The organism is Candidatus Poribacteria bacterium (assembly GCA_026702755.1).
Taxonomy (GTDB): domain Bacteria; phylum Poribacteria; class WGA-4E; order WGA-4E; family WGA-3G; genus WGA-3G.
On record JAPPBX010000074.1, the window covers coordinates 1 to 57,671 of the forward strand.

The 57,671-nt window shown below is 47.3% G+C and carries 51 protein-coding genes (1 of these 51 running past the window's edge); 42 read left to right on the forward strand and 9 right to left on the reverse strand.

Annotated elements, in window-relative coordinates; genetic code table 11:
• Positions 1-805, reverse strand: an 805-nt coding sequence (locus OXH39_13290; protein ID MCY3551428.1) for a fibronectin type III domain-containing protein, incomplete at its 3' end; no start/stop codon positions are given.
• Positions 806-1,058: 253 nt separating this feature from the next.
• Positions 1,059-1,301 (reverse strand): hypothetical protein, encoded by a 243-nt coding sequence (locus OXH39_13295; protein ID MCY3551429.1) that lies wholly within the window; start codon positions 1,299-1,301, stop codon positions 1,059-1,061.
• Positions 1,302-1,622: 321 nt separating this feature from the next.
• On the opposite strand from OXH39_13295, the gene OXH39_13300 reads away from it, so the two are divergent.
• Positions 1,623-2,756 (forward strand): PfkB family carbohydrate kinase, encoded by a 1,134-nt coding sequence (locus OXH39_13300; GenBank protein ID MCY3551430.1) that lies wholly within the window; start codon positions 1,623-1,625, stop codon positions 2,754-2,756.
• A 255-nt stretch (positions 2,757-3,011) separates the two neighbouring features.
• Positions 3,012-3,782: a nitroreductase family protein gene (locus OXH39_13305; GenBank protein MCY3551431.1), complete on the forward strand. Its 771-nt coding sequence runs from the start codon at positions 3,012-3,014 to the stop codon at positions 3,780-3,782.
• A gap of 322 nt (positions 3,783-4,104) precedes the next feature.
• Here OXH39_13305 and OXH39_13310 read toward each other — a convergent pair whose 3' ends face one another.
• Complete coding sequence (locus tag OXH39_13310; protein MCY3551432.1) at positions 4,105-5,334, reverse strand: hypothetical protein; 1,230 nt, start codon at positions 5,332-5,334, stop codon at positions 4,105-4,107.
• Positions 5,335-5,859: 525 nt separating this feature from the next.
• Here OXH39_13310 and OXH39_13315 point away from each other — a divergent pair.
• From OXH39_13315 to OXH39_13440, 26 genes are all read left to right on the forward strand, one after another.
• Positions 5,860-8,553 carry a TonB-dependent receptor gene (locus tag OXH39_13315; GenBank protein MCY3551433.1) on the forward strand — a complete coding sequence of 898 codons (2,694 nt, stop codon included), beginning with the start codon at positions 5,860-5,862 and terminating at the stop codon, positions 8,551-8,553.
• 135 nt (positions 8,554-8,688) lie between these two features.
• Positions 8,689-11,400, forward strand: a complete 2,712-nt coding sequence (locus tag OXH39_13320) for a TonB-dependent receptor (protein ID MCY3551434.1) — start codon at positions 8,689-8,691, stop codon at positions 11,398-11,400.
• A 207-nt stretch (positions 11,401-11,607) separates the two neighbouring features.
• Positions 11,608-12,444, forward strand: a complete 837-nt coding sequence (locus tag OXH39_13325; protein MCY3551435.1) for a class I SAM-dependent methyltransferase — start codon at positions 11,608-11,610, stop codon at positions 12,442-12,444.
• Between the two features lie 13 nt (positions 12,445-12,457).
• A complete protein-coding gene (locus tag OXH39_13330; protein ID MCY3551436.1) occupies positions 12,458-13,318 on the forward strand; it encodes a methyltransferase domain-containing protein in 861 nt (286 codons plus the stop codon).
• A 281-nt stretch (positions 13,319-13,599) separates the two neighbouring features.
• The gene (gene rpsF / locus OXH39_13335) at positions 13,600-14,070 is read left to right on the forward strand and encodes a 30S ribosomal protein S6 (protein ID MCY3551437.1); all 471 of its coding nucleotides are present in this window, start codon (positions 13,600-13,602) and stop codon (positions 14,068-14,070) included.
• 83 nt (positions 14,071-14,153) lie between these two features.
• Positions 14,154-14,624, forward strand: coding sequence for a single-stranded DNA-binding protein (locus OXH39_13340; protein MCY3551438.1), 471 nt, complete (start codon positions 14,154-14,156; stop codon positions 14,622-14,624).
• A gap of 145 nt (positions 14,625-14,769) precedes the next feature.
• Entirely contained in the window at positions 14,770-14,970 is a 201-nt protein-coding gene (gene rpsR, locus OXH39_13345; protein ID MCY3551439.1) for a 30S ribosomal protein S18, read from the forward strand.
• A 66-nt stretch (positions 14,971-15,036) separates the two neighbouring features.
• A complete protein-coding gene (gene rplI, locus OXH39_13350; protein MCY3551440.1) occupies positions 15,037-15,483 on the forward strand; it encodes a 50S ribosomal protein L9 in 447 nt (148 codons plus the stop codon).
• A gap of 2 nt (positions 15,484-15,485) precedes the next feature.
• A complete protein-coding gene (gene dnaB / locus OXH39_13355) occupies positions 15,486-16,817 on the forward strand; it encodes a replicative DNA helicase (GenBank protein MCY3551441.1) in 1,332 nt (443 codons plus the stop codon).
• An 8-nt stretch (positions 16,818-16,825) separates the two neighbouring features.
• The gene (locus tag OXH39_13360; protein ID MCY3551442.1) at positions 16,826-17,650 is read left to right on the forward strand and encodes an ABC transporter permease; all 825 of its coding nucleotides are present in this window, start codon (positions 16,826-16,828) and stop codon (positions 17,648-17,650) included.
• Positions 17,651-17,757: 107 nt separating this feature from the next.
• Positions 17,758-18,537: an ABC transporter ATP-binding protein gene (locus tag OXH39_13365; protein ID MCY3551443.1), complete on the forward strand. Its 780-nt coding sequence runs from the start codon at positions 17,758-17,760 to the stop codon at positions 18,535-18,537.
• 6 nt (positions 18,538-18,543) lie between these two features.
• Positions 18,544-20,106, forward strand: a complete 1,563-nt coding sequence (locus tag OXH39_13370) for an MlaD family protein (GenBank protein MCY3551444.1) — start codon at positions 18,544-18,546, stop codon at positions 20,104-20,106.
• A gap of 77 nt (positions 20,107-20,183) precedes the next feature.
• On the forward strand, positions 20,184-21,545 hold the full coding sequence (radA, locus tag OXH39_13375; GenBank protein MCY3551445.1) for a DNA repair protein RadA: 1,362 nt from the start codon (positions 20,184-20,186) through the stop codon (positions 21,543-21,545).
• A gap of 276 nt (positions 21,546-21,821) precedes the next feature.
• Positions 21,822-22,850, forward strand: coding sequence for a PIN domain-containing protein (locus OXH39_13380; protein MCY3551446.1), 1,029 nt, complete (start codon positions 21,822-21,824; stop codon positions 22,848-22,850).
• The gene (gene ispD, locus OXH39_13385; protein ID MCY3551447.1) at positions 22,810-23,511 is read left to right on the forward strand and encodes a 2-C-methyl-D-erythritol 4-phosphate cytidylyltransferase; all 702 of its coding nucleotides are present in this window, start codon (positions 22,810-22,812) and stop codon (positions 23,509-23,511) included. Before OXH39_13380 ends, ispD begins: the two co-directional genes overlap by 41 nt.
• Positions 23,512-23,557: 46 nt before the next feature.
• The gene (gene ispF, locus OXH39_13390; GenBank protein ID MCY3551448.1) at positions 23,558-24,031 is read left to right on the forward strand and encodes a 2-C-methyl-D-erythritol 2,4-cyclodiphosphate synthase; all 474 of its coding nucleotides are present in this window, start codon (positions 23,558-23,560) and stop codon (positions 24,029-24,031) included.
• A gap of 51 nt (positions 24,032-24,082) precedes the next feature.
• Positions 24,083-25,498: a cysteine--tRNA ligase gene (cysS, locus tag OXH39_13395; GenBank protein ID MCY3551449.1), complete on the forward strand. Its 1,416-nt coding sequence runs from the start codon at positions 24,083-24,085 to the stop codon at positions 25,496-25,498.
• A gap of 67 nt (positions 25,499-25,565) precedes the next feature.
• On the forward strand, positions 25,566-26,207 hold the full coding sequence (locus OXH39_13400) for a hypothetical protein (protein ID MCY3551450.1): 642 nt from the start codon (positions 25,566-25,568) through the stop codon (positions 26,205-26,207).
• Positions 26,208-26,314: 107 nt separating this feature from the next.
• Positions 26,315-26,905, forward strand: coding sequence for a hypothetical protein (locus OXH39_13405; GenBank protein MCY3551451.1), 591 nt, complete (start codon positions 26,315-26,317; stop codon positions 26,903-26,905).
• Between the two features lie 115 nt (positions 26,906-27,020).
• Positions 27,021-28,232 (forward strand): DNA-processing protein DprA, encoded by a 1,212-nt coding sequence (gene dprA, locus OXH39_13410; protein ID MCY3551452.1) that lies wholly within the window; start codon positions 27,021-27,023, stop codon positions 28,230-28,232.
• A gap of 25 nt (positions 28,233-28,257) precedes the next feature.
• Positions 28,258-28,827, forward strand: a complete 570-nt coding sequence (locus OXH39_13415; GenBank protein MCY3551453.1) for a hypothetical protein — start codon at positions 28,258-28,260, stop codon at positions 28,825-28,827.
• 50 nt (positions 28,828-28,877) lie between these two features.
• Positions 28,878-29,207 (forward strand): hypothetical protein, encoded by a 330-nt coding sequence (locus OXH39_13420; GenBank protein MCY3551454.1) that lies wholly within the window; start codon positions 28,878-28,880, stop codon positions 29,205-29,207.
• Entirely contained in the window at positions 29,192-29,431 is a 240-nt protein-coding gene (locus OXH39_13425; GenBank protein ID MCY3551455.1) for a DUF2283 domain-containing protein, read from the forward strand. Before OXH39_13420 ends, OXH39_13425 begins: the two co-directional genes overlap by 16 nt.
• On the forward strand, positions 29,428-30,483 hold the full coding sequence (gene tsaD, locus OXH39_13430) for a tRNA (adenosine(37)-N6)-threonylcarbamoyltransferase complex transferase subunit TsaD (GenBank protein ID MCY3551456.1): 1,056 nt from the start codon (positions 29,428-29,430) through the stop codon (positions 30,481-30,483). Before OXH39_13425 ends, tsaD begins: the two co-directional genes overlap by 4 nt.
• Positions 30,484-30,498: 15 nt before the next feature.
• A complete protein-coding gene (locus tag OXH39_13435; protein MCY3551457.1) occupies positions 30,499-31,110 on the forward strand; it encodes an L-threonylcarbamoyladenylate synthase in 612 nt (203 codons plus the stop codon).
• Positions 31,092-31,676: a hypothetical protein gene (locus OXH39_13440; GenBank protein MCY3551458.1), complete on the forward strand. Its 585-nt coding sequence runs from the start codon at positions 31,092-31,094 to the stop codon at positions 31,674-31,676. The genes OXH39_13435 and OXH39_13440 overlap by 19 nt, the downstream gene beginning before the upstream one ends.
• Before the next feature lies 1 nt (position 31,677).
• Here OXH39_13440 and OXH39_13445 read toward each other — a convergent pair whose 3' ends face one another.
• Positions 31,678-32,721 carry a Gfo/Idh/MocA family oxidoreductase gene (locus OXH39_13445; protein ID MCY3551459.1) on the reverse strand — a complete coding sequence of 348 codons (1,044 nt, stop codon included), beginning with the start codon at positions 32,719-32,721 and terminating at the stop codon, positions 31,678-31,680.
• A 238-nt stretch (positions 32,722-32,959) separates the two neighbouring features.
• Here OXH39_13445 and OXH39_13450 point away from each other — a divergent pair, with 238 nt between their 5' ends.
• The 9 genes from OXH39_13450 to OXH39_13490 all read left to right on the forward strand — a co-directional run bounded on the left by OXH39_13450 (position 32,960) and on the right by OXH39_13490 (position 43,190).
• Entirely contained in the window at positions 32,960-33,217 is a 258-nt protein-coding gene (locus OXH39_13450; GenBank protein ID MCY3551460.1) for a hypothetical protein, read from the forward strand.
• Positions 33,218-33,237: 20 nt separating this feature from the next.
• Positions 33,238-34,737, forward strand: coding sequence for an IMP dehydrogenase (guaB, locus tag OXH39_13455; GenBank protein MCY3551461.1), 1,500 nt, complete (start codon positions 33,238-33,240; stop codon positions 34,735-34,737).
• Positions 34,738-34,887: 150 nt separating this feature from the next.
• On the forward strand, positions 34,888-35,436 hold the full coding sequence (locus OXH39_13460) for an NADH-quinone oxidoreductase subunit I (protein MCY3551462.1): 549 nt from the start codon (positions 34,888-34,890) through the stop codon (positions 35,434-35,436).
• Positions 35,437-36,018 (forward strand): MT-A70 family methyltransferase, encoded by a 582-nt coding sequence (locus OXH39_13465; GenBank protein ID MCY3551463.1) that lies wholly within the window; start codon positions 35,437-35,439, stop codon positions 36,016-36,018.
• A 359-nt stretch (positions 36,019-36,377) separates the two neighbouring features.
• On the forward strand, positions 36,378-39,176 hold the full coding sequence (locus tag OXH39_13470) for a hypothetical protein (GenBank protein MCY3551464.1): 2,799 nt from the start codon (positions 36,378-36,380) through the stop codon (positions 39,174-39,176).
• Between the two features lie 190 nt (positions 39,177-39,366).
• Positions 39,367-40,278, forward strand: coding sequence for a hypothetical protein (locus OXH39_13475; protein MCY3551465.1), 912 nt, complete (start codon positions 39,367-39,369; stop codon positions 40,276-40,278).
• Positions 40,279-40,363: 85 nt separating this feature from the next.
• The gene (locus OXH39_13480; GenBank protein ID MCY3551466.1) at positions 40,364-41,485 is read left to right on the forward strand and encodes an XdhC family protein; all 1,122 of its coding nucleotides are present in this window, start codon (positions 40,364-40,366) and stop codon (positions 41,483-41,485) included.
• Entirely contained in the window at positions 41,478-42,230 is a 753-nt protein-coding gene (locus tag OXH39_13485) for a hypothetical protein (protein ID MCY3551467.1), read from the forward strand. Before OXH39_13480 ends, OXH39_13485 begins: the two co-directional genes overlap by 8 nt.
• 57 nt (positions 42,231-42,287) lie before the next feature.
• The gene (locus tag OXH39_13490) at positions 42,288-43,190 is read left to right on the forward strand and encodes a phytanoyl-CoA dioxygenase family protein (GenBank protein MCY3551468.1); all 903 of its coding nucleotides are present in this window, start codon (positions 42,288-42,290) and stop codon (positions 43,188-43,190) included.
• 83 nt (positions 43,191-43,273) lie between these two features.
• On the opposite strand, the gene OXH39_13495 is transcribed toward OXH39_13490, so the two are convergent.
• Positions 43,274-43,690 (reverse strand): DUF420 domain-containing protein, encoded by a 417-nt coding sequence (locus tag OXH39_13495; GenBank protein MCY3551469.1) that lies wholly within the window; start codon positions 43,688-43,690, stop codon positions 43,274-43,276.
• Positions 43,691-43,726: 36 nt separating this feature from the next.
• On the opposite strand from OXH39_13495, the gene OXH39_13500 reads away from it, so the two are divergent.
• Positions 43,727-43,924: a hypothetical protein gene (locus OXH39_13500; GenBank protein MCY3551470.1), complete on the forward strand. Its 198-nt coding sequence runs from the start codon at positions 43,727-43,729 to the stop codon at positions 43,922-43,924.
• On the opposite strand, the gene OXH39_13505 is transcribed toward OXH39_13500, so the two are convergent.
• From OXH39_13505 to OXH39_13515, 3 genes are read right to left on the reverse strand one after another with little or no spacing between them, the layout of a single operon-like run.
• A complete protein-coding gene (locus OXH39_13505) occupies positions 43,906-44,784 on the reverse strand; it encodes a phytanoyl-CoA dioxygenase family protein (protein ID MCY3551471.1) in 879 nt (292 codons plus the stop codon). The two genes, OXH39_13500 and OXH39_13505, sit on opposite strands and share 19 nt — an antisense overlap.
• Positions 44,785-44,809: 25 nt before the next feature.
• Positions 44,810-45,613, reverse strand: a complete 804-nt coding sequence (locus OXH39_13510; protein MCY3551472.1) for a phytanoyl-CoA dioxygenase family protein — start codon at positions 45,611-45,613, stop codon at positions 44,810-44,812.
• A gap of 33 nt (positions 45,614-45,646) precedes the next feature.
• Positions 45,647-46,618, reverse strand: a complete 972-nt coding sequence (locus tag OXH39_13515; GenBank protein ID MCY3551473.1) for an amidohydrolase family protein — start codon at positions 46,616-46,618, stop codon at positions 45,647-45,649.
• A gap of 368 nt (positions 46,619-46,986) precedes the next feature.
• On the opposite strand from OXH39_13515, the gene OXH39_13520 reads away from it, so the two are divergent.
• A complete protein-coding gene (locus OXH39_13520; protein ID MCY3551474.1) occupies positions 46,987-51,876 on the forward strand; it encodes a leucine-rich repeat domain-containing protein in 4,890 nt (1,629 codons plus the stop codon).
• A 173-nt stretch (positions 51,877-52,049) separates the two neighbouring features.
• Positions 52,050-53,918 (forward strand): WD40 repeat domain-containing protein, encoded by a 1,869-nt coding sequence (locus OXH39_13525; protein MCY3551475.1) that lies wholly within the window; start codon positions 52,050-52,052, stop codon positions 53,916-53,918.
• A gap of 63 nt (positions 53,919-53,981) precedes the next feature.
• On the opposite strand, the gene OXH39_13530 is transcribed toward OXH39_13525, so the two are convergent.
• Positions 53,982-57,095 (reverse strand): UvrD-helicase domain-containing protein, encoded by a 3,114-nt coding sequence (locus OXH39_13530; GenBank protein MCY3551476.1) that lies wholly within the window; start codon positions 57,093-57,095, stop codon positions 53,982-53,984.
• Positions 57,096-57,399: 304 nt separating this feature from the next.
• Here OXH39_13530 and OXH39_13535 point away from each other — a divergent pair, with 304 nt between their 5' ends.
• Together OXH39_13535 and OXH39_13540 are read left to right on the forward strand one after the other, a co-directional pair.
• On the forward strand, positions 57,400-57,609 hold the full coding sequence (locus OXH39_13535; protein MCY3551477.1) for a DUF4926 domain-containing protein: 210 nt from the start codon (positions 57,400-57,402) through the stop codon (positions 57,607-57,609).
• 57 nt (positions 57,610-57,666) lie between these two features.
• Positions 57,667-57,671, forward strand: partial view of a WD40 repeat domain-containing protein gene (locus OXH39_13540; GenBank protein MCY3551478.1) — the start only. The gene runs 1,828 nt beyond the window's last position; 5 of the gene's 1,833 nt are visible here — the first part of the coding sequence; the start codon lies at positions 57,667-57,669; the stop codon falls past the right edge of the window.

Sequence of the window (57,671 nt, forward strand, 5' to 3'; positions counted from 1 at the left end):
AGATAGAGATTCGGTTGTGTAAATCCATTTGTAGCTTGATTTCATAGAGCAGCACACGCTGTGTGGGTCCGCCAAACCTGTCGGTTCTCTGCCAGCCGACAGGGCATTGATATATAATCCGGTTCGTTGTCGGTGGTGGTGGTGGTTCGGGTGTTACGCTTCCCGTCTGGGCAGCGCGTCCTGGGACTTCAGTGCCCCGCACAGCCCTGACCCTGAAAGCATATTGAATGCCATTTTTCAATCCAGTTACAGTATGGAGCGTGCTGGTGCTACCTGTAGGTGTCCAAGTAGAACCACCATCTTGACTGTATTGGTAACCGGTGACAGGAGCGAATAAAGATGATGGGTCTGGTGCTGTCCAGCGCAGTGTCGCTGTCCTATCCCCTGTCGTTGGTTCACCGAAGGTGGCAGTGAGATCTGTAGGCGCAGGGATCATGGGCGTTACGGGTATGGTGTCGGCGTATATGCGGGGTATAACTTGCGGCGGCGGACCGTCGGGCGCCGGATATACAGCTGCGACCCTAACGTTATATTGATTTCCATTGACAAGACCTTCAGAAAGAGATGGGGGCGAGACACCTTTTATCACATAAGATGTACTTGATTTGAGAAGGGCAATTGTGTGACCCAAAAGAGGAGAAACGCCATAAGACGTAAAGGTGTCATTACTGGGCGGTCCCCACGTCAGCTTAATTTGGCGGTCCCCTGCTATTGCTGTAACATTTGTAGGAGGTGTGAGAGTTTGAGCAATGGCTTCAGTGATCCATAGGCTCATGAGGATGAGTAAAGGTATAAATCGTTTCATTTTTAAATCTCCTTGTTGTTTTTAGAATCGAATCGGTGTTTGGGTGTGTCATGCAAAAAAATCAGAAGTTTTATATTTTCACATTTGTTAATGTATATGGTATCATAAATTTCGGTATTAATCAACTTAAAAAGTGCGATAAAGTCAATTATTATAAGGGTTTATGCGAGTGTTGGATTCGGTCATATTTTTTGATATAAATAACAAAATAATAATGACTTTATCTAACATTTTGCGATGGACGCGACTTTTGCTAATTTCTTGTAGGTTGGGTTGAACGGATGCCACCAAAACTGTAAAAATCATAGAAAAACGAACTTTCTGCCAGACACGCCGCATCAACCAGAGACCGAGTGAAACCCAACGCTTTTGTTGTGAATGCTGCAACTCTGACGGTATGAAGTTGGGTTTCACTATGTTCTTGAGCGTATAGGGCAGCCTCTTGGATTTGAAGTGTGTTTGAAACACCACCATCCACCTTCTCAACGCCGTTCAACCCAACCTACAAGAGCTGTTTAGTTTCATAGTTTGGAAACTCATTTTCAATACCAATTCCTGGCGATCAGCACGCAGAGAGGCTTGTAGTATAGGAAACCGTATGAGGTTTAACAAATAAATTGGGTAATTGTGGAAACCACGCAACGTGCGATGAATCGCACGACTACGAACCGATCCACTTGTTATCACACGTCACAGAATTACCCGATTAAATTCTTAATCTTCATTTGGTTTTCTGTGCGTGTATGGTGCACAACCTAACAGGGGACGCTACAAAAGAGAAAGCGAAATGCCCTGATTATTCACTTAGGCGAATTTGGTGTTACTGGAAAAAGAACGGATGTGGTATAATAGTTATCCACATTACAGTGTATTTGAGGCATCGGAGGGCATCTTGATTAGCGAAGCGCGCCTAAAAACAATTCTCAATCAATTTCACGACCAACGTATCCTTGTTATTGGGGATTTTTATCTTGATGCCTACTGGTACGTAGATAAGACCCGTTCAACACTATCGTTGGAAACGCCGTGGCATACGAATCCGGTTGTGGAGCAACGCTATAGTCCGGGTGCTGCAGGCACCGTCACAAATAACCTGAAAGCATTGGGTGTCGGAACGGTTTATACATTAGGGGTCATTGGGGAAGATGGATTTGGGGGGACGCTGCTCAATTGTCTACAGGCGAATGGATGCTTGGCGGATTTTATGGTACAGGTACCAAATTGGGTGACACCTACCTATCTCAAACCGATTCACCGTGGCTATGAAGATGTGGAAACAGAGGGACCGCGATTTGATATTGAGAACCAATCCGCAATGCAAGAGACGGTTGAAATTGCCGTTATTGATGCTCTGCAGAACTGTATCCCACTCGTTGACGGTATAATTGTCGGCGATCAGATGCCGATTGAGAACTTGGGGGTTGTTACCAACCGAGTGAGAGAAAAGTTATGTGAGTTGGCAGTGGCGTTTCCTGAAAAGGTCTTTTTCGCGGACTCCCGCACGCGGATTGGCGCGTACCGAAATGTGATTATTAAACCAAATCGGTTCGAGGCGAAGCGTGCTGTGAAACCGGAGTGGAGCGGGCAGGAGGTTGACATGGCGGAAGCGGAGCAGTGCGCGATTGTACTCGCGGAGCGGACACAAAATACGGTGTACGTTACTCTCGGTGAGAACGGCATTCTTGTCTACTGTAAGGGGGAGTTCACCCACATTCCGGGCATCCCAATTGATGATGAGACCGATCCTGTTGGGGCAGGAGACAGTGTTTCGGCAGGACTTGTCGCGACGCTCTGTAGTCTTGGTGTTGATGCCGCTATTGATGCCGCGTATATTGGGAATTTGGTGGCTTCAATTACTGTCACTAAAATCGGTACGACTGGCACTGCTGCACCCGCGGAAATCCTACAATGTCATCGGGATTGTGAGAATCTAAGCAAGTTTGAATATTAAATTTCCATATCCATTGGAAGATTGGCAGAGGGGTAGTTTATTGGGTCAGTCCGATGCGGTTCATGAAGATTAAGAATTTAATCGGGTAATTTTTTCCGATGCCCGGTGCGGTTCCAAACCGCACCTACCGGGTCTGGGGGAACATAGAATTACCCAAATATTTTATTAAAGTTCATCTGGGGTGGGGAAAATACCTGAACCCCTCGTTGGAACGTTCAGAATTTGTTAGTAGCAACTTGGGTTATAATATTGCTTATGAATATTTTTGATGCGATAACACAGCGTCGAAGCCACCGCGCAACATTTCAGAAACGTGCGATAGATGCTGCTGACCTTGAGAAACTTATTGAAGCCGCGCGGTGGACACCCTCACCGTTCAATGTCCAACCTTGGGAACTGCTGCTCATTCAAGAAGCGGAGGGCAAAATAGCACTCGCCGATGTCACAGAGCAGTCTGTCGTTGACCAGTTCAAGGATGCAAAATTCTTGGATGACAACAGCCGGTGGATGCGTCTGACAGCGGCGGAATGGCAGGAACACGGCGACGGCGTTCTGCTCGAAGAACACGTCACGCTACCGAAACCACTTCAGGACGCGCCAGAAAAGTTGTTGCAAAGCCTATTAAAAAATGCGAAATCTTTCACGCTTTTGGGGCATTTAGGCGCGGGTAAAATACCTGCCAAAGAAATTGCCACACAGGTTCGTGAGGCACCGCTCCTTATATTGGTGACAATGAATTGTAAAAGGTATCCACCCGGTGAAGGCGGAACGCGGTGGATGTGGCTGAGCATGGGGATGTTAATTCAGAATGTGCTCCTTGCTGCAACTGCTTTGGACATCGGTGTGCAGTTTGTGAGTCCGCCGCTCGAACGCGCAGCGGATCGTGAGCATATCCGCCAACTTTTCGATATTCCAACCTCTCATGAGGTGATTACACTACTCAGGATGGGATATATGGAGGAGAGTGGTGGGAACTCTGTCCGCTTAAAACCGTCAGAGTTTGTGCACTTTGAAAAGGTAGTGTAGGCGGGCACAGCAACCCGCCGCCATCTAATAGTAAAACCTACAATTAATTAGACATTATGGGAGGGCGAGGTTACAAACCTCGCCAGCACAATTGACATTATGGGAGGGCGAGGTTACAAACCTCGCCAGCGAAGGAGAGGTGTTTTGTGTTTTCCAAAGTGCCCTGTTATTTTCCGGTTTTACTATAAATTTGGTATATTATGCACCGCGATTCTGTAACGATTCTTTCAATGCCGCTTTCTGTCTTTTCAGTCGCCGTTGCTGGCGTTGGCGGATTTGTGTCCGACGTCGGACCTGTCCGCTTTTACTCCGTGGCATAATTTTACCCCCTTTCTTCGATCGTTTTGGCGAGGTACATGACTGCCGATGTGCATCGCGCTTCTACCTCTGCCATTGCAATAGTAAGTTCTGCTTCTGAGCGTGCGTGTAACTGCAGTCGCTCTTCGGTAACCGTAATGTAACGTTCGTTCTCTACATCAACAAATTCGACCTGTTTTTCGTTTTCGTTCACTAAAGCGTAGTGCGTCAGGCTTTCTTCTGCAGGCGTGTCATCTCTCTGTCCCTTAAAGTGCTCTTTTATTTTTAAGCCGTTAAAATTTTTATAAAGTGCCCGAGCAGGAAGTTCATCAAGGGACACCGGTGGTATTTCTACCGCTGCAGCGGGTGGTGCTGGATCCTCCACAGGAGCGGTTGACATCTGTTCCATATCAATGCTTTCTGGTCCTCCCTCATCTGCGTGTGAAGAAGCCAATTCAGATAGGACGGGTTTCGGAGCCTCTACCTCGCGGTGTTCCAAGTTTTTTCCAGCATCTGAAAATACGGAAACCGGTTGAGATTGATGCCCTTCGGAATCTTCGTACTCCAGAACATCTGAAAGGATTTCTTTGACCTCCTCAGGATTATCAATAATGTCCGGTTCTTCCACCAGGACGCGCAGCGTTTCAATACCAATAGTTTGAATCATCGGATGAAACGCCAGTATTTCCGGTGGGGCTTTCTCAAAGAGCGATCGAGTAACAGAAGCCACCTCTGCAAGTTCTCGGTCGCCTGTCAGTTTGAGACGCGTTTCACATGCCGTAAGTGCTTGCTCTAATCGTCGCATGAAGTCCGGTGTAACGAGATGTGGAAGCACTTCTAACTGAAAATGTTCGCATGCGCGTTCCGCTTCAGGCAATGTGTTTAGTCGATCTGTGTTTGCTACCGTTTCGTATATTGCGTTTGTTAAATGGGTGGAATCTTCGGTAGGTTCAAGAAGCGCCGCTGATTCATCTGTAGGTGCGTCTGTTCTGTCTACTTGATGATCGCTGAGTGATTTCGTCACCCATTTGTACGTGAGTTCAAAATCGAAAAGTACGCCTTCAAGTTCCGGTTCGTCGAGAAGTTGCTGGCTCTGTGAGATACAAGCGTGTAAATGCTCTTCTTCCGATTTTTCGTAAAGCTGTCTGCGTTGTTTTTCAACAGCGAGTTGTTTTTGTCTGGATTTCCGGTCGCGATTTCGTTTTTCACGCTTCCGTGCCACATTTATGGAGCGGCGGCCCTTTTTCTTTGCCATGATAATGTTTTTTGGGGTCAATGTAATTATTTGATGAACTTTAATTCCAAATAGGGCGCAACGTCAAATTCCGTATATTATTAAGTATACATCAACCCAAATTTATTGTCAACCTTAATAGTGTAATAAGTGATAACCCAAGGGTTCACCTAAAGGGTCGGGTCTTAGCGTGAAGCATGATAACTTGCCATTATAGGTGCATAAATTTGCCATAATTTGATTAATTATGCACATAACCTTGCTTAATCACATACCATCGGGTATAATTATAGAAGTGGAAGCGTGGGTTATTGACTGTGCTTCATGTTTTCCATGCGATTTAAATTGTTATTTCCAATAAGGTTTTGCCTTCATCATAGGTTTCACTTTCATCGCATGCACTGTTTACGGGCTGCGACACGAAAGATGAAAAGATACCACACCCGAAACCCAGTAGGGCGGTAGGCGTATAGAAAGTTTATTTAGGTTATATAGCAGTTTTCAAGGTCTGACCTTCACATCAAAATTATTAAAGGGGAAGATTGTATGTATTACAGTAAATACATTAAACCGATTGTTTTCGCGCTCACTATTTTTATAGGCGTTTTGATGTGCGCGTTTGCGACGGTTATAGCAGATGAACACTCCGAAGAGCCGGAAGAAGTAGAAGCTACGAACGAGGCGGAAACGACTGAAGAAGCATCCGAAGCGGATGCTCCCGTGAGGCTTGAAAGTCTTGTTGTCGTGGGTAGCCGTGCGCAACCGCGCTCCGTTTTGGATTCGGCAGTACCGATCGATATTGTGTCAAACGAAGCCTTTGAAAAGCAGGGTGGCGCGGATCTACCGGACCTGCTGAGAACTTTGGTTCCATCATATAACGTCAATACACAGCCGATTAGCGATGCGTCAACAGTGGTGCGTCCGGCGAATTTACGGGGACTCGCCCCAGACCATACACTGGTGCTCGTCAATGGCAAGCGGCGACACCGTGCGGCAGTGATTCACTGGCTCGGAAATGGTCTGTCTGATGGCTCACAGGGACCTGACCTTGCACCTATTCCTGCAATTGCACTGCAACAGGTAGAGGTCCTCCGTGATGGCGCATCCGCGCAATATGGGTCGGACGCTATTGCTGGCGTGATGAATTTTCAATTGAAAGACAACTACGAAGGCGGTTCGTTTGAATTTAAACCCGGTATCTACCAATACGGCGACGGTCGGCAATTTGCGCTCGCTGGTAACATCGGTTTAGGGAATCCAGACGCGTGGAGTAGTCTCAGTTTTGAATACGGGGGTGCAGATCCGACCATCCGGTCTGTCCAACGTAATGATGCCATAAGGTTGATTAACGCAGGCAATTTTAGTGTGAAAGACCCGGCGCAAATTTGGGGACAGCCGATTATAGAGAATGATGTCAAATTGTTTGCCAACTACGGCGCTACCCTCACAGATACCATCGAGTTCTATGGGCATGCCAACTACGCCCGCAAGCGGGTTGAAGGTGGGTTCTATTTCCGAAACCCAAACACTCGCAATGGCGTGTTTAGCCCAAGCGGGAAGGATGGTACGTTGCTCGTCGGAGATCTGCGGGGTTTGTCAGCCGAGATGGCGGATTGGGAAACCCGCAAGGCGGCAGCGGAAGCTGCTGGAGAGGAGTTCACCGAACTCTCACCTCACGACGCTGACGATATCCCGATAGTCAACGACGTTCCTGACCCCGAACGGTTGCAAGCCGTCAAGAATGACCCGAATCTATTCAATTTCCAAGAGATGTTCCCAGGCGGATTCACACCCAGATTCGGTGCATTCATGTGGGATAGTTCCGTGGTCGTTGGCGTTAAAGGCACCGCGCTCAGAGACACGTTGGGTAAGGACTTAACATGGGATCTGAGCGGCTCTTTCGGACGCAACCATGCTGATTTCTTTATCTTCAACACTGTTAATGCTTCGCTCGGTCCAGATACACCGACATATTTTGATCCGGGTGACTATATCCAGACGGATTATAACCTCAACTTTGATGTAACCTATCCGCTCAGCGACATGGTGTTCCTCGCTTCGGGTTTGGAATATCGGGACGAAGGATTTGAAATCATAGAGGGCGAACGCGAGTCGCATCAGATCGGGCCCCTCGCAGCGCAAGGCTTCACTGCCGCATCCAATGGATTTTCGGGGTTCAGCCCGGTTGCAGCAGGCAAGTGGTACCGTTCCAACGTTGCGATGTATCTGGAAAGTGAAATCAGACCGATTGATCCGCTCCTGATCGCGCTTGCTGTGCGTGGTGAACAATTTGAGCTTTTCGGTAGCACCCTGAACTACAAAGCCGCTGTAAACTACAAGGTTACGGAAACAATGCGGTTGCGGGGAAGTTATAGTACCGGGTTCCGCGCGCCGACACCCGGACAGCAAAATACGTTCAACATTACCACTGAATACGATTTTGAGAAGGGTGACCTCGTTAATAAAGGAACAATTCCTTCCACCAACCCGGCTGTTGATGTCGTGACAGGCAAGGAAGATAACTCGCTTGACCCAGAAACATCAAATAACTTCACAGGTGGATTTACCGTTGATATTTTGGGCGTAAATTTCACGGTGGACTTTTTTGATATTCGGCTGAAAAATCGGTTATCGGTGTCCCAACACTTTGCATTGACTGACGCGCAGAAGGCGCAGCTCATCACCGCAGGTGTAACCAGTGCAGCGAATCTGGAAACATTCCAGTTCTTTATCAACGACTTCAGTACCACAACCAACGGTATTGACTTTGTTGTTACAGCACCAATACCCAACGGAAACCTCATCGCCGTGTATAACTTCACGAACACCACAGTTACCGATCACAATCCGGACACACTGGACGATCATCGAATCAGGGAACTGCAAGAGAATTTACCCGCACACCGCGGCACCCTGACTGTTGCGCAATCCATAACGGATGCGTGGGGGGTGCTCGGGCGCGCCAGTTATTTCAGCGGTTGGTTTGATTCTGAAGATTTCTTACAGAATCCAGATGTGGAAGGGACTGGAGAATACACTGGAAGGGTTATTTTCGACTTAGAAACCTCTTACACCGTGGGGGCCGGATTGACGCTCACGCTCGGTGGAAGAAATATCCTTAATACCTTTCCCGATGAAAATCCGAATGGTGCCGATTCTGTCGGCAACAAATATGGGCAGTTCAGTCCGTTCGGTTTTGATGGGGCGTACTGGTATGCTAAAGTCGGATACAGTTTCTAAACCTATTTCCTGAAAAGTGCTATATGCTTTTCGCAAAAGGCGCGGTTTTTAACCGCGCCTATTCCATTTGTATTAAATTTATAATTCTGTTTTAGATAAGGGTGTCTTTTCAAAAATAATGAAGGAGATTCATTTATGAAAGTCGCACTTGCTTTTAAAACGTTACTGCTTCTGATGCATGGTGTTTTAGTTATTTTTATAAGTTTGGCATCTATAGCGGTAGCACAGGAAACTGAAATGGAATCAAGCGATGCAGCCTCTGAACAGGAGGTCATAACGCTTGAGGGTGTCGTTGTAGTCGGGACGCGTGCGGAACCGCGCTCGGTTCTTGAATCTGCTGTCCCAATCGATGTTTTACCGAGTGATGATTTCGTCAAACAGGGAAGCACGGATTTGCCGGACCTGTTGAGAAACTTAGTCCCCTCTTATAACGTTAATGCGCAGCCCATCGCTGATGCGGCTACTGTCGTCCGCCCAGCGAATCTGCGCGGGTTGGCACCAGATCACACGTTGTTATTGGTTAATGGTAAACGCCGCCACCGTGCCTCCGTAATTGCTTGGCTCGGAAATGGATTGTCCGATGGTGCGCAAGGTGCTGATCTTTCTCCTATCCCTTCCATCGCACTGAAACAGGTGGAGGTACTACGAGATGGTGCCTCGGCGCAATACGGTTCGGATGCGATCGCGGGTGTCATGAACCTGCAGCTCAAAGACAGTTATGAAGGCGGATCTTTTGAAATCAAACCGGGTATTTTCCAAGCGGGTGACGGTCTTACCTACGCTCTCGCTGGGAATATCGGTTTGGGGCGGGAAGATCTCTGGACGAATCTGAGTTTAGAATACGGTGGCATGAATGAGACAGACCGCTCAGTCCAACGGGATGATGCCGCTGCCCTTATCAGTGCTGGGAATACGGATGTCGCTGACCCGGCGCAACCGTGGGGACACCCGATTATTAGAAACGACATCAAGCTTTTTGCGAACTACGGTGCGGGCATCACCGATGACATTAAGTTCTACGGTCATGCGAACTACGCACAGAAGGAGGTTGAAGGCGGTTTCTACTTCCGAAATCCCAATACCCGAGGTGCTGTGTTTAGTAATGATGATGGTGGGACGCTGCTTGTCGGAAATTTACGAGGTTTAACAGCGGAAATGGCGGAGTGGGAAACCCGAAAGGCGGAGTGGGAAACCCAAAATGTGGCAGCAGTGGAAGCCGGGGAGGCGTTCCCTGAACCGTCGCCTCACGATGCTGACGATATTCCTATAAACAACAACGTTCCTGATCCGGTTGCCTTACAACAGGTATCCAGTGACCCGAATCTTTTCACATTCCAAGAACTCTTTCCGGGTGGGTTTACCCCTCGCTTCGGTGCTGATACCCAAGATGCTTCGCTCCTCGTTGGTCTGAAGGGAACAATCGCGGACGACTTAGGGTGGGATTTGAGTGCTTCCTATGGACGGCACGCCTCCGATTTCTTTATCAGAAATACAGTCAATGCCTCACTTGGACCCGACACACCGACTGAATTTGATCCGGGTGATTATATCCAAGCAGATACGAACATTAACCTTGATCTGACCTATCCATTGCACGATATGGTGTTCCTCGCTTCCGGGCTGGAATATCGAACAGAAACGTTTGAGATTGTGCAGGGACAGGTTGAGTCTTGGGAGATCGGTCCGTTGGCGAGTCAAGGGTTTAGTTCAGGATCGAATGGGTTCCCCGGCTTCAGTGATATTGCCGCAGGGAGTTGGACCCGTTCTAATTTCGCTGGTTATTTGGAAAGTGAGTTGAGACCTCTTGACTTCTGGACGGTTAATGCCGCTGTCCGTGGTGAGTACTTTGACGATTTTGGTAGCACAGTCAACTACAAAATCGCGACGAACTATGGCATTGCCGACACGCTCAAATCACTGCTTTCGGTTGATCCGGGTGTTGATCTGAGGGTACGCGGTGGTTACAGCACCGGTTTCAGAGCGCCCACACCGGGACAGCAGAATGCCTTTAACGTCACAACGGAGTTCGGTGAGAACAATACGTTAGTCAATAAGGGGACGATTCCTTCCACACATGGTGCCGCACGTTTGGTAGGTGGTAAGGCACTTGAACCGGAAAAGTCGAAGAATTTCACGGTTGGCACGGTGGTCAGTCACGCTATTGCGAGTATCACGATCGACTATTTCAACATCAAAGTAGAAGACCGGCTGGCACCTTCACGGGACTTCAACCGTGGCACAGATATTACCGAAGCACAAATCCAGCAGCTTGTCGCTGAAGGTATCACGAGTGCAGGAAATTTACAGGAATTCCGATTCTTTACCAATGAATTTGAGACGAGCACCCAAGGGATTGATGTGATTCTCACGGCACCCATATTGGACGGTACGCTGAGTGTTGCTTACAACTATACCGAAACAGAGGTAACTAAGCACAATCCAGATATTCTCAACGAAGTCCGTATCAACCTAATACAGGAAGGGATACCACGGCATCGTGGAAATGTGACCTTGACCCAAGCTATCGGCAACAGTTTGGGGGTATTGGGCAGAGTGAATTATTACGGTCCTTGGTACGAGAATGCGGTAGGCGCGCAAACCTACAGTGAGGCGTTTTTGGTGGACCTTGAAGTCAGTTACGCAATCGTTGAAAACTTAGGCATCACAATTGGCGTGAATAATGTTCTCAATGTTGAACCGGATAATATTACTGAGGCAGAGGGGCCTGACGTACCCTTTGATATTAAAGAGTTTCCTGCCAGAATCGTTGGTAGACCCTTCGGTGAGTATAGTCCGTATGGGTTTGGCGGTGCGTTCTGGTATACTAAAGTTGGTTATAGTTTTTAGGATAGGACTTACGCAATTTTCTGATAATTAGGGACATTCCACATGCCGCTGGCGAGGTTTCAAACCTCGCCAGCAACGGAGCTGCGTGAGTTCTGTAGGAATTATACAGTTTATATTTTGTGTTGGGAAGCGGTTTAAGACCGTTTCTCAAGGTGAAGAGAAGTCTTTATACTATTTTTTATATTTTTGTAAAGCGAGGTAATTGAAATGAGCAATCAGTCCAGAGATGCAGAATATACAATGGGCCGCAGTGAGGAAGAGACACAACGCTTGATCGAGCAATCGCAGCTTTATGACGATGTGACACGCCGCTTTTTCCTCAGAAGCGGTATCGCTAAAGGGATGAAAGTACTTGATGTCGGTAGTGGTGCCGGTGATGTGGCACTCACGCTCGCTGAATTTGTTGGTCAGGAAGGAAAGGTCGTTGGTGTAGATGTCAACCCTGATGTTCTCAAAACAGCACAAGAACGAGCCGATGCAGCAGGTTTTTCAAACGTTGAATTCATTGCCGGTGATGCCCGAACGCTTGAATTTCCAGACGACTTTGATGCCATCGTCGGTAGACTTGTCCTGTTGTATATGTCAGACCCAGCAGAGGCACTTAAAACGTTGAGCACTCGTCTTCGCCCCGGCGGAATTGTCGCCTTTCAGGATACTGAACTCGCGCTCTACCGGACGGTTATACATCCGGATACACCTTTGATAAATCAGTTGGTTGAATGGGGGCTCACAGTGTTTGAACGTTCAGGGGCACATCTCAACATGGGAATGGAACTTTATCGGGTATTCGTTGATGCGGGTCTGCCTGAGCCTACCTTACACTTTGAGGCTCCGATGGGCGGTCCTGAGGGCTGGCCCGGGTTTGAGTATCTCGCCAACAGTTTTCGGAGCCTCGTTCCGCTTATGGAGGCGTATGGCATTGCGACAAGTGAAGAGATAGATATCGACACACTTGCAGATCGGATTCAAGCGGAAGTCACGACCTCAAAACGACCGCTCCTGTTGCCGCCGCACATCACAGCGTATGCCTCCCTACCGACGTAAAAGGGATCGATGTATGGCGAAAGATCAGGCGAAGAACTTGCCCGCGTCAAATAGCGATGCTACCTATACGTTAGGGCGCACCTCCCACGAAACGGATCGTCTCATTGAGCAGTCAAGAATCTATGGGGACTCAACGCAACGTCTCTGCAGACGAGCCGGTATAACGAAAGGAATGCGGGTGCTGGAAATCGGTAGTGGTGCCGGTGATGTCGCACTCATGCTTGCTGAGCTCGTTGGGCAAGAGGGACAGGTTGTCGGTGTAGATGTCAATTCGGTAATTCTAAAAACCGCACGCCACCGCGCAACCGAAGCAGGTATGCGGAACGTTGAATTTATTGCTGGTGATGCGCGAACGCTTGATTTTGGGGATAAATTTGACGCTATTGTCGGGCGATTTGTGTTGATGTATATGGCGGATCCAGGAAAAGCTTTTGCCAAACTCGTAACGCATTTGAATCCGCGTGGTATCGTCGCGTTTCAGGAGCCCGAATACACGCTTTACCCAGCACTCTCGCATCCGGACACGCCTCTCATGAACCAACTTGTTAGGTGGATCTTGGACGTGTTTGAACATTCAGGAGCACATCTTGACATGGGAATCGGTCTTTATCGTGCTTTTGTTGACGCAGGTTTGCCACCACCAACGATGCATCTTGAGTCTCCAATCGGTGCCGCTAAAACATGGGCAGGCTACCGATATATGGCGACTATTTTCCAAAGTCTCCTTCCGCTTTTAGAGAAGTACGGACTTGCGACAGTCGATCAGGTAGATGTCAATACGTTAGCTGCACGTCTTCGGCAGGAGGTACTCGCATCGAAACGTCCGTTTTTCTTACCGCTACATATAACTGCGTATGCAGTACGCTCAACCTGAATTAACTGAGGATGGTGAAGTCGCATCCTTGGTGCGACAATTTCTGATGATAACAACCGATGGTTGATAAACTGAAAAGGATAAAAAATGTAATTTTGGGTTGATATGCGGATTGAAATGTGGTATAATTTATTACATAAAATTAACTTAACATAATTCCATCTAACCTATAATCGCGCTTTTGGTGCGCGTGCGTCAGATGGGGTTCACTTAATTAATCTCTGCTCCCTGCTTTTATTGTAGTGGCAGTGGAGCCATTAGTCCGAAGAGAGGCACGAAATTTGAAACCTTACGAACTCCTGCTTATCATCACGCCTGACCACGATGAAAACGAAGCAGAGGCTCTTACGAATCAAGTGAAGGGCATTATTGAAAACGGGGGTACCCTCCTGAAAGTTGATCCGTGGGGCAAGAAGCGACTCGCCTATCCAATCCGGAAACGGAGTGAAGGCTATTATGTGCTCTATATTTTTGAGTGCGAAACGAGTTTTGTCGCGGAACTGAACCAATCCTTGCATGTCATTGAAGCGATTTTGCGCTATATGGTCGTCCAATATGAGGATGATATTGAGAAGTTGAAAGCGGAACTCACCGGCGAGACAGGCGAGGATAAGGAATCGACGTCAGATGAGAAACCCACATCGGATCAAGAATCAACACCGAGTGAAGATTCGACATCGGGTGATGATACAGCAACTGAAGAGACAACAGATGATGATGCAGCGGCTGAAGATGCAACAGAATCTGCCTAAATAAGCGTCATCTAAATTTAAGCGAGTTTTTGGCTTGTAGGCAACCTCCAAAGGTCCGAGCCTACAGATGAAGAGGAGAAACCATGGCAAGTTACAACAAGGTCATCTTGATGGGAAATCTGACTCGCGACCCTGAAGTAAAATTCCTGCCGAGCGGGACAGCTGTCGCGAATTTTGGGTTGGCTATGAATGAAAGTTACACGGATCAGCAGACTGGTGAAAAGAAAGAGTCCGCCTGTTTTGTTGACGTAGAAGCATGGGGTAGACAAGCTGAGATTGTAGGTGAATATTTCAGTAAAGGCAGACCGATTTTGGTTGAAGGTTCCCTCAAATACGATTCGTGGGAAGCCGAGGATGGCACTAAGCGGAACCGACTTAAAGTCCGCCTGCAACGGTTCCAATTTGTTGGGCGACGCGATGAAGATGAGATGGGCGGTGGTTACGCGGATGCTCAACCTGCAGCGGCACCAACACAGTCCGCGCCTTATGAAGATGCGCCTGCACCTGCACCGAGCAGCACACCTTCCGCAACGGAAGACGACATCCCGTTTTAAATATGGCTATCAGCCGTCGGCGATCAGGCATCAGTCTATTAACCATCGGTTCTCTATCAGCAAAGACCGCGTTGACGACGCGATCTTTGCTGATTGCTGATTGCTGACCACTGACGGCTATACTAAAAAAAGGAACTGAATTGATATGGCATTCCGTCGCAGGCAGCGCTACAACAAAATTGAGTCTTTCGACTACAAAGATGTAGATATGCTGCGAAAATTTATTAATGAACGTGGCAAAATTGTGAGTCGCCGGGTTACGGGACTATCGGCGAAACAACAGCGAATGGTGACGCGTGCAGTGAAGCGCGCACGCAATATGGCACTCTTGCCATTTACACGATAGATAAAAGTGGGGTTTCAGGCATAATAGAACCGGTTGCCCTACAAAAAATAGTTTAGGTTTTCAATTATGGAAGTGATTCTAAAGAAAAGTGTGGAAGGGCTCGGGGCACCGGGCGATGTATTGAAGGTCGCAGATGGCTATGCACGCAACTACCTGATCCCGATGCAGCTGGCGGTGCATGCAACGGAACGGAATCGTCGCCACCTTGAGCATGAGAAACGAGTAATTGACCACCAGGAAGCGAAAGATAAAGAGCACGCGCAGGAAATCGCTGCGCAGATGGCTGGTGTTACATGCACACTGAGTCGGCGTGCCGGCGAAAACGACCGGCTTTTTGGTTCTGTTACCTCTATGGATATTGCTGAGGTTGTACGGGCTCAGGGCTTCGACTTGGAACGCCGATTCTTTGAACTTGTAGAACCGATTCGTGAACTCGGTGTGTTTATGGTGCCCGTCAGGTTGCATACGGATGTTATTGTTGAACTCCGTGTTGTTGTTGAACGTGAAGAATAATTATGCAGGCACAAGCGGTTGATACTCTCTCTGACAAGGAAGCTGAACAAGCCGTACTTGGCGCGATGATGACTGAAAAGTCGGTAATTCCTCAGGTAATTAATCTACTGGGGCATACCTCTGACGCATTTTTTACGACCGACCATCAGCTTATCTACGCAGCCATCCTTGCTGTGTATGACCGCGTTAGCAATGCGGATCCGCTTCTTGTTGCCGATGAATTAAAACGGACGGATCAAATCAATCGGGCGGGGGGTGCTGGCTACCTGTATGAACTCCAAGCCCCCATTGTGGAGACGGAAAGTACGGAGTTTTATGCGGATATTTTGCATGAGAAGTCGACGCGGCGTCGGTTGACCCAAGCGGGGGGGCAGATTCGCGAACTTGCTCAAGATGAAACCATAGAACTTACAGAGATTCTCAATCAATCGCAGGAAGCCGTCTTTGAACTCGGACAAAATGACTCCCAACGCGGATTTCATTCTATCCGTCCGTTGATTACAACGAGTATAGACGCAATAGAAAAACTCTACCACAAAGCCGATCGGTTCTTAGGGGTGCCGACCGGCTTTATGGATTTTGACCACATGACATCGGGGTTGCAACCGGGTAATTTTATTATCATTGCCGCGCGACCGAGTATGGGAAAAACGACCTTAGTGCTAAATATGGCACAAAACGTCGCGCTTGAACAGGAGCGTCCAGTCGCCATCTTTAGTCTTGAGATGCCGGCACAGGATATCGTCATGCGGATGTTATCCGCGGAAGCCCGGATTGATTTTGGACGACTCCGAACCGGTAATTTCAGTGAGGATTATTGGAGACCTTTGACCGAAGGCGCGAGTCGGTTGGCTGAGGCACCCATCCTCATTAATGATAACCGTGGGCTTACCGTTCAGGGGCTACGCGCCGAGGGACGACGCCTGAAAGGCGAATACAACGATCTCGCACTCATTATCGTTGACTATCTGCAGTTGTTGAGAGGGACGGGCAGATATAATGCTCGTGAACAGGAGATTTCCGAAATCTCACGTTCCTTGAAGGTACTCGCGTGGGAACTCAATGTCCCGATTATTGCTTGCTCGCAGTTGAGCCGTGAAGTTGAACGCCGTCCGGATAAGCAACCACAGCTTTCAGATTTACGCGAATCTGGCGCAATTGAACAGGATGCTGACATCGTTGCCTTCTTGTATCGTGAAGATTATTACGAGGAAGAGGAGATCGGAGATAGGGTTGAGGCGAACCTGATGATTAAAAAACAGCGTAACGGGCCAACTGGAACAGTCGTTCTCTATTTTACTAAAAAACAGATGCGATTTGAAAATCCTAATTAAACAAAAATATGGATCAGCAATCCACTACAAGTGAAACCTCTGGTGGTTTCCGTGATTTGATTAAGATTCGGTTGCATAATGTGCTTTCCGAGATAGGACAAGCCTTTACGCTCTTTTTTCAAACCCTTGTTCAAATTTTCCGCCCTCCCTTTCAGTTTGATTTGTTAATTAAGCAATTATTGTTAGTCGGTTTCAATTCTCTGGCTGTCGTTATTGTCTCAGGGTTTTTCACCGGAATGGTGCTCGGTGTTCAGGGTTACATTCAACTCAAACCTTATGCGGTGGAAGGGTCAGTCGCGAGGTTTGTTTGTGTCTCAGTCGTGAAGGAACTCGGACCGATGATAACCGCATTCGTGCTTGCGGGGCGTATCGGCGCATCAATTACTGCTGAACTTTCGACGATGAAGGTTACGGAGCAAATTGATGCCCTTGAAGTAATGGGCACGAATCCAGTCAAATATTTGGTGGTGCCGCGTTTTCTCGCTTGTTCTATGATGCTGCCGACGCTTACTATCTATTCAACATTTGCGGGTATTGCTGGTGGTTTTGTTGCTGTTGTTGCCCTATTTGATGTAAATGGCTACTTTTTTCTCTTGGAAGTACAAAAAAATCTTTTTGTTGGAAGTGTTCTCATTAGTTTAATTAAAGCAACCTCTTTCGGGATGGCAATTGCTGCAGTTGGGTGCTATAAGGGGTTTACTATCTCGACAGCAGGTGGTGCTGAAGGTGTTGGCACTGCTACAACGGGTTCTGCTGTTATTTCACTTGTTGCTATTCTTGTACTGGATTTTGTCTTAAATCATATCCTCTTTAACATCCTTGGGTTGGTATAATCAGCTTGTCAGTAACCAGTTATCAGTTAAAGAGATGTTCGTGGCAGCCATAAGAATCTCTTTAACTGGTAACTCAAGACTCGTAACTCGTAACTAAGGCAAAAAATATGATTTCGATTAAAAATGTCACCAAAAATTTTGGGGGGAAAAACGTTTTAAACGGACTGAGTCTTGAAATTTCGCGTGGTGAGACGCTCGTAGTTATGGGGCAAAGCGGGTGTGGTAAAAGTGTACTTCTCAAAATTATCACAGGGCTGATTTCTGCCGATTCCGGTGAAATCTGGTTTGATGGCACAGAAATATCAAAACTGAAAACGAAAAAAATGAATATCCTCCGTCGAAAAATCGGGATGCTGTTTCAGTCTGCCGCCCTTTTTGACTCGATGAGTGTCGCTGAAAACATCGCTTTTATGCTTGATCAACATACCGATCTTAGCAAGCAAGAGATGCGTAAGATCGTTGATGAGAAGCTCAGCCTTGTTGATTTAGAGGGAGTCCAAGACTTACGGCCAGCCGAATTAAGCGGCGGCATGCGGAAACGAGTTGGCCTTGCCCGGGCACTCGCGTTTGAACCGGAAGTTATTTTTTACGATGAACCCACAACAGGACTGGATCCGGTTACCTGCACTGAGATCAATCAACTTATCAGAGACCTCCACGAAAGGCTGCGAGTCACTTCCGTCGTGGTAACGCATGATATGCACAGTGCTTTCAGTGTTGCTACACGGATGGCTATGATTCATGAAGGTGAAAAGATTGCAGACGGAAGGCCAGATGAGATCATCAACATCGACAATCCCATTTTGCAACAGTTCATCCTATTTGGAGCACCAGACCAGATTCTCAACATGGAAAATCCCATTTTGAAAACATATTTGGGGAGATAGGATCGTATGAACTTCTGGACCGCGTCCGTAAAAGTCGGTGTAATGATTCTAATAGCGATCGTCTTTTTGACAATCCTTCTTACAAATGCTGAGAATTGGCCGTGGGCGGCTGCTGGCGACGAATTGACTTTTCAATTTCGGTCCGTTAATGGACTCTATGTCGGTGCCGGTGTTTACCTATCTGGTGTTCGGATTGGCAAAGTGACCGCCATTGAACTCCGTCCTGAAACTGATAATGTTTACATCAAGGCGAAAGTCGAAAACGGATTTGAATGGTTAAGAGAAGACTGTGGTGCCAGAATTTCTATGAACGGGTTCGTCGGTGAGATTTATATTGCGCTTGATAATGGACCCATCGGGAACCCGCTTTTAAAACCGGCGAATCTACCGATTGTCGGAAAAGACCCGGTTAATGCTCTGGAACTTCTTGAACAGACAAGTGCCGGTATGACACAAGCGATTGAACTTACAAGTGCTGCGAATGAGGTGCTTCAAGCAAATCAAGAAGCAATTCAGCTCGCCATCAAAGAAATTCGGGAAGTTGTTGCGATCACTGGCAAAACTATTGAAAAATTAAGTGCTGATTCTGAGGAAACAGTGCGGACCTTGACACAACTCGCTTTAGAAAATGATAAGCGTTTTCAGGAGACGCTCGTAAAGGTGAACAACCTGCTCACGCAGCTTGAAGGCGATTCTCTCATGGTCAGCAGCCACGTGTCTGACATTACACGTGAGGTCTTGCGCTTGCTCAATCAGAATTCGCCGAAACTCAATACTATTTTTACTGATGTCCGAGCAACGACATCAGAATTCCGACAGATAGCCCAGAATTTTCGGATGGATTTCAACACGTTAGCTGCTCAAGTTTCCGCCCTCGTTTCGCAAAGTAGCGAGGCTATTAAAACGGGGGAAGCCAACATTGAACCAATCTTAGAAAATCTACGGACAACAACAGCCGCAGTCGCCTCATTGGAGGCAAACGTCAGTCGTCTCCTTGACACACTGAACGAAGGAGATGGCACCGTTTCACAACTCCTAAATACATCGGAGCCGCTTGAAGATGTCCAGCGCACCTTGCAAGATTTCGGTCAAGCGATGAACGCAGTAACAGAACTCTCTCAACGAACCGAAAAACGATTACAGACGTTTGAACTACCACAAGTCAGATGGGATTACGAACTCCGCTATTTAAGTCTTGAAGAGCGACTCTATAACGAATTGGCATTTTCACTCTTCCAGCGCCCCAATGCTCGGTATAGGTTCGGGGTGGGTATTCGGGACGAGAAGGCTCGGTTTGAACTTCAGTATGAACACGATGTGACCGATTTTCTCGGCGCACGTGCTGGAATCATGCGTGCTAAAGTCGGTGCTGGATTGGATTTGTGGTTGTGGTCCCGACGCTTCGGTATCAGCGTGGAAGGCGTGGGATTGACGAGTAGGGAACCGGAACTGAACACAGAAGTGGCATTCCGGTTTTTCCGATACGGGCAATTCCTTGTTGGTGCTGAAAATTTGACCGGTGAACGGCGGTGGACAACAGGATTCCGTTTTTTTACAGGTGAGTGGTAGTATTAGCAGTGTACTTTTGGGAAGCAAAACTCCGGTTTCAAGCCACGTCAATAGCAGCGTGATTGGTAACATCGCAGATGGCACGAGAGAAACGTAAATTTGTCTGTCAAGAATGTGGATATATAACACCAAAAACACTCGGACGGTGTCCGAGTTGTAGAAGTTGGCAAAGTTTTGCCGAAGAGATAGAGACGCTTGACACGCCCTCAAAACATCGCGGGATCGGACAAGCCGCTCGTGGTCCTGAACCTATCTCGAAAGTTACAGCGAGCGACGTAGAACGACATTTAACTCAGATGTTAGAGTTTGACAGGGTACTCGGCGGCGGAATCGTGCCGGGTTCTGTGGTACTCATTGGTGGTGATCCGGGAATAGGTAAGTCTACACTGTTGCTTCAAGCGGGTGACGCGTTGAGTCGGAACTATGGAGATGTACTTTACGTTTCTGGTGAAGAATCTGTTAGCCAGACGAAACTCCGAGCAAATCGGCTCGGTGTCGTGTCTGATAGGCTTTATGTATTGTGTGAAAACAATTTGGAGCAGATTCAAAAATATATTGAAGAACGGGAACCGAAGGTTGTCATCGTAGATTCTATTCAGACGGTTTATTTATCGAATATTCCGTCTGCCCCGGGAAGCGTTACGCAGATTCGTGAGTGTGCTGGCCATCTCTTGATTTGTGCGAAAAATCGGAATATTCCAGTATTTCTGGTTGGGCATGTAACAAAAGAAGGCGCGCTCGCTGGTCCTCGGGTCTTGGAACACATGGTGGATACCGTCCTCTATTTTGAGGGCGAGCAGCATCACATCTATCGTATCCTCCGAGCGATTAAAAATCGATTCGGTTCGACGAACGAGCTGGGTATCTTTGAGATGCAGAGCACGGGCCTCGCGGATGTGATGAATCCATCAGAGCTTTTTCTAAGCAATAGAGACGAAGAAGTTTCAGGTTCTGTCGTCGTTTCAAGCATGGAGGGGACCCGTCCATTGCTCATGGAGGTACAGGCACTCGTTGTGCCTACCCATCACGGCAATCCTCGTAATACGGCAGCTGGCGTGGATCGGCATCGGATTGCTTTACTCATTGCTGTACTTAACAAACGCGTGGGGATTGATGTAGGTGATGCTGATGTCTTTGTTAACATTACGGGTGGCTTACGCGTTGATGAACCCGGCATTGATCTCGGGGTCCTGATGGCGATATGCTCAAGCCATCGCGATATTCCTGTGGACAGGCACACTGCTGTGATTGGAGAGGTTGGACTTGGGGGTGAGATTCGACCCGTGACGCATGTTGAGCGACGAATTCGGGAAGCCGCAAAATTGGGGTTCAAACGCGTGATCTTTCCTGAATACAACCGTAAAGGTTTGGAAATTGATGAGGATATTGAACTTGTGGGTGTTAGTGACGTATATGACAGTTTAAGTACTTTATTGTAATATGATTCATGATTTTTTGATAATTATAACGCAAGCCACCTATTTATTTTCACTGCGAAGCAATAGCACCCCTACGGGGTACAGCTTTTTGAATATTGGATTTTCTATAGACATAACACCCCTACGGTGTGAGGAAAGAGACAAAAACACTTTCTGAAATGTGCGAAATTTGTTAGTAGCAATCTGGGTTAATTGTAATGTTTTGTAACTGTGGATAAAAACAGCAGCTGTGATGGGGGCAGCACTGTTTTTCAAGGTACGCTTGGAGTACAAAAAATGAAAATTTGGGGTATTCGTCTTTTTTTTATAATTGCAAGTGTCGGAACTTGCTATATCGTTTACGGTGAGTTGTTCGCTGTAATTGCAGGACTTATTGTGGCACTTTTCCTTGTTGGAGCAGAATTTTGCCTACATATACCCAATGTACGGAGCATTATCACGGCATTAATGGGACTCTTTATAGGTTTATTAATTTCTTTTGCTGTGCTATCTTTTCTGCCACAATCTGATGGTAATCTAAAGATAGTGGTTGTTCTCAGCCTAGGTTACATCGGTATGATGAGTGGGTATCATTTCTCTACGACGCTGGATCTAACCCAATTTCTGCCGTCAAAGGCACCTGCTCGATCTGGTGAATCACGCGCAACTCAAATCGCAAGTAACTTCAAAATTTTAGACACAAGTGTTATCATTGATGGCAGAATCCTTGAAATCTGTCAGACGAAATTTATTGAAGGCACACTTGTGATTCCGCGATTTGTTCTCAATGAGTTGCAACATATTGCTGATTCAACGGAACCGCTTCGTAGAAATAAGGGACGGCGTGGTTTTGATATCCTCCGCGCGCTTCAGACCAATCCTGCGATTGAAGTTGAAATCTCTGAGGAAGAGGTGCCGCATCTGCCAGAAGTGGATGCGAAGTTAGTTCATCTCGCTCAGAAGCGAGGCGCGACGATTATCACAAACGATTTAAATCTCAACAAAGTTGCCGAATTGCAGAGTGTAAAGGTTCTCAATATCAATGAGTTATCAAATGCCGTCCGTCCTGTCGTCATTGCCGGTGAAGCGATCCAGGTGCTTCTCCTTAAAGAGGGGAAGGAACCGAATCAAGGCGTTGGTTACCTTGACGATGGAACAATGGTCATCGTTGAAGACGGAAAGCCGTACATTGGGAGTACGCTTAACGTTGAGGTTACGCAGATGCTACGGACGAGTGCGGGGCAAATGATTTTCACGCGAATCAAAGAACATGAAGTGGACATTGATGAACAGCAAGGTATGCACCCTTATTCCCGCAGCTGGTAAAGGGAGCCGGATGGCGCATTCCGTTAAAAAGCCTTACTTAGAAGTGGCGCGAAAACCGATTTTGGCGCATACGATTCAGCGGTTTGAGGAAAATAGTGCTGTAGATGCAATTTTGGTCATTGTTGACCGAGCCGATTTTAGCGAGTGTGATGCCAACGTGTTACGTCCATACGCTTTTAAGAAGGTGCAGAAACTTGTTGAGGGAGGGGAGACCCGACAGATATCTGTCTACAACGGTATACGCGCTTTGTCGGCGGATGTTGATTTTGTGATTGTCCATGATGGTGTGCGTCCTTTTGTGACAGATGAAGTCATTTTTGCATGTCTCGCCGCGGCTGATGAGTGTGGTGCGGCAGTTGCTGCTGTTCCAGTCAAGGACACAATCAAGATCGCTAACAGGGACAGGTTCATTGTTGAAACACCGGCACGTGAGCAGCTTTGGGCGGTGCAAACACCGCAGGTCTTTCGGAAATCTCTTTTGGAGGAGGCGCATCAAGCAGCGGAAACGAGGCAGCTCACGGCAACCGATGATGCCTCTCTTGTCGAACAACTCGGCTTTCCTGTCAAATTGGTGAAGGGAAGTTACGCGAATTTGAAGATAACTACGCCTGTTGATTTACAGATTGCTGAAGTATTACTCTCGGATGCCACGCTTTGGTAGGGAGTTTTGCTTCCGCCTTCTGTCTAATGGAAATGTGCGAGAAAAGATGCGAATAGGTATTGGGTACGACGTTCATCGATTAGTCCCTGATAGGAGATTGATTTTGGGCGGCGTTGAGATCACGTATCATTTGGGATTGTTGGGACATTCAGATGCGGATGTTCTAACACACGCAATTGTGGATGCAATTTTAGGCGCAGCCGCCCTCGGTGATATTGGAACACATTTTCCGGATACGGATGATCGTTATCAAGGAATCAACAGCCTTATTTTTCTCAGTGATGTTGCTACGAAAGTGGAACAGTGTGGCTACCAAATTGAGAATGTGGATAGTACAGTTATCGCACAGTCCCCGAAATTGGCTCCTTACATTTCGGAGATGCGCGCGAAACTTGCAGAAACGCTTAATATTGACATAGCGCAGGTAAACGTTAAGGCGACCACAGCCGAAGAATTAGGCGTTGTTGGCGAAGGAAACGCGATTGTCGCTCACGCTATCGCGTCCCTTTCCCGGCTATAAGTATCTTTTGTGGGCAGGGTCAACAGGAGTCTGACATACAAAAAAATGGGAATGAAAATCTATAACTCAATGAGCCGACAGTTGGAAGATTTTGTGCCCCTAAACTCGGAACAAGTGTCAATTTACAGTTGCGGCCCGACTGTTTACGATTACATTCACATGGGCAACGCACGCACCGCTTTGGTGACAGATATTATTCGACGCTATCTGGTATATAGGGGATACAATGTCAAACTGGTTCAAAATTTGACAGATATTGATGATAAGATTATCAATCGTGCGGCAGAGTTAGGGGTCAGTGCAAAGCAGCTTGCATACGAGAACGGCGAAGCGTTCTTTGAAGACTCGCAACGTCTCGGTATCCACCCTGCAGATGTCCACCCGAAAGCGACTGAACACATCCCTGAGATGATCAGTTTAATTCAGACGCTGCTTGACAAGGGCGCGGCTTATGTCATTGATGGAAGTGTTTACTATCGCGTGAATCAGTTTGCTGAGTACGGGAAACTTTCCCATCGAAAACCGGAAGATTTACTGGCGGGAGCACGGGTTGAAATTGATGAGCGGAAAGAGGATCCGCGTGATTTTGATATGTGGAAAGCCGCTAAGCCGGGTGAACCTTCTTGGGAGAGTCCATGGGGTAGGGGCAGACCCGGATGGCATATAGAATGTTCCGCTATGGCGATGAAGCATCTCGGTGAAACGATTGATATTCACGCAGGTGGGGAAGACTTGCTGTTCCCACACCATGAAAATGAGATCGCACAGAGTGAATTAGCCACCGGATGCACTTTCGCTCGTTACTGGATACATGTCGCTTTTCTAAAGATTGATGGCAAACGGATGGGCAAATCGGAACAGAACTTTATTCTCCTCCGAGACGCGCTTGACAATTACCCCACCGAAGTGATTCGCCATTTTCTTATTTCAGCGCACTATCGACATCCGCTTGACTACAATCCAGAGAGCTTGATGAAATCGGAAGGCGCGCTTAGGCGTTTGAACAATTGTTTGGACGCTTTAAAAAAATACGATGGGCAATTTGAAGCGAATGGAACAGAAACCTCATCTCTTCAGGACGCAGTCCAGACGATGCAATCGCAGTTTACCGATGCGATGGATACAGACTTCAACACTGCACAGGCACTCGGGGCTATTTTCACCCTCGTCAGTGAAGTCAACAGATCACTCAGTGCTTCCAATAAAGCAGATGCCCCCGCGCTCGCGCAAGCGTATCAGGTATTGACCGAAACTTGTGAAATGCTCGGGATTTACAATTTGGATGCCCAAGATAGTGGGAATGTGGAGCAACGCGACCAACTCGTTGATCTCCTCTTGGAAATAAGGCAGGATGCTCGAAGCCGTAAAGATTGGGACACATCCGACAAGATTCGAGACAGGCTTAAAGAACTCAACATTGAAATTCAGGACACCCGTGAGGGTGCCACTTGGAAAATTGTGTCGTAATATGAGTGAACAGAAGGTTTGATGCACGAAGGTTTCTGCCTGCGTGCGGTATCAAAGGAGTAAAAAGATGATTTATCGATTCACTGTCCTCTTTGCACTGTTTTGCTTGGTTTCCGTTGTTCTAACAGGATGCAGCGCACTCTTTTCAGAACAGGAGTGGAGCGAAAATTATGCCCTTATGGAAGGTGTACAGTCAACAGTTCCACAAGCAATTGATGGTAAGTTAAACACTATGGGTGAAACGACTTTCCCCACGGGTATGGAAGGGTTTATGGGGGCGAACGCCGCATCGCAAGTTATAATTACGTTGCCGGAAAAAAAGGTTATCCGTCGCATTGTGATACACTCGGATAATTTGTCGCAGTTTGATGTCTACGCCGATAAGGGCAGCATCACAGCGAATGAAGACTGGCAGCTCATTAAAGATGTGAAGAGCGTCAAAGAGCATCCGATTAAGGTTTCGCTATTGGTTCCCTTCCCGACAGATCGAATTCGGTTGCGTGTTTTGGGCACTAAAGATGACGCGCTTCTGAATCGGCAGCGACGCGCAAGATCAGGTGGATTCCGTGGATGGGATGCTAATCGCCGCGCAGCCGCTAAAATCCGAGAAATTGAACTTTACGGCTATAAGACGGCTGATCAGGTGGAAGAAGAACAGGCTACCGATAAGCGTGAAAAAGAACTTGATGATTTACTCCAATTGGAGTAACATGGAGGAAACACCAACAAGGTGGTTGGTTTACAACACCGCTTTAACTTTATACTATACTTTAGTAGACGGCATCAGCACCGTTCTAAGCAACAAGGAGGCAATATATGCGTTTTGGATTATTCGCAATAATCCTCTGTGTGGTGGTTGGAATGTCCGGCTGTATTCTCGCGTCAAACCCTGCGATTAACCGTAGCAAAAACATCGCACTTGACGCTGCAAGCGAGGATACCAAGTTTCATGACGACAATATCCACACCCGAGGGGAAACCGGCCCTATTCTCGAAGATGAGAAGGATGAGGCATCACAACGGGAATCAGATAATTATACCGAAGCTGTTCTCAAATGGCGGCAGCCTCAGACGATTCAGCAGGTCGTGGTGAAAGCCGAACCGGGACAATTGGAGTTCTTCGCTGTTCAGTACGGGAATGAAGATGGTGAGTGGGTCACGGTCAAAGAGGTACGGGACAATATGCGTCCAGTTTACACGTTTACCTTGAATAAACCGATTGTGACAACTAAGTTTCGCCTCAAGGTCCCACGCCGTTGGGATTCGCGTCGGGTCGGCGGGCAGAAACGCTCAACCCGTGGTGAAACTGGCGCACCCAGTGCGCAAGAATATAAGAAGATTCAGGAGATTGAACTCTATTACGCACTCCCACCAGATCCGATGGAAGCTGGAACAGTGGAACAGTAGCAGAGCCGCTGTCAGTTATCGGGGGAATGATTATCAGTTATCAGTTATCAGTTAAGAGGACTCTTGTAACTGACGACTCCTAAAACTGACGACTGATAACTGACAACTATTAAAGATGCTGTCTAACGAGACGATTAGTCTAATTCATTTAAATCTGATTCAAGGTGTCGGACTAAAAACCGTTCAAATCTTGCGCGACGTTTTTGGTAGCGCAGAACGTGCACTTCAGGCGACACCGGACGAACTAAAAAAGAACAATCAGCTTTCGTCGACGGTATGTGATCTCTTAACTCACAAACCCGTTTTGTATCCTATAGAACGTGAACTTGAGTTGATACACAAATACGGTTGTCAGGTTATAACGCTCTATGATGCTGCCTATCCACCCCACTTGAAGCAGATTGATACCCCACCGCTTGTGTTGTATGTCAAAGGGGAACTGGTGCCAGAAGACGCACTTAGTATTTCCTTCGTCGGTTCCCGAAATGCAAAGGACTATGGGCGAAAGGTGAGTTACCGCTTGAGTTACCAGATCGCGCAGCGCGGCTTAACGGTGGTTAGTGGATTTGCCAAAGGTATTGATACCTCAGCGCATCGCGGCGCATTTGAAGCGGGTGGTAGAACAATCGCGGTGATGGGAAACGGGTTGAGCCTTATCTATCCTGCAACGAATAAGGACCTTGCTGAGAAAATTACAGAATCTGGAGCGTTGATTTCTGAATTCCCCATGGGTGCCAAACCAAAACCGAGGAATTTTCCACGTCGTAACCGCATCATTAGCGGTTTGACACTCGGAACTGTTGTCGTAGAGGCATCAAACCGTAGTGGTGCCTTGATTACCGCACGCCTCGCAGGCGAACAAGGCAGAGAAGTCTTTGCTGTACCCGGGGAAATCTTTTCAGAACTCTCAACCGGCACGCACAAATTGATTAATAACGGCGCGAAACTTATCAACACCGTGGACGATCTACTCAATGAACTCCCGCCGTATGTATTAAGTCAGGTACAGTCCGAGACATCACCCGTGCCGGATATGGAGACGGAACCTACGCAAGAGGCATCTGTTGAGAAGCGTGCTGTGGAACCTGTCCCATCACAAGCTTCCCCTGAAGCGCAGCAACCTGTTCCTACGCCTCCTCCACCGGATTTAACCCCAGATGAAAAGACGATTTTTGATGCTATTGAAGTGCCGTCCTCACATATTGATACCATCGTTCGGACCACACAACTACCGATTAGTCAGGTTTCAAGTGTGCTTTTGATGCTTGAGCTTAAGGGAGTCGTTCAGCAGTTGCCGGGGAAACAATTTACTAAGTCTAATCAATAACTTATTTCACAACAAAGGGGAGAAAATGGCTGGATATTCCAAAATTTATTGTATTGGTGGCGAAGGTGGATTCTTGGGTGCTGACGGCATGAACCCTATTGATTTCCAAATTCTCGTTGGTGATGGGGATCGACAGTGGTTAGAAGTGCGTTATTTTAGTAGAGACATTAGGCCCATGGCGAAAATTAAGGTGATTATTCCGTCAGGTCCAGATCATCCAAATTCCCTGATTGACGCATGTCTGGCATTTTTTCCTGGGTACTTTGAGTCATGTCCATCACTGGCACAGGTTGTTGAAGGACTTGGAAATGTGTCAAGGATTGACTTTCATTTTGACGGTGAACCATCTGGCTGGGCGCAACTTCGAGAAGAAGCAAAACCGCTGTTCAAATACCTTGTGATTTATAAGGCGGAGTTACAGAAAGTAAATGGAGTGGAACAATCAATGTCAGGGTGGCGGTTTTTTGGAGAAGATGAGAACACTATTCACGATGATGAAGAGTATAAAAATCCTTATCAACAATGGCAAGAAAAACAGGCACAGCGAAAAAGAATACAGCGTGCAAACCGTCAAAAAAACACAAAAAATGTCTAACATTTGAACCATAATGAGAGTCTGAACTTAATCATCTGTTGTTAAGAATTATGAATTTCTTTCCATGTCCTTATCTGGATAGCGATGTTGAGTTGACAGATGAGCGTGAATATCATATTACTTTACGTCATCCAGATCTTCTACCAATGTATCAACAATGCATTCCTGATACATTGATGCTTCCGGATGAAGTCCGTCGGAGTTCTCGTATTGGAAATTCTCGGTTATTTAGCCGTTGGTTTGAGTGGTTACGTGGTGGTAAGTACGTCGTTGTTGTTGTGGTTAGTAGCCCTATCCCAACAGAACGTCATTGGATTGTCACTGCTTATATGACGAATAGGCTTACAAGAGGAGGAGGCATTGAATGGGAACGAACTTGACTTTCCAGTATGACAGGGATGCTGATATTCTGTACGTAAACACTTGTGCACCGTATCCTGAGCAGGAGAGCGAGGAACTTGATGATGAAATCATTGCGCGTTTCAACCCAGATACAAGGGACATCGAAAACCTTGAAGTTTTATTTTTCTCAACGCGCTTGTTACGCGAAGAACTCTTTCATCTTCCAATTTCTGCTCGTTTGCAGTTAAACAAAGAATTATGAAAATACTCGGCATTGACACCTCATGCGATGAAACCGCTGCTGCAGTTGTTGCTGATGGCAGAAAAGTGCTTTCTAATGTTGTCGCTTCACAGGTCGAAGTGCACCAAGAATATGGCGGCGTTGTACCCGAACTTGCATCCCGTAAACATATTGAAGCGATCAACTATATCGTGAGTAGGGCGTTGGCGGAAGCGGATGTTGCATTTAAGGATTTGGAAGCGATAGCGGTAACGAATCGTCCCGGTTTAATCGGTGCGTTGCTCGTCGGGGTCGCGGCGGCGAAAAGTCTTGCCTATTGCCACAATCTTCCGTTGCTCGGTATCAACCATATTGAAGGTCATATCTACGCCAACTATATGGTGCATGATACGCTAACATTTCCGCATATCTGCCTCACGGTTTCTGGAGGACACACACAACTCGTTGAAGTTCACGAGGGGTGGCAATACAAAGTATTGGGTGGCACACAAGACGATGCCGCCGGTGAGGTCTACGATAAGGTCGCGAAATATCTCGGACTCGGTTTCCCCGGCGGTAAGATTATTGACGATCTTGCTCAAAAAGGCGACCCGTCGGCGATAAAATTTCCCAGACCGATGCGAAACAGCGGGGACTATCAATTCAGTTTTAGCGGTATCAAAACGTCAGTACGTTATTTTGTAGAGAAAGCACGGCGCGCAAACATACTTGTGGAAGGTGAAAACGGGAATGCCAAGGACACAAATCCTGATATGGTAACTGTTGAAGACATTGCTGCGAGTTTTCAAGCTGCTGTTGTTGATGTGCTTGTTTACAAATCACTCCATGCAGCCAAAGCGACCAGTGCTAAGGCAATAACACTAACTGGCGGAGTTGCTGCAAATAGCGAACTCCGTGCTTCCCTGAAAACTGCTGCTACGGAGATTGGTGCGGAAGTCTACTACCCACCGATGAATCTGTGTACGGATAACGGTGCGATGATCGCAGGGATTGCTTACGAAAAATATCAGCAAGGACTCCGAGATGGGCTTTCTCTCAACGCCGCAGCGAATGGTTCTATTGTCGATGTCTAACAGAGGAGGCGGGTTTTGGAAATAGACGTGTGTGTTGAAGCTGTCCAATGCCTGAAATCAGGTGGTATTATCGCTATTCCTACCGACACAGTCTACGGGTTGGGTGCCGACCCCTTTAATGCGAGTGCCGTGCAAAAACTCTACACATTCAAGGGGCGACCGGATGGAAAACCGATTCCGCTTATCCTCAGTTCGGTTGAGGATATCCATAGCGTCGCTCAGAACTTACCCGAATTTTTCTTTCATCTCACAGATCGATTTTGGCCCGGCGGTTTGACGATCGTTGTTGAAAGCAAAGACTTACTGCCAGTGTTGACAGCGGGTGGTAACACTGTCGGGGTACGGATTCCCGATAATCCGCTACTTTTGCAAATCCTCCAAGCGTTTGGCGGACCGATGGCGATAACGAGTGCGAATCTCTCTGGCGAACTGCCAGCCACCTCTGTTCAAGAGATTGGTGAAGAACTTGCATCACGAATTGATGTGATCGTTGATGGCGGTAAAACGCCGGGCCCTGTCCCTTCAACAGTTTATGACATTTCTGTCTCACCGCCTATCATCCGACGGCACGGCGTGATTTCAGAAGAAACTCTCGCCAAGGAGTTTGCGTGCTACAACAAGCATTAAAACAAATCCTTCAATTCTTAGCCACTCCGACCGGAAATTGGGTGATATTTGGCTTGGTTAGTTTTGTAGGGTTGGCGATTGTCTATAACAGAAAAAAACAGATTCCGGGGCTAACTGTGGAGGTTATCCCAGAGGATACGTGGTTTATCAACCGCGATGATAACCATCGCCTCGCTATCGTTGTGTCGTTGCACCTGATTAACAAATCGAGCGCGCCTATCCGCATTCGGAGATGTAAACTCAGTGGGTATTCACCCAAACCACCGCCTGAGCAGTTGCTTTTACAAGGGCACGATACGAGCGTTGAACTTGCGTACCCAAAGCACGATCTCTTTGTTGATGTCGGAGCGCACCCTTCTGAGCATACTTCCGAATACGTTCTCAACCCTTACACAGAACAACGCGTATGGTTTTTTTATCACTCCGGCATTGTTACAATGACGAATATGCTTCGCGCACCGATTGTGCTCAGAGATGTGAATCGGAAGCGGAAGTCTATCCAGATAGCGGTGCCTCGCAATATGGAGCAGATTCAACTCTATCGCGAGGCAGCGATGCGGTGGTAATCTAAGCGAGTTCGGACAGTTTAACGGTTCTGCCACCTGCCTCTGCCGACATATCGGCGGCAAAGACAACGCGATGCGTTTCAAACGCCGTGTCGAAATCGGTCAGCGGCATCGGTTCGTTTTGCCTGACGCTATCTATGAACGCTTGGAATTGTGGTTCATACGGGTGGTCGCTGACATCACCAGAGTCGATGAGTGAGGTCTCAAGTTCACTCCATCTGCTTTTGTCCATGCCTTTAAGTTTCGCCGAATAGATACGGTTATCAAGCAGACTCCCCTCACTTCCGACAAGGTGGATATGGAAGTAGTAGGGCTGTAAGCAATCAACACAGGAGGTGACTTTTCCAATCTTTCCGCCGCCTTCAAACTTAAGGAGGCTCACGCTCGTTGTTTTATACTCATAAGGTTGGAAATCGGCACCTGTGGATTGTGTGTGATAGCCCGTCACCTCTTCGACGTTTCCATCCATAAAGAAGAGGAGTGCATCGAGTGCGTGACAGCCAGCAGTGAGTAGGGTACTACCGCCGAAGTCCTTTTTGATGTTCCATTCGTATTGCCCGTACCAGGGTCCAATACCGTGGTAGTAGTCAACTTCAGCGTAGTGGAGTTCACCGAGCAATCCGTTGTCGATGACTGAGCGGATCATCGTAAAATGCGCGCTGTATCGGCACTCAAAGCAGACGCAGACGTTGACACCTGTACTTTTGACGGCATCACGGATAGCTTTCGCATCTTGGTATGTAAGACAGATCGGTTTTTCTATGATGAGATGTTTTCCCGCTTCTGCAGCGGCGATGGCTTGTTCAGCATGAAAGGGGTGTGGCGTACAAATATCAATGATATGTACGTCCGGATCGGCAAGCATCTTATCAAAATCAGTATAGGCTTTGAGAGGTGTCCCGTAGGTCTCCGCCAATACGGATTCATCGTGTTCTCGGCGTGAGCAGATAGCGGTGACATCTGAACCTGTAACGGCTTTGAAGGCTTCAATATGAGCACCGGCTACCCAGCCAAGCCCGACGATTCCAACGTTTAGGTTATCCATTTTACAACTCCTTTTATCCTGTGAGGTATCCTAACATCTGCAGCAACACCCCGGTCAACAATTGCAAGTTTTACGTTGAAAGCATTATATCACAGATACTGATTTTTAAGAGAAAAAATTGGTTGCTATAATTTTCGTTTTCCTGTATAATTAAACAAAATAGAGTTTACGCATCATCGGTTTTTAACATACACTCCGAAGGGTCGGCAAAACACACAGAGCAGAACAGAGGCAGAAAATGAATCAAGAGAAGTTTGAAGAACTCCTGTTAAATCAACTCTCTGAGATAAGTGGCAGGATGTCGTCTATGGATGAGAGGATGTCGTCTATGGATGAGAGGATGTCCTCTGTTGAAAACAGGATATCATCGCTTGAGCAAGGAATGGCATGGGTCCGCGGGAAGTTGGAAGGACGGGGCGGATTCTGGGCGGACATACAGTCTTCGATCGCCCTCGTTGTTGCTATCGCAGCCATAATTTTTGTATGGCTAAAATAATGGAAAAGGAGATGATTCCGATGGAGACCAAGATTTCCGATGTCTTCCCCCCGAAATTCGCAAAAGAAGGGTTAACTTTTGACGATGTTTTGCTGATTCCGGCTGAATCGGATGTGCTACCGGATCAAGTGGATACGAGTACGCAGCTGACACGTAATCTGCGGCTGAATATTCCTATCTGCAGTGCTCCTATGGATACTGTCACCGAATCTACGCTTGCCATTGCGATCGCACGCGAGGGAGGCATCGGAATAATTCACTACAACTGCCCTATTGAGGAACAGGTATCTGAAGTGGATCGGGTGAAACGGTCGGAAAGCGGTATGATTACCGATCCAATTACACTGACGAAAAATAAGACAATCCGAGACGCGTTAGCGGTGACAGCGCGCTACCATATCGGTGGCGTACCTATCGTTACCACAGATGGGTATCTCGTCGGTTTAATTACCAATCGCGATCTCAAGTATGAAGATAATCTTGATCTTCCTGTAACCGAACGGATGACACCAAAAGAGAGACTGATTACTGCTGCAGAAGGCATTACACTCGATAAAGCGAAAGAAATACTCCACAAATCTCGAAAAGAAAAACTACCGATTGTGGATAAAGATTTTCGGCTCCGTGGGTTGATTACTATCAAAGATATTGACAAAGTGCAGATGTTTCCACAAGCGTGTAAGGACAGTGCTGGACGTTTACGTGTTGGTGCCGCTGTTCTGCCCTCAACTCCATTGGAAGATGTTGACAGATTGGTGGAGGCTGGCGTGGATGTGCTTGTATTAGATACAGCACATGGTCATTCCAAAAACGTAATCCGCTCGACAGAATACATCAAATCACATTTTCCAGATGTTGAACTCGTTGCTGGAAATGTCGTTACACCTGAAGGGACACGAAGCCTTATTGATGCGGGGGCAGATGCAGTGAAGATCGGTGTTGGTCCGGGTTCTATTTGCACAACCCGTGTTGTGGCAGGGGTCAGTATTCCGCAGATCACAGCAATTTACGATTGTGCGCAGGAAGCGGATAAAGCAGGCGTACCAATTATCGCCGACGGTGGTATCCGCTATTCTGGAGACATCGCGAAAGCCATTGGGGCTGGTGCCAGTTCTGTGATGATCGGCAGTTTGCTCGCTGGAACTGATGAAAGCCCTGGAGATACCGTCATCTATCAGGGAAGGACATATAAGATTCACCGCGGAATGGGTTCGTTAGGCGCGTTACGGAAGCGAAGTGCTCAACTCTCAGACGATGGTAGCGAAGATGTGTCTAAACTTGTGCCGCGTGGAATTGAGGGACGTGTTCCACACAAGGGAAAACTCAGTAATTTTGTCTATCAATTAGTCGGTGGGATTCGTTCTGCGATGGGCTATTGCGGTGCTTCTGATATTGAGGTGTTACGGCAGGATACCCAATTTGTACGGATGTCGAGCAGCGGTTACCGCGAAAGCCATCCTCACGATATTGATATTACCGAGGAAGCACCGAATTACACGGTCGCGAACCTTAACTCATAACTATTATTTGGACGCTCGTTTCACTATACTGTCGACCACTGATGACGCACTGCGACGGAGACTGTTCAAATTCACTGGAAACCTGCCCGAAACGAAATGGAAGGGTTTTTGCTTGGGCGTTTCTTTAGCCAAGGAGGCCATAATTAAAAAATGAAAGTTAACGAAGAAATGTCTTTTTGGGATAGACTCTATATCCCTGCGTTGATTAAGGGGATGTTTACCACGTTGAAGCATATCCCGAAAAAGAAATTGACATATCAATACCCTGAAGATCCGAGGAGTGTGGATGAACGGAACGATCGGTATCGCGGCATTCACAAACTGACGACAACAGAAAAAGATGAGATTAAATGCGTAGCATGTTTTTTATGCGCGACTGCCTGCCCTGCTGATTGTATCACGATTCAGGCGGCACCAGCACCGGAAGGTTGGCAAACCAAGGAAGGTTATCAGCGCGAAAAATACCCCGATGTTTTTGAAATCAACATGCTGCGTTGTATTTTTTGTGGGTATTGTGTAGAGGCTTGCCCTGAAGATGCCATCCGGATGACAGGCTTAACGCTTCCGCAATATTTCCGTGAACGTCAGCAAGAGGGAGAAAGCCTTGGAAGCTCCCGTAGTGACTTCATCTTTGATCGAGATATGCTCGTTGCTAACAATGACATCCCGCAAGACGGACTTAGTGTCGAAGCGAAGTAAGTGAACCGGTCAAAGAAATTAGTGGCACCTTATGCTCCCTTCCCGAATAAGAAGTATGATATTATATACGCGGATCCGCCGTGGGACTATAAGGGGCAGCTCCAACACACGGGGAGTGGGGGCAAAGACAGTGGCGGCGCAATTCGACATTATCCGACTGTACCCGTATCGGAGATGAAAACATGGGATGTCGCTTCGATCAGCAAAGAGAATTGTCTGCTTTTTATGTGGAGTTCCTCTCCGCATCTCGATCAGGCGATTCAGCTTGGCAAAGCATGGGGGTTTCGGTGGGCAACGGTTGCCTTCGTCTGGGATAAGCAACGTCCAAATCCTGGTTCCTACACGGTAAGCCAGTGTGAATTATGTCTCGTTTTTAGACGTGGCAGGATCCCGCAACCGCGAGGTGCGAGAAACATGAGGCAGCTCGTTCGAGTTAAACGGACCCGCCATTCTGAAAAACCGGATGCTGTGCGTGAACGAATTGAGAAAATGTTTCCAGACCAATGTAAAATCGAATTGTTCGCGCGAAAGCAGTACCAAGGTTGGGATACATGGGGACTCGAAGTTCTCGAGGCTTCGTGAGATCTGATGTGCCGTTGGCACATCAACTCAACCGATAACGCAGGAGCGGAAATATAAATTTTTTAGTTATAATTTGGGTTGATATAAGCAAGCACACGAAACTATAGAGGGGTCCTCCAGTTAAAGTTGGGGTTATATCCATATCATTGAGCTTTCATAACCCCTACGGCTTTAAGGGGTGCTCTATACGAAAATGGACACATTTTCTGTTTCAGATGCTATCAACCTACGAATTTATTTCACCGACCGGGCATGGCGGTTTTTGTTAAACGTTAAAATAGAACCGCTATGTTTTCACCGATCATTCACAAATTTATTTGCCTAAATTCACTTGAAAGGCACACAATCGAATCGACCCAATGCAAGGATTATCGCTTAATTTTCGTTCAGAAACGCTTTTCGCGTTGACTGATAAAATCAAATCCAGTATTGAGGGACGGATGAGTTGGGGGGATACCTTTGGCTTAGGGCTCGGTGTGAAATCGGATAAACATCTGATTGTTTGGACACCGAAGCAAAGTTCAGAGGGCGACATTCTACCCGGTTTCGACTCAGAAGATGGCGAGCTTACAGTAAAGATGCGGCCCCGTCCGGGGGCATGGGTTTCTTGGATCGACGAAGCAAAAGTCACAGCTGAGACAAGCAACGACTATGACAGGGTCCATAGAAGCATACAGGAATTGGAACGGAATGCACGCCAGATTACAGATTTCGCCGATGGTGTTGTTTCCGAAATCGCCATTCAAAACCTCGGGAAAACCCTGACACTTTCCGAACTCACTCAGGAAGTTTTGAAAGCACGGCTAACAATACCCAGTACCATCAAAACTGGTGGTTATGTGCTCACAAAGGTTGATGACGTTGGGGCTGACGGGATATCCCTCGCTAATGTTATCGTTCCAGAGCAAACCCACATTCATCGCGTCCATCTCAATGAAGATGCTCTTTTTGATCAAATCCTAACCGAGGACTATAATTTACTCCTTGTAGTTCTCAGAACCCATATTAAGCAGTACCCTGACCTAATTGACTTGGGATACAGTTTAACGCTTCATACTCGGATGTCTGATGTTTTGGCTGATGAAGATGGAGAGACACCGGAGGCAGTTAAAGATCTTGATCCGGTTCAGGTGCTTGCTACAGCAGCCGTTTACGATCCTCTTGAACCGGAGACACTTCAGTTTGTACCTATCGCGTTTGACGCACCCGCTGAAGAAATTGAGACCGCAATTAGCGAGAGTTCAAAGAAAATCGAAGCGTATACGGTGAAAGCCAATCAGCACGCCTACCAACTCATGGCGCAATTTCAACAGCGTGTGGAAACCCGCTTGAAAGCTCTTGTGCTTGGACCTGGACAGCGCGTCCATAATAAGGTGTGGGATGATCTGGTGATCCGTGAACTGCGGAATACGATGATCGCTTTTGTCGAATTCTATGCCGAATATCTCACTGAACATTTTGATGAGGAAGTCGCAGTGCCGAAAACTGACGAACTTGCACAAAATATTGACCCCATGATAGAGTTTTGGCAGCTACAGGATAATCAGCAGTTAACGCTGAATCATCTCATTCAATCCTCTTACAAATTGGCGAATCAGGTACTTGATCGAGCAGCAGGGTTGTTTCATGATCTGGTGTTTGAACAGGATTTCATTGAACCCGCGCTTGTCAAGCAGGTTGAGCTCTCAACTTTTGAGAACAACGAACGGTTAGACGAAATTTACTTGCCGCAGTGGACGCGCGGGGCGGTGCGTGAAAAGATGGCAGGTATCACGCTTCGCTCAACTTTGCATGCTAACCAAGTCGAACGGTTGACAACCATCTGGCTGGAATTACTGGAACTCGCGAACTTCGCAAGTCAGCACAAGCAGGACTTTGAAAATGTAATTCAACCGTTAGTGGATCTCCTCTTAGCAGGCAAAACTGTGCAAACGCAGCGACGGGGGCAGCAGGCACAGCAACGCGGCACTACCGCTTTTCCCGGTTTTGAAATCCCTGATGACGCTTTTGAACAGTTACTTGATCATGTAAAGTTGTATTTACCAACTATAAAGCAGTGGTTGGAAAATATCCCACCAACGGTGGATCAGCAACAGCATTACGCAACATTGTGGACATTAGTGCTTGATGGTAAACTCCGTGAACGACTTCTCGCCAATGTTCAACCTACTTGTGATATTAATCTCAGTGTACCGGACCAGACAAAGAGGTTAATCAACCTTATGTTAGAAAGCACACTGATTATCCAAGCTGAAAAGGACCGCAAGTCGATAGAACGCAACTTAAATCGGGCGATTATCTCGAAGACCGGGCATGAGTTGTCGAATATTACCACGGCTTCGATGCTTGCTATTCATGGCGATACCCTACTTGCAATGCTCCACGAAGAATTGCTGGGTTATCACAACACTTTGGTGAAGCGGGCAAATAGACTCACAAATGCGCCCCAGAAGGCGAAAAAACGGAAACGTGGGCAGGCGAGGAATGGCGATGCAGCAAATGCTGAAGCAGTTGAGGCGGAACAACAAAAAGTTAAGGAACTCATGATTTTCCTGAGACCCTACCGCCAAGAGGAGGTTATCGCCACCTTAGCGGACGCTGGACTTGATCCGCGCGCGACGAATCTTGAAGAGATCCGCAAGCAGCAAGTACTCAGCTTTGATGTAAGTGATTTGCCTCCGATAGGTGAAACGTGGCTTGGTGATAGTAAGAGTGTTGAAGATTATCCAAATTTGCGGGTGTTCCTTTTACAGAATCAACTTCCAATATCAACAACCGGCAGGTTGCTTATGGAATTACGGCAGCAATTTCCAGATGAATTCTTCAATCACGTCTTGGGACTTATCCAAGAGGTTAAAGCACTTCAAGGCAACGATTATAAGGGGGATCTGCTTGATCAGTTTGTCACCTATATCTCCGAGAAGGTCTGGCGATGGGAATTAACCCAGATTACGGAAACCGAACTCCCGCTCTTCTTGAAAGAGAAGGTCCTCGCCTCTGCGATCTGCTATGAAAAAGAGGTTGATACTTTGCTTGAGTACGTTGAACGTTACGATGACTTGCTATCTACTAAACTGGTAGCAGGTTCAGAAATGGACAACCACCGTCAATACATTGAGGAGCAGTTTCAGGCAATCGTTGAAACCCTTTTGGTGTAATTTTAATGTTCCTTGCGGTTCGGTGAGGTAGGTTGTCTGAAAGGCGTTCCTCTCCGTATATCCGGTTTCCCAGCGCGTTGCTTGGGCTTACAATCTCTGGCGAAAGAGCCGAACACCGTGAGGCTTGGATTCTGAAAAGGAGGTTTTTTGCAAACCCTACCTGAACAACTGCAAGGAAAATTTAAAAAAAATGAAAATAGCTTTATTGGGCAACAGTCAGTTAGCCGTCTCGACTGCCTGGGGCTTGAGTCAATTAGAGTCGGTACGTGAGATCGTATTTGTGTCGGATGCGGCATCGAAAAAAAACAGGTTCATTTCTCCAAAGGAGGGCACACCGGGAAACCTCCGAGATCTCGTGGAAGCAAACGCTTTAAGTGGCAGTGATACTGCGATTTCCTTTTCCGATTCGTTAGAGAGCCTGTCTGGCGCGGATGTGATTGTGCTGATGCCACCGATGGGGCAATCTGGTTTCCGTTCTCCTCAAGCCGCCAAGACAACAAGTATTGCGCTTACACGACGATTTGTAACTGGAATTCAGCAACACGCATTAGATGCCAAGATTCTGGTGGCAATGTCGCCCACTAATTACATCGCTTCGTGGATTCATCAGACGCTTGGTGGCGGACAAATTATTGGTCTCGGAAACGGGGCTGCTACGGCGCACTTAACCGCCGAAATTGCGAAACGGGTTGAGGTCTCAGTTCAGGATGTGATGGCTCTGGCGATCGGGAGTGACCAAGAGACGTATCCGCTCCCGCAATACTGCCGAGTAAACGGTATCCCACTTGCACAACTGATGTCTGAAGCTGACATCGAAAGCCTCTGTGAAGCCGTTACACAGCGTTGCCCGTATACCATGAACGACGAATGGACCTTGGTGAGTTATATCTTGCAGGTTGTTTCAGCCATTGCCCTTGATAAAAGACGAGTGATGAGTGTTGGTGCCCACATATCAGCGGGTGAGACCTCGGTTTACCTGAACGTTCCAGCACAAGTCGGATACGATGGCATTGCTTCTATTGTCCCACTTGAGTTGACTGCACAACAACGCGAGCAGTTTAGACAATTGGTCGTGCAGAGTGCTGAAGACCAAGCACCGTAACATTTTCGGTGTTTAGTCATCGTAGAGTGGGTTGAACGGAGTGAAACCCAACGATTTTCTAACTGCTGACTGCTAAAATAAAAAAATGAGAGAAATATACCAAAAAATCCCAGAACTAATTGAAGCCGCTCAGGTCGGTGCCTATTGCACTGTTGTGGAGACGAAAGGTTCAACGCCACAAAAACCCGGCTCAAAACTCTTGATTCTCCCCGATTTGCGGAATATCGGTACACTCGGTGGTGGGTGTGTTGAGGCGGAAGCACGTAGACAGGCGATAGGGTTGATGCAGGACGGTCTGCCGCGGCTCCTTGAGTTTCAATTGGATAGCGATTATGGCTGGGACGATGGACTCATCTGTGGCGGGAATATGAAAATCTTCATTGATCTGCCGAAAACGCGCGCCGAAGCAGAAATGTTTGAGCGGCTCCAAGCACTGAACAGCGAGAAAACACCGCTTGTTTGTGCAACGGTTGTAACGAGTGCTAAACAGGGTGTTGATGTTGGTATGAAGATGATCTTCGCTACCACAGGTGAACGTATCGGCACGTTGGGCGATCCGGCTTTGGAAGCGGCAGTCGAGGAGCAGACTCCTGAGATTCTTAAGAAGAACCGCGCAGGCTTGTTTAGCGAGGACGAGATAGCATCCGTCTTTTTAGAGCCATTACAACCGCGCCCGACTTTACTCATCGCCGGGGCGGGTCATGTTGGTCAGGCACTCTGTCATATCGGTAATTGGTTGGATTTTGATATCGCTATTGTTGACGATCGCGCCGACTTCGCTTCCACCGAGCGGTTACCAGAAGCAGACGAGGTTATCATCGGCGATATCGCTACGGAACTCCGAAACTATCCGATTACGCCGTTGACATACATTGTGATTGTCACCCGTGGACACCAACACGATGAATCGGCGTTACACAGTGTTGTTGAATCGGATGCTGGTTACATTGGATTGATAGGGAGCCGTCGCAAGATTAAACTGATATTCGATGATCTAATGGAGGCTGGGATTTCTACGGAGAGACTCCAACGGGTTTATGCACCCATCGGGCTGGATATTAACTCGAAAACCGTGCCGGAAATTGCTGTTAGCATCGCATCGCAACTTATCCAGGTCCGCAATGCCGCTGACACTGTTCAAACTTTCGATACACAACCCGTACGAATGCCTACCGTTAAAGTAGTGGGAGGAGAAAAAAATGAGTGATGCTTATATACATATACCGGATGTTGCCCACATTGATCAGCCCGCCGAACTGGAAGGTATACGACTCAATTGGGGTCCATCAATATTTCGTAAAACTCGCCAAGGTCCCCGCGACCTCCGCGCTGCCCCCGCTACTCCGGAGTTTTGGGAGGTTTGGAAGCGGAACAAGGAGGCTCTTAAAACCGCCGGTATCTCCTGCACCCGCGGCGAGTCAGGTGACTGGTGGGTAGAATGGTGGATTGACGTTTCGGGTGATCGAACTGATGTAACACCAGTGGATGGTATACCTGAAGACGAATCTTATGCACTCAGCTCCGATTATCTAACACCAGTGGATGATATTGATATACCTGAAGACGAATCTTATACACGCAGCTCCGATCATATAACACCAGCGGATGATATTGATATACCTGAAGACGAATCTTATACACTCAGCGAAGTCATTGACCTTGTCCAGCGGACATTGGACAAAGTTAAGGAACACGCCCAGCACAACGAACTTCAATATTGGTCCAAGGATGTCTATTTTCTCTTATATGATATGCTTCGGTATGTGAATCAGAATGTCTCAGGTGTGTTTGTGCTCCGACAAATCCAAAAAGACACATACCGAGTGAAATATATGGCTGAAGATTTTTCAAAACAGAGATCAAGTAGAAAACTCAAGGAAGAAGTAAACCAAACGGCGCGTTATCTTGAAGAGTTGACTGGTAGGAAGCGATCATGGGGTGACAAAGAGTAGCCGGTGATAATGGGTGTTCCCAATGAATAGCATGTTATGAAATAAGGAGAGTATTTCGTGAACCAAGAATCTAAGGTAACAGTTGAAGATATTGAGATGTCTGTGGACGCATTAGACGTTCAAAAAGCCGCAGACATTTTTGACGAGCACGGGTGTCTCGTCGTGCGTGGACTGATGGCACCGTATATCAAAGCACTTCATCAGGATATTGAGGCAGCCGCGGCGGAGTCCATATCGTTGCTTGACAAGGCGGAACGGATTGTTGAAGGATGGCGTACACCGAACGGCACACTATTCCTACCAGCACCAGAAGGCTATAAACGCGACAAACAGATCATGGTACTGTCGATAGGCTATCAGACGAGCGCGGCATTTTTCCAATCCGCTCTTGATGAAACCACAGTCAATATCGTAGAGGCGATCTTGGGACCGAATGTAGAGATCTTTGGTAACGGGCAGTGCCTCTATAAGGAACCGGTCGGCGGACACCCGAAGCATCTCCATCAGGATTCCGCGTATTTTGAACACCGCTATCAAGGACCCGTCGGCATTCTAAGTTATGTTGTGGATACGGACTTGGTAAATGGGGCGTTACATGTTGTACCGGGTTCACACAAACTCGGACAACTCAAGCATATTGATACGTTCTCGCATCTCGGTTTGGAGGAGGATGAGTGGCCCTGGGAAAGCGCACTCCCAGTTGTTGGAAACGCCGGTGATTCGATCTTCTTTAACGTTAAGACCATTCACGGTTCCAAACAGAATATGTCGGACAAACCGCGTCCGATTTTCATCAACCGCTATCGCCGAACAGACGATTTCGTGGTCATCGGTGGGACGACCACGACGAACCGTGCAGAGGCAGAGAAGCGTGCCGCTGCAGCTGAGGAAGCGAAGAAATCTAATAGTGATAGAGGCTTAATGTTGCGAGGATTCCGTCCCTTTGATTCACAGGATTAAACTTACTTCTCCAAATGTTTTAACCCCCTAAATCCCCCTTGATAGGGGATTTTATTGTCTGACGGGAAATGGTTTCTTCTGTTCTACAACTGGTATAACATCAGATAGATAATCACGCCTGTTACCGAGACATAGAGCCAGATGGGAAAGGTAATTTTCGCGATGCGACGGTGTTTCTCGAACCGCTCACGCCACGCCAAATAGAGGGTGCGTAACGCCAACGGCACGATGACGAACGCTAAAAGGATGTGTGAAATCAGTATAGTGAAGTAGACGGGACGGATCCACCCCTGTTTTGTGAACGGTTTTGAACCGGCGTGATAGTGGTAAATAACATAAGAGATGAGAAATAGCACTGACACACTAAAAGCCGCGAGCATGCAGTTTTTATGTGCCGTGATTTTTTGTTGTCGGATTTGCACATATCCGATTGTTAGTAGGATACCACTGATTGTATTCAGGGTTGCATTGACCGTCGGTAGGTCTGAGATCTCAAGCACATTTTCTCCTATATTCTTGCTTCGGCACAACGGCGTGTGCCTGCTACTTTTGCTTCGGCACAACGGCGTGTGCCTGCTACTTTTGCTTCGGCACAACGGCGTGTGCCTGCTACTTTTGCTTCGGCACAACGGCGTGTGCCTGCTACTTTTGCTTCGGCACAACGGCGTGTGCCTGCTACTTTTGCTTCGGCACAACGGCGTGTGCCTGCTACTTTCTACCGGGGCCATCGGTAGGCTTGCGCGCCCTTAGAATTCTCTAACGCAAATTCCCACCGTTGACACCACGTTTCATATTGCGTGTTACCGGCTTCAGGTCGCAGACGACTCCGCATCAGAAACGCTGGATAGAAGGGTCTCCCTGTCGGCTGGTAGATATCGTGGTAACGTAGATCGAAACTCCATCGGACACTCTCCGATTCATTCGGTTTCGCGCTGTGGAGCGTGTAATTGTGGAACAGAATAACGCCACCTGCTCGGATCGGTAGTGCCTTCGGTGTGAGGTTAGATGGTTGATTTTCCGACGTGACCGCTAATCCTCCTTCGGTCCAGTCATGTTTGTAAAGCCCCATCTTATGACTACCCGGCATCACCTGTAGGCATCCGTTTTCCAAAGTCGCATCCACAATCGGAATCCAGACAGTGAGCATGAAGTACGGGTCCGTATCGGGCCAGCACACGCCTGCATCCTGATGCCAAGGTGTGGGTGCCCGTTGTGAACTCTTTTTGGGCAAGACGGCACGGATATGTTGGATCGGGTTACAGATAATCTCGGAACCGACGAAGGATTCTGCGATGTCGAGGATTTTGGGGTTCTTGAGGAAGTTGAACGTCGCTTCACCGCGCGCTTGCATAATGTCCAGATTTGCCGTTACTTCCTGTGCTTCATTCGAGAGGTGAAGCAGTCGTTCCGTGAAGGGTTTGTCTGCATAAGTGTCGCTCACCTTCCCTTCGGCGTGCAATTTCTCGGCACGTTCTGCAATAATTCCCTTGTATTCATCAATGACGGGACCGAGGTCGTTTTCATCAAGCGCATCTTCAAGCAGTAGATATCCGTTGTCGTGGAAGAAGGAAACTTGAGATTCGGTTAAACGCATAATTGCGTCCTCCTTGCGTTGTGTACTATCCCCATCGCTGTTCGGGTGGATCGAAGACAAATCCGTGGAAAAACTTTCGCTGTTCGGGTGAGAGTTCCTTGTTGTAGAAGTCTTTGGGATATCCCCAATGTTCCTGCGAGGCGATCATCCAGGGGTGCTCGTAAGCGTAATAGAGCATTTCGCGGCAGCTGTCCGTTTTGGTAAAGATGCCAGCGGAATGCCAAACGGCGTTATGGAACAGAATGGCACTCCCGGGTGGCGCGCACACCTCAAGTGCCCCGGGATATTCATAAGGATACCGCAAGTCTTCATGGTTCGGGTCATACATCGCCGTGTGGCTGCCCGGGATGAGCCACAAATTTCCCTGTCCGCTTTCTGTCATGTCTGTCAGGTAATAGCCGATTTTAAGTTGCAGAAACGGAATTGGACGTAGATTACGATAGCCTTCATCGTGTCCATCGATGTGCCAGCCCATCGAACGTTCCATTAAATCCGAAGCGTGTTCAACGATCGCATCCGATGCGTGGTGGTGCGGCATCTTATTGAGCAATCCTGTGACGTACGGCAGAATCGGTTGCCAATCCAGAAGTTCCAAGAACGCCGGATGGTCGCCGAGGATATAAAAGATACGAGTGCTTTTCTCACCGTGAATGTGTGTCATTCCGGTTTGGGGTAACCCTTCCTCCTCACGTTCACGCCGGTTCTCAATGACTTCAGCGAGAGCACTCCTGAGTATTGCAACGTGTGAAGGCGTGAGGAAATCTTCTAAGACAAGATAGCCATTATTTTCAAAGAAAAACTTTTCGGCATCAGTCAGTTCGTGTGGCATATCGTAAACCCTCTTTTTTTGCTGACGAGGTTCTCAATTTAGATCGAACAATTCTATGGCGTTTTCACCAAAAATTCGTGCTTTATCTGCTTGGGGGATGGGTAACTCTTCAATCAAACGGACAAATCGCGGCATATCCACCCACGGATGGTCTGTCCCAAACAGCAGACGATCCGCACCGGAGAACTCGTAGGCATACTGCAATGCTTGTGTTGATGGTGATACGGTGTCCAAATAGATTCGTTGTAGATACGCGCTTGGTGGTTGCGTTATATTTTCTCTTGCTCTCCCCAATACTTCGGTCTGATGGTCAATCCTGCCGCTCATATACGGTAAAATACCGCCAACGTGCGGCATCACGATTTGGAGATGTGGATGGCGTTCAAGAATTCCGCTCAGAATCAACCGCAACAGCGCGAAACTGTTATCCACCTGTAACCCCATCATACCGATCATCCAGTGGTCTTTGATAGCCTCTCCCCATGTCGGGACGGTGGGATGCATCACAATCGGCATCTGGAGTGTTTCGGCGTGTGCATAGACCGGTTCAAACTGTGGTGCATCAACGGATTCACCGCCGATATGGGAGTAGAGCATTATCCCGCGAAACCCCAACTGTTTCACCCGACCCATCTCTGTGGTTGCTTCGTCTGGGTTTTGCCACGGGAGGCATGCCAGTCCTGCAAACCGATCTGGATGTGTGTCCACGAGTTCGGCGATGGCATCGTTGATCGCTTGCGCGCCCTTATTGCCTAATTCAGGTGCAAGCATGCACGGCGGCGGGATATTGGTGCTGAGCAGTGCCATGTCAACGCCTGCTTCGTCCATGTCTTTGAGTTTCCGCTTCGGATCGTAGGCATCGTCTTGAAGACGAAATGTTTGGACATCGCCGTACGTAACGACAGCCTCACCGCCACGACGGATAACTTGCGGAGGGTGTGGGTTCTGCGCGAGGATTTCGATATAGGTGTTTGGAAATATGTGGCTCTGGCAATCGATTCGCATTTTTTAAGTCAAAAATGTTCATTTTTATATGTCTTTTAGTATGCCATGTCTAATCCTTTTTTATCAAGGAATCTTTTTTACCGTATATGTAAATATTCTGTCAAGCGTTAGGATTGAAATGCGTTCCCTCAGAGATTTTCCTGTCTGAATCGCGGATTACACGGATGACGCGGATTTTAAGACATCCTCCTATCAAATCATAGTTTCTCTGTTGGGGTTGGAAACCCTCTTACAAAAGCGTGGAAGTCATTAGTGTCAGAGACCTTACACACCCGAAATAATTCTTGTGTTTCGCGACACTTGGTGCTATCATTTGAAATATGAAAACCAATTACCAATCAAACCCCATGATGCAAAGAGGAAAGTATATGAAAAACCGCAAAATTTTTATCGTATTTGTTTGCCTGTTGACATTAATTTTGGAAAATTATCAAAGCGTTGAAGCGCAACAGAATCTTGCACAACAGGCGTATGCGATCTTTGAACAAAACTGCCTCAACTGCCACGGGGAACACGGTGCCTATACGGAACAACTGATCATTGAACATGCAGCGTTGGTGGCACCCGGGGGGGCAGTAATTCCGGGGAATCCTGAAGCGTCTGAGTTCTATCAGCGGTTGATTGAAACTGCGCCAGAGAGACGGATGCCACTCAACGCACCTCCATTATCACAGGCAGCGATTGACACCATTCGAGATTGGATCGCTGTCGGGGCACCGGATTGGCGAGACACCTTTGAAGTAGAGAGCACCTTCATCACGCCCAAGGAAATGCTTGAGACGATTGAGAATCACGTTAACTCACTGGCACCTTTTGACCGCACTTTCGCACGCTATTTTACACTCACACATCTCTATAACGCTGGCGAAACGACTGAGGCTCTCCTTGCCTATCGGCGCGCACTCTCAAAACTCGTGAATAGCCTCTCTTGGGGACGTAAGATTAGTAACCCACGACCCATTGATTTGAAAGAAACAATATTCTATATCGACCTCCGAGACTACGAATGGGAGATCGGAATCAATCGATGGACACTAATTGAGGCGGAATACCCTTACGGGATTGACTTCAACGCGCCAACACAGACCGCACTCCGTGAAAAATTAACAAACCTACGCGCAGAAATGGATTGTGAAGTGCCGTTTGTTCACGTGGACTGGTTCCTTGCGACTGCATCTTTGCCACCGCTCTACCACGACATTCTCGGTCTTCCTGAGACAGATCGGGAGTTGGAAACACGGCTTGAGGTGAATGTTGTCGAGAATCTTCGGAACGCAGCCGGAAGACGCGTCTGGCGTGCGGGGTTCAACGAGTCGGGTGTGTCCAATCATAATCGCGTTGTGGAACGTCACGAATCGCGATATGGTGCGTATTGGAAAAGCTACGACTTTGCGGGGAGTGTGGGTTCACAGAATATCTTTACACATCCGTTGTCCTTCACTCACGACGGTGGTGAGATTATCTTCAACCTCCCTAACGGCTTGCAAGCATACCTGTTAGTAGATGCCGGAGGCAACCGACTTAATGAAGCACCGATAAGCATCGTTCGGAATCCTGCTGCGAGCGATCCAACCGTCCGCAACGGACTCTCTTGTATCGGTTGCCACACAGAAGGGATGAAGGTGTTTGAAGATGAGGTGCGTGGTGTTGTTGAGCAGAACCCGAACCCACCCTTTAACAAAGACCGGGCATTGCGGCTTTATACGGATCAAGCGACGATGGATGTGCTTGTGGCAGAAGATACGCAACGTTATAGGGAAGCACTTTGGGAAGCAGGTGGGGTGTTTGGTGGCATTGAACCGATCCAGCGATTCCATGAGGCGTTCCAAGGTCCGGTGGATGCATCGCACGCCGCAGCTGCTGTGGGATTAGAAACCGAGGCGTTTCTCAAAAATATTCGTCAGAATGCAAGTTTACAAAATTTGGGGTTGTTGGTGTTAGAGAATGGCACCATGAAACGGGATACATGGACAGAGCAATTTAGTGAAATTGTGTTTGCTCTGGATTTTCCGAGTCGAAAAACCCCAACAGTTGATCCGCAAGTGGAAATCATCCCTGGGGAATCGATTTACATTCCGGATCCAAATCTACGTACAGCACTCGCACAAATACTCGTTCAACCTGTTGATGTTCCGATTACTGTGAGACAAATGGAAAGTTTTACTTACTTCGGAGTACATGGGAGTCATACAACTACTATTGGAGATACTCCAAATGTACTAAGAGGGAAAGGTATAAAAGATCTAACAGGATTAGAATATGCCAAAAATCTAAGAGAATTGGTATTTGAAGATAACGAGGTATCGGATCTATCCCCACTCGCGAGTCTTATAGCACTTGAAGAACTTAGATTTTCTCAGAATAATATTTCAGACCTTTCCCCGATTGCTGGTCTGACAAAGATTCGTGGTTTGAATATGGAGCATAATCCAATATCAGATCTTTCCGCACTTGCAGACATGTCAGAGTTAGAATCGATACAATTTAGCCATAATTTCCTTGTCACTGAAATTTCAGTCTTAGCTGGAAAAGAAAAGTTAAAAAGTGTTCTGATGTGGGGTCCTCCAATCCATGATATGTCGCCGTTGGCGGAACTCCCTAATATTGAAACAATAGACTTGTGTGGGAATAAAATATCAGAAATACCCTCTTTAGAGAACGCCCCGAATTTGAAAAAATTGTATCTTGTCAGCAACCAGATATCAAGTGTCTCTGTTTTACAGAATCTAAAGGGTTTAGAGAGTTTGAATCTGAGTGGCAACAACATCACAGATATATCGCCGTTAGCTGGGTTGACACACCTAAAGTGGCTGCGTCTCAGTGAGAACAATATATCGGACGTATCTGCTTTGGCAGGACTTATCAACTTGGAGCATTTGGACCTTCGCGGCAATCCGATAACAGATTTTTCACCTTTAGAGGCACTCTCCCAAAATACAAATATACTTACTGGTGAGGTGGCTATACCCGATCTAAACCTCCGCGCCGCAATTGCAGAAGCACTTGGCAAAGGTGGCACTACAATTGTTTCAATTACAGCAGAGGAGATGGCAACGCTGACAAAACTTGATGCGAGTGGCAGGGGTATTCAAAATTTGACAGGACTTGAATATGCTATAAATTTAGAGGATTTATCCGCAATTGACAACCAAATAACCGACCTCTCGCCTCTCTCTGAGCTAATCAACTTGAGAGTATTGAGTGTCTATCATAATCCAATAGAAAGTTTAACCCCGATCGCGGGTTTATCAAACTTAGAATACATAACCCTTATAGGAGATGGTGGAATATCGGACATCTCTCCTCTTGCTGGATTTGTCAAACTCAGACATTTTCTGACATGGGGTAACCCAATTTCTGACCTTTCTCCTCTCGCTGGCTTGACCCAATTGGAAACTATGGATATTTGTGGGTCAGAAGCATCTGATATTTCACCACTGGCCAAGTTAACAGGACTAAAGGAATTGTATCTTTCCAACAACGGTATCTCCGACGTATCTCCGTTGTCAGGCTTAACAAGTTTAACACGATTAGTGCTCGAAAATAATGAAATCTCTGACGTATCTCCGTTAGCAGCGTTAACGCAACTAAAATGGTTAAGGCTTGACCACAATTCTATATCCGATTTTTCATCTTTAGCAGGGCTGTCCGAGACAACCATTTCTCGTACCTTCAACCCGGGTGCCCCGACAGGGGGTCCGAAAATAGAGGGTCCCTGGTTATGGGTGACCGTACCGGGCGAACGTCTTGACAGAACGACAGACCGATTGGCTGAAGCAAGTGAAGGCATTGTAACAGAGCAATATATCGCTACTAACGGTGCCCGGGAAGGAACCTCTGTTGGGAACAGTTTGTGGACCGCAGGTGAAATTTCTCCTTTGCGACGAGAAACTAACATTATTAAAATGTTGGACTCTCTCGGTATTGAAACAGATAGCAATAATAATGGTCTTATCATCTACGGTTCTATCACCCTGGATTCACCGCGTAAACAAGACACAAAGATGTTCGTCGGCAGCGGGGATAGGGTGAAAGTCTGGCTCAATGGAGAATTGGTTCATCAAGTTTTCGTTTGGCGCAGAGCTTATGATTATCAGGATTATTTCCCAGTTACATTGAAACGAGGAACAAATGTCTTGTTAGTCGCAGTTGACAAGGGACCTGGTTACGGGTGGAGCGGCTTTTTTGGCTTTGAAGAAGGCACGGAGTATATGGTGTCAAATCCGCGTGTCGGGTACAACTTTTCCGAATCGACAATCCATGTGAGTGATACTTTCACGCTTGATATTAGTGCAGAAAATATCTATGATTTAGCAGGCTGGCAATTTGATATTGTATTCGATCCTACAGTGCTTGAAGCGGTTGAAGTCAACAAAGGCGATTTTCTGAAAACAGGAGGCGAAGCAACCTTCTTCCAAAAAGGAACAATTGATAACACGACCGGCAAAATTACCAAACTGAGTTCAGCAAGACTCAGCGAAGACGGGGTCAGCGGTAAAGGAACGCTTTTATCGGTGACATTCACAGCAAAAACAGTTGGACAGACGCAGTTGAAACTCGAAAACTTTCAACTCGCTTCTATCACGGGTGTGTCCATCCCCGCGGAGCCACATGAGGTCGCTATTACTGTAGAAGGGCAACTCGTTACCGGGGATGTGAATCGGGATGGACAGGTGAGCATCTTGGATATGGTGCTTGTTGCTCGACACTTCGGAAAAACCGTGCCTGCCGACTCGGAAATTGACATGAATGGTGATGGTGTTATCAATATCCAGGATCTTATCATTGTGGCACAACATCTCGGTGAATCAACCGTATCAGCCGCACCTTCCATGATAGCAGAAGAACTGAATCCTGCGATGGTCCAGGCGTGGATAGCACAAGCACAGGTTGAAAACGACGGCTCTATTGCCTTCCAACAGGGTATCGCGAACCTGCAACGCCTCTTAGCATCGCTGATTCCTGAGGAGACAGCACTGCTGCCGAACTATCCGAATCCGTTCAATCCAGAGACGTGGATCCCGTATCAACTCTCCGAACCGGCGGAGGTTACTTTGACGGTTTATGCTGTCCATGGAACAAAGGTTCGCACTTTAGCGTTGGGATTGATGCCTGCGGGTATCTATCAAAGTCGTAGCCGCGCCGCCTACTGGAACGGCAAAAATGACGTAGGTGAGTCTGTGGCGAGTGGTGTCTATTTTTATACGCTTACCGCAGGAGAGTTCACATCAACACGTAAAATGTTAATCCGCAAGTAGAACGGCAGTGGTAGAGGAATAAAAAAGTAGGGTGGAAGTTAAATGCCTTTCACCCTATTCGTCTTTAACGGACACACTGGAAAGATTTTGCCCTTCCAGACTTTTTGTGTTATCGTATAAAGTATGGTGCCTAATTTCCAATCAACGCTATGATGTGGGGCTAAGGAGAAAGCGTGACGAACCATAAATATTTCATCATAAGCATCGGTCTACTACTCATATTCACCTTAGGGTACCAAGATGTTAATGCACAACAACTACCTTTCGGTGCCAAAGCCCGACTCGGTAGCAATAAAGGCGAGATAAGCGACGTAGCGTTCACACCAGACGGCACGCAAATCGCAGTTGCAAGTAGCGTCGGTATTTGGCTATATGATGCTGCTACGGGTACTGAAACCGCCTTGGAACCCGCAACGCCGTTTGGGGTTTCTGCGATTGCCTTCTCACCCGATGGCAAGACGCTTGCAACAGGCAGTGAGGAAGGCGCGATTTGGTTACGGCGTATAGATACAGGCGCAATTAGGCATTTTTCTCCTTTGCATACGCGAAAAATTTCTTCAGTTGCGTTTTCATTGGACGGTAAGACGCTCGCCAGCGGAAGTTTTGATAAGACGATTGGGTTATGGGATACAGAGACCGGTAAACTTCGTAGCCACCTCAGCGGACATACAGAGGATGTCAACATCGTTGCGTTTTCACCGAATGGCAAAGTGCTTGCCAGCGGGAGTTCAGACAGGACGGTGCGTTTGTGGAATCCGGAAACAGGTGAATTGCGGAAAACCTTCTCTCGGCATGATAACATTAATAATATTATTACTGAATTAGCGTTTTCACCGGATGGCAAAACGATTGCCAGTGGCGGGACTGAGTGGCCAACGCTTTATGTATGGGATATAAAAACCGGTGAAGTGCAGGTGGAGCATCATTCACATAACTGGTCAGTTGACGCTTTAGCATTCTCACCAGATGGGACAAAACTCGCTATAGGCGGAGATTCAGATGCAGTTGAATGGATAACTCCAACAGATGTATTGCCGACAGATCATCCGGGGTGGGTGACTGCACTGGCATTCTCAGCAGACGGCAAAACGCTTACGACAATAACGCGAGATGGCACAATCCGATTTTGGGACATAACGAACGGTGAACAACGCTTTCCCGCCATAGCCCATAAAAGCGTTGGAACCGCGTTGGCGTTTTCACCGGACAGTCGGACGCTTGCCACGGGGAACGCCGATGATACAATCCTTCTGTGGGATATTGAGAGAGAAAAGGCAGAAACGATCCGTCATGAAAGTATGAGGGCTTTGACAGCATTGGCATTTTCACCCGATGGTACCACACTCGCGAATGGGAACGCTAACGATACAATCCATTTGTGGGATATGAGGACAGGCAAGGCGTTGTTGATTCGCCGTGAGGACATGAAAGCCCCGACGACCTTGGCGTTTTCATCAGATGGCACCACACTCGCCAGCGCAGGATTGTCTCAGAGAATTTGGTGGTGGGATGTCCGAAGCGGCGAGGTACTCGGAGCTGTTAGAATAATTGATGAAGTACCCTCTGAAATGGTTGCATTTTCGCCAGATGGTACAATCCGCGCAAGTGTGGACCGGAATAACGTAGTCCGCCTGTGGGATACGATTAATGGCAAATTATTATCCACTTTCATTGGTGATGAACGCAATGTGAGGGCAATCGCGTTTTCACCCGATGGCAGTCTATTCGCGAGTGGTGGATGGGGTGCGTTTTCACTGTGGGATGTGCTTCGGCACCGAAGAATCGCGACTTCCGCAGGAGACCATCATTTAATACGGACCTTGGCATTTTCGATTGGTGGGGAGACACTGGTAAGTGGATGTATTGCTGGCAAAGTCCAGTTATGGGAGGTCGCCACTGCTGCTCACCTTACAACGCTCATAGATGATACCGAGCCAGTGAATGTGGTTGCGTTTTCACCAGATGGCAAGGTGCTTGCCAGTTGGAGTGCTGGGGGCGCAATTCTGCTATGGGATTGGGATAAGATCCGTCCAGATCAATAATTGCTAACGACAACCTACCGCCTTCATCATAGCCACGCGGTTGATCACCTATCTGCGCCTCAACTAAGGCCATTTGATCACATAGTTAGACGGCACCTCACGAACGAACATGGACATGGAACGATCCCGATCTCCGGTGCGATACGTCGTAGACGACAGATAGAGCTGGTTTTGCGCACGGGTCATGCCGACGTAGAAAAGACGACGCTCCTCTTCAATTTCTGCTTCAGTAATATTCTGTTTCCACATCGGGAAACTTCCCTCCTCCATGCCGAGAATGATAACGATTGGAAATTCTGTTCCTTTCGCTGCGTGTAACGTCATTAAGGTCAATTGCTCGGTCTTATCGTCGAGTTCATCAATATTGGTGAGCAGCTTCTGATAATCCAGGAAGTTGGTGAGCTGATGCTCGTCATTTACGGATTCAAAATGGATGACTGCGTTCATAAACTGAATACGGCGTTGTTGCCATTCGATATCTTCTCGGAACTCTGGGACAACGGTATCTTGTAGTTCTTCCATATATGCTGTTGCTTCTGCTGCTTCCGAGGCTTCGAGCGGTAGACGATCCGGCAGCACAGCATTGTGTGTCTGGGCAAAACGCTTCGCAGCATTGAGCAACGCATCGGTTTCGGTTAAGCTATCTCTTGTATCGGCTACTTCTTGTTGCGATACCTCCGTTTTGGCGAGGATACCAAGCCCGACGAGCGGTAGAAGTTCGGTGAGGGATTTCACTTCACGTTTGTAAGCATCGATTTTGATGAGTTCTTTGAAGATCTCTCTATTGACGCTAACATCCTCTAAGGCACCGTGTAAACGCCCGTGTTCAATGCCAAATTTTTCAGCAAGTGCCCCCATATTACACCGTTGTCGTGGGAAAAGTCTGCGTGCTGTAGCGAGTGTATCGTAATGTGGCGCGGATAAGTCCCTTTTCAAGTATCTTCTTAAGTCACGCGCAAGGATTGGATTATCGTATTCCGCTACATTGTGCCCAATCAAAATCCTATCATGGATGAACCCAAAGAATTCAGGCAATACCATTTCAATTCCGGGTGAATCTTTGACGGTCTCTGCGTCAATTTGATGAATGCGAGTGGCTGAACGAGGGATATGTCCGCCCGGTGGTTTTACCAAGCAGTAGTACCGTTCAACCTCATCGCCGATTGGGCTAAGACGATGCGCTGCGATTTCAACAATTTCCGCTGTTTTCGGATTGATGCCGGTGGTTTCCAAATCATAGACAACCATGTCCGCCATGTTTGGACTTTCATAGCGATTGATGAGACGTTGGCAAAGTTTGAGTGCCGCAATACTCCGAACACCTTCAGTTTCAAGACGGATTACGTCGCTATCTGCTGTATCTGCCGTACCGATGAGAATAACCCGTGCGTCCTGTCCTTTTTCTCCAAGTGCTTCAAAATCACCAATAAGTAGATGCACGCCGTTGTCCGGCTGTGTCGGTCTATTATCATCAGGAGATAGGAATTGGAGTTGCACACTCTGGTTTAGATAGGTTTCAAGCGTTTGATGAATGATATGTGCTGCGCAATACTCATCAATCCCATGGCTGGCAGTAATCTGAATCGGTTCACCAAGGTCAATCGCGCTGTAAAGGACATCCTGTATAGTTGCTAAGTTAGGTAAATCCGGTTGTTTTTCGATGACCTCCAGTTCTTCGGCGCGATAAGGTGAGCGTGAGATTTCCAAAGCATCAAAGAGTTTCTGGATGATTTTATCAATTTTCTCGCCTTCGATTTCAGTTGACAGTTTCTCAAGTTGCGTCCAAAATTGGCGGACATTTCGGCGAGTCAAGGGACCAACATCTTCTGGATATGCCTCAATATTTTTCAGTAGTTCCATGAACGCAATGCCTTTGCGCGCCGCGATCCATTTGAGACGCACCCATGTCAAATCGTCGATATGCGTTTCAGGAAAATTGATCGCGCGTTCGAGGTCTTGTGGAAGTCGCCACTGAATGAAACGGAGGTAAGCGAGAATCCCTTTGCTATTTCCTTCGCCAAAAGAATTCGTCGGTAGAATCCGCTGGAATCTGATGTCTGCGCGCAGCAACTGTTCTACCAGAACATCTGCAAGTTTGTGGGTTCGGTAAAAGACCGCAATGTCGCGGTAAGAGTAATTACGCTGCGTTACCAAACTCTGGATAACATTAATGATGCCAAGTGCTTCCGCGATAGGTGTATCAAAGGTATAGTGAAAAATGTCTCGTCCCGCATCCTTATGGGTTCTGAGCGTGTGCTGCTTTTGGCGATCCGGGTTTCTGGAGATAACTTCCTCCGCAGCGCGCAAGATTTTCTCACTGCACCGGTAATGGTCATCGAGTTCAAGCGTCCGCGGGTTGAAATCCGTTTTGAAATCATCAATATACTGTGGGTCCGAGCCGCGCCAACTATAGATAGATTGGTCTTCGTCTGCGACTACCATGAGATTATGCTCAGGTGCAGCACAGAGCAATTGGAGTAGATGATACTGCACACGGTTCACATCGTGGAATTCGTCAACGAGAATATAGGAGATCTCTTGATGATAGGCTTCCTGTACTTCTTCCACCCGCAACAGTTCGACGGTTTTCAGAAGGAGATCATCGAAATCGAGCGCGTCGTATTCGTCGAGTTTGCGCTGATAGATTTGCAACAAATTTCGGATATTTTCAAGAGTCTCGGAGTCGTAAATATCCGTCTCATTTACTGCATCAACAGGGTTCTGTAGTGTGCATTTAGCATCACTGATGATGTTTCTTAGCAACCATGGTGGGTAGTCGTCAGCGTTGAGGCTCAGTTCACTGACGCTTTCTGTTAAGATCTCGTCTTGGAGTTCTTGATCAAAGATGGTAAAATTTTCGCTTAATCCAATCTTCAGCGCGTGTTTCCGAAGCACTTTGACACAGAATGCGTGGAAGGTGCAAGCCTTAACACTGGATCCGTGCGGTTCACCAATTTCGTTGTTGATGCGTTCCTGCATCTCTTCCGCTGCTTTGTTGGTAAATGTAATCGCAAGGATCTTCTCTGGCCTGATATTGTGTTCGCGAATCAGGTGCTCAATGCGGTGTGTAATGACTTTCGTTTTCCCTGTACCAGGACCTGCGATAACGAGTAGGGGACCGTTTTTATGTGTTACCGCTTCTTTCTGTTTTTCATTTAATTCGTGGAGAATGTTCATCGGGGTTCCCTCCGTACATTCTATCGGGAGAAATTTGTGCGTTTTTTAAGGTCAATGTGATATAGTGTTTGCATTGAGAAACAGAGTGCTGATAAGCAATTCATCACTACCAATAACCTACGATTATTATACCTTATTTGACGTGAAAAATCAAGGCATTTTGGAGATAGTGGAGCCTGTTAGTTTCATTTTTTTGAATTTTTGTGTGGTAGGTTGGGTTAAAAAAAGATACTTGAGGTATTCCTCTGACTTAATTTTTTTATAAGCATATTGCCGCTTATGTGCTTGAACAAAAACGAATACAATGAAATTACTTGATACTGTTGCCCTAATAGTAGATATGCCTGCACTCAATTTATACCGTGGACAGGTCGGCACAATTGTTGAGGAATATGAACCTGGCGTATTTGAAGTTGAATTTAGTGATCTGCAAGGCAGAATGTATGCTTTGGAGACATTAGAGGCTTCTCAACTCATGCTGCTCCGGCATCAACTTCTTGAAGAAAGAAAGTAGGCTTAGTGCTCGTGTTAGGCAGTGAAGCACACTTATTATCTCGCAGATTTAGACGACATGAA

Bases quoted from the DNA above. Each gene is read 5' to 3' on its own strand.
- OXH39_13305 (MCY3551431.1), top strand. From the start codon at position 3,012: ATGAATATTTTTGATGCGATAACACAGCGTCGAAGCCACCGCGCAACA.
- OXH39_13310 (MCY3551432.1), bottom strand. From the start codon at position 5,334: ATGGCAAAGAAAAAGGGCCGCCGCTCCATAAATGTGGCACGGAAGCGT.
- OXH39_13315 (MCY3551433.1), top strand. From the start codon at position 5,860: ATGTATTACAGTAAATACATTAAACCGATTGTTTTCGCGCTCACTATT.
- OXH39_13320 (MCY3551434.1), top strand. From the start codon at position 8,689: ATGAAAGTCGCACTTGCTTTTAAAACGTTACTGCTTCTGATGCATGGT.
- OXH39_13325 (MCY3551435.1), top strand. From the start codon at position 11,608: ATGAGCAATCAGTCCAGAGATGCAGAATATACAATGGGCCGCAGTGAG.
- OXH39_13330 (MCY3551436.1), top strand. From the start codon at position 12,458: ATGGCGAAAGATCAGGCGAAGAACTTGCCCGCGTCAAATAGCGATGCT.
- OXH39_13340 (MCY3551438.1), top strand. From the start codon at position 14,154: ATGGCAAGTTACAACAAGGTCATCTTGATGGGAAATCTGACTCGCGAC.
- rpsR (MCY3551439.1), top strand. From the start codon at position 14,770: ATGGCATTCCGTCGCAGGCAGCGCTACAACAAAATTGAGTCTTTCGAC.
- rplI (MCY3551440.1), top strand. From the start codon at position 15,037: ATGGAAGTGATTCTAAAGAAAAGTGTGGAAGGGCTCGGGGCACCGGGC.
- dnaB (MCY3551441.1), top strand. From the start codon at position 15,486: ATGCAGGCACAAGCGGTTGATACTCTCTCTGACAAGGAAGCTGAACAA.
- OXH39_13360 (MCY3551442.1), top strand. From the start codon at position 16,826: ATGGATCAGCAATCCACTACAAGTGAAACCTCTGGTGGTTTCCGTGAT.
- OXH39_13365 (MCY3551443.1), top strand. From the start codon at position 17,758: ATGATTTCGATTAAAAATGTCACCAAAAATTTTGGGGGGAAAAACGTT.
- OXH39_13370 (MCY3551444.1), top strand. From the start codon at position 18,544: ATGAACTTCTGGACCGCGTCCGTAAAAGTCGGTGTAATGATTCTAATA.
- radA (MCY3551445.1), top strand. From the start codon at position 20,184: ATGGCACGAGAGAAACGTAAATTTGTCTGTCAAGAATGTGGATATATA.
- OXH39_13380 (MCY3551446.1), top strand. From the start codon at position 21,822: ATGAAAATTTGGGGTATTCGTCTTTTTTTTATAATTGCAAGTGTCGGA.
- ispD (MCY3551447.1), top strand. From the start codon at position 22,810: ATGAACAGCAAGGTATGCACCCTTATTCCCGCAGCTGGTAAAGGGAGC.
- ispF (MCY3551448.1), top strand. From the start codon at position 23,558: ATGCGAATAGGTATTGGGTACGACGTTCATCGATTAGTCCCTGATAGG.
- cysS (MCY3551449.1), top strand. From the start codon at position 24,083: ATGAAAATCTATAACTCAATGAGCCGACAGTTGGAAGATTTTGTGCCC.
- OXH39_13400 (MCY3551450.1), top strand. From the start codon at position 25,566: ATGATTTATCGATTCACTGTCCTCTTTGCACTGTTTTGCTTGGTTTCC.
- OXH39_13405 (MCY3551451.1), top strand. From the start codon at position 26,315: ATGCGTTTTGGATTATTCGCAATAATCCTCTGTGTGGTGGTTGGAATG.
- dprA (MCY3551452.1), top strand. From the start codon at position 27,021: ATGCTGTCTAACGAGACGATTAGTCTAATTCATTTAAATCTGATTCAA.
- OXH39_13415 (MCY3551453.1), top strand. From the start codon at position 28,258: ATGGCTGGATATTCCAAAATTTATTGTATTGGTGGCGAAGGTGGATTC.
- OXH39_13420 (MCY3551454.1), top strand. From the start codon at position 28,878: ATGAATTTCTTTCCATGTCCTTATCTGGATAGCGATGTTGAGTTGACA.
- OXH39_13425 (MCY3551455.1), top strand. From the start codon at position 29,192: ATGGGAACGAACTTGACTTTCCAGTATGACAGGGATGCTGATATTCTG.
- tsaD (MCY3551456.1), top strand. From the start codon at position 29,428: ATGAAAATACTCGGCATTGACACCTCATGCGATGAAACCGCTGCTGCA.
- OXH39_13445 (MCY3551459.1), bottom strand. From the start codon at position 32,721: ATGGATAACCTAAACGTTGGAATCGTCGGGCTTGGCTGGGTAGCCGGT.
- OXH39_13450 (MCY3551460.1), top strand. From the start codon at position 32,960: ATGAATCAAGAGAAGTTTGAAGAACTCCTGTTAAATCAACTCTCTGAG.
- guaB (MCY3551461.1), top strand. From the start codon at position 33,238: ATGGAGACCAAGATTTCCGATGTCTTCCCCCCGAAATTCGCAAAAGAA.
- OXH39_13460 (MCY3551462.1), top strand. From the start codon at position 34,888: ATGAAAGTTAACGAAGAAATGTCTTTTTGGGATAGACTCTATATCCCT.
- OXH39_13470 (MCY3551464.1), top strand. From the start codon at position 36,378: ATGCAAGGATTATCGCTTAATTTTCGTTCAGAAACGCTTTTCGCGTTG.
- OXH39_13475 (MCY3551465.1), top strand. From the start codon at position 39,367: ATGAAAATAGCTTTATTGGGCAACAGTCAGTTAGCCGTCTCGACTGCC.
- OXH39_13480 (MCY3551466.1), top strand. From the start codon at position 40,364: ATGAGAGAAATATACCAAAAAATCCCAGAACTAATTGAAGCCGCTCAG.
- OXH39_13485 (MCY3551467.1), top strand. From the start codon at position 41,478: ATGAGTGATGCTTATATACATATACCGGATGTTGCCCACATTGATCAG.
- OXH39_13505 (MCY3551471.1), bottom strand. From the start codon at position 44,784: ATGCGTTTAACCGAATCTCAAGTTTCCTTCTTCCACGACAACGGATAT.
- OXH39_13510 (MCY3551472.1), bottom strand. From the start codon at position 45,613: ATGCCACACGAACTGACTGATGCCGAAAAGTTTTTCTTTGAAAATAAT.
- OXH39_13515 (MCY3551473.1), bottom strand. From the start codon at position 46,618: ATGCGAATCGATTGCCAGAGCCACATATTTCCAAACACCTATATCGAA.
- OXH39_13520 (MCY3551474.1), top strand. From the start codon at position 46,987: ATGAAAAACCGCAAAATTTTTATCGTATTTGTTTGCCTGTTGACATTA.
- OXH39_13530 (MCY3551476.1), bottom strand. From the start codon at position 57,095: ATGAACATTCTCCACGAATTAAATGAAAAACAGAAAGAAGCGGTAACA.
- OXH39_13535 (MCY3551477.1), top strand. From the start codon at position 57,400: ATGAAATTACTTGATACTGTTGCCCTAATAGTAGATATGCCTGCACTC.